The sequence below is a fragment of the Fulverythrobacter ferritrahens genome (genome assembly GCF_020539485.1).
Classification (GTDB): Bacteria; Pseudomonadota; Alphaproteobacteria; order Sphingomonadales; family Sphingomonadaceae; genus Andeanibacterium; species Andeanibacterium ferritrahens.
Genome location: NZ_JACDXU010000004.1, coordinates 1 through 57671, shown reverse-complemented (window position 1 = coordinate 57671; position 57671 = coordinate 1). Strand labels below are relative to the sequence as shown.

The window sequence follows — 57671 nt, the reverse complement described above, 5'->3', positions numbered from 1 at the left end:
TTCGGATCGGCCAGCAGACGATCGCCAGCCCGGATTCCGCCAGTAACGATGACTTCTTCCGCCGGCCAGTCGATGAAGCTGACGGGCCGTTCGCTCACCACCCCATCCTTGCCGATTACTCTGACCTTTCCTGCGCCGCCGGAGAGGATAAGGGCACTTCGCGGGACGCTGATCGCCCTTTCCCGCCGTTCGATGATCAGGTTGACCGTGACGGTCAGGCCCGAGGGCGCATCCACTACCGGGTCCACAAGGCTGAGACGCACATCGCGCGCACCGGTTGCCGGATCGACCCGTGGCTCCACATGGGCCACCACGGCTCTAAGCTCCTGCGCCTGCCCCGGCAGGCTGATCCGCGCGTCCATGCCGGGGCGGATTTCCGTGGCGTAGATCTCGTCCACTTCCACGGTCACTTCCGGCCTCGACAGATCGGCCAGCCGGTAAATGACGCTGTCCAGGCCGACCGTCTGCCCCGGATCAACCGGACGCTCCATGATTACCCCGGCAAAGGGCGCCCGCAGAACCCGGCGGTCGCGCTGTTCGCGCGCCTGCACCACGCCGGCCCGACGCCGGCTGAGTTCGCGCGTGCCTTCCTCCACCGCAAGGCGCCGCTGCTCTACCTCGCGTTTCGTGGCGAATTGCCCCAGCGCCTCGAAACGGGCGAGGTCACGCCGGGCCTGAGCCAGGGTTGCCTGCTGTGCCTGGACCGAGGCCTCGGCTTCCGCGATGGCGGCGGTTTCCGGCGCGTCATCGATCCGGGCAAGCACCTGCCCTTCCGCCACCCGGTCACCCACATCGAACGGCAAGGCGACAAGCTCGCCGCCAAGGGACGGACGGATATCGACCTGAAGCCGGGGCCTGATCCGGCCATTGACCGCCAGGATGCGGGTCGCCGGCTCCGCCTCGACACGTATCGCCGCCACTTCGCGTTCGCGCGGCGCAAACATCCAGTATCCGGCCACAGCCAGAAGCAGCACGATCAACGCCACCGGAAGTATCTGTTTTCGAGTGAGCTTCATTCGCCCGCGCCTTAGCACAGGCGAGAGAGTGTGTAGCGACCAAATGCAGTCAAGATGTACATCGGGCGATCATTGGCGCTGAAGAGAATCGGAAATATCCGGCTGCTCTTCTTTCGATGGAAGCGGCGTCATCATGGTCGGCCGCGCCAGTTAGCGGATTGCAGCCGAGTGTGGACGCGGCGGCGCGCGATCATATCGAAAAGGCCGGATGACGTTCGGCCCTGTCGCCCATTCGGGACGGTTCCAGGGTTTTCCCGCAAATGCTCTTATTACTTGCATTTTTCCTTTAAATTATGCGAACTTCAACGGATTGAAATATAAGATCCGCACAGGTCATTGAATGAAGCGGATTGCTGTTCGCACCACCGGGCCGAGAGGAACGCAGTCTATTCCCGGTGACGCATGATCCGGCCATCAAGGGCCGGTTTACGCGGCGTGGCAGCAGTCCGATCTGGTAAGGGCTAACATATCATGCCAGCCAGTGGCGCCCCGTCGGGAGGAGTACTCGCCGCTTTTCAGCGAGCGGAGGATTTGCACGCGCTGATCGACACCGTGCCCGATGCCATGGTGGTGATCGACACTGTGGGCCGCATCATTTCCTTCAGCAAAGGGGCCGAGCGTATGTTCGGCTATGGCGAGGACGAGTTGCTGGGCGAGAATGTCAGCGTGCTGATGCCCTCGCCCGACCGGGAACAGCACGATTCCTATCTTGGCCATTACCTCGCCACGGGGGAAAAGCGGATCATCGGCATAGGCCGGGTGACCACGGCCCGCCGGCGCGACGGCACGACCTTTCCCATCGATCTGGCCGTGGGCGAAGTGGAACTGCCGGACGGACCGGTTTTCGCCGGCTTCATCCGCGACCTGACCGAAAGCCGTGAGACCGAACGGCTGCTCCACAATCTACAGAACGAGCTGGCGCATACTTCGCGCATCACTTCCATGGGCACGCTGGCCACATCCATCGCGCATGAGCTGAACCAGCCGCTGACCGCCGTCACCAATTACATGCAGGCCGCGCGCGATCTGCTGGCCGATCCGACGCCGGACAATCTCGCCCTCGCCCGCGAGGCTATGGACGAAAGCGCGAAGGAAGCCCTGCGGGCGGGCCAGATCGTCCACCGCCTGCGCGATTTCGTCGCGCGCGGGGAAACCACGCGCGAGATGGTGAGCCTGCAGCGGCTGGTGAAGGAAACCACCGCGCTGGTGCTGCTGGATGTCAGCGTGCGCAACACCGATTTCGTCACCCGGCTGGATCCCGCAGCCGATACGGTGCTGGTCGATCCGGTGCAGGTGCAGCAGGTTCTACTCAACATCATGCGCAATGCGCTGGAGGCCATGGCGGACATGCCCGTGCGGCAACTGGCCGTCGCCAGCGTGCAGGATGCGGAAGGCATGGTGCGGGTGAGCGTTTCCGATTGCGGGCCCGGCATCGCGCCGGAAGTGATGGCCAAACTGTTCCAGCCCTTCATCAGCACCAAGGACAAGGGTATGGGGCTGGGCCTGTCGATCTGCCACACGATCGTTACCTCGCTGGGCGGGAAGATCTGGGCGGAACCTTCGGAACTGGGTGGCACCACTTTCCACTTCACCCTCACATCCGGCGATCTCGAGAGGCAAGGATGAGCGCTTTTCCCGTCTATGTCGTGGATGACGACGATTCCGTGCGGCGTTCGGTGGGCTTCATACTCAAGACCTCGGGCTTTGTGGTGCGCAGCTTTGCGGGCGGCGAGGAATTCCTGAAGGAGGCACGCCAGCTCGATCCGGGGGCGGTACTGCTCGACATCCGGATGCCGGGGATGGATGGGCTGGAAGTGCAGGCCGAAATGGCAGCGCGCGGCATCCTGTTCCCGGTGATCGTGATTACCGGCCACGGCGATGTGGAAGTGGCGGTGAAGGCCATGAAGGGCGGCGCTGTCGATTTCGTGGAGAAGCCCTTCGACAAGGCGGTGATCATCGCCTCGCTGGAGGAAGCCTTTGCGCGGCTTTCCAGGGCCGGGAAAGAGACCGCTCGTGCCCGGCAGGCGCGCGACCTTCTGAACGTGCTCACCCCGCGCGAACTGGACGTGCTGCAGGGGCTGACAGTAGGCTATCCCAACAAGACCATCGGCTATGATCTGGGGATCAGCGCCCGCACAGTGGAAATCCACCGGGCCAATCTGATGAAGAAGCTGGAAGTGAACAACATCTCCGACCTGCTGCGCATCGCCTTTGCCGCAGGGATCGGCGAAAATCCGGAATGAACGGCACCAGGCGGGTCTTCAGTCCTTCTGCACGGACAGAACCCGGAACGGCCGCCTCTCCCCCGATGCAGTCCGCACGACCAGCACATTGCCGGGCCTGACCGGCCCATCTTCCAGCACGCAATATTGCCCCGCGTCCCCGTTTGTGGTGGCGCCCGAGAAGGCAAGCGTCCAGCCCGACGTGCAGGGGTAGATCATTCCGGAACGGTCCGGCTCATTCGGCCAGAACCGCCGCACGAAGGCGCTGCGCGGCGCATCGGACAGCCGCGCGCCGTCGATGCTGCCGTCCCGCCCCAGCGGAAGGCGGAGCAGGTACGCCCTTCCCGGCGAGCCGTTCGGAAACTCCTCGGTAGGGGCCAACTCCAATTTGATCACGTGCCATTGCGACAAGGCGCATCACTCCAGGTATCAGGAACCATTCCCTGACGGCGAGCGGCGCGCGACAATATAGGGAGACTTACGGATATAGGCGGCGGAACAGTTCCCTCATTCCCCGCAGGACGGCGAAACCGGCCAGATTCTGCATATGACGGAAAGGGAATGGGCAATGCGTTCGATCATCCTGCATATCGGCACCGACGAATCCTTCGAGGCACGCTTTCAGGTCGCTCTGGACCTTGCCCGCGCCTGTGGCGGGAAGCTGACCTGCATCCAGCCGATCGTCCAGTTCTGGGCCGCGCCCGGCGATCTTTACGGCATGACCTCGGCCGAACTCATGCCCGTCCTGCTGGACAATGCACGCAAACAGCAGCAGCGCATCGAGGAACGGCTGACCAATGAAGGCGTGGCATGGAACTGGGTGCAGGACATGGATGCGGCCGGCAACATGCTGCTCGCCTATGCCGCGCTGAGCGACCTGCTGGTGGTCGGAACCCGCGATCCGCTGGGCGGCAAAGGCGTTTCGATGCTGGCGGGCCAGCTTGCGCTTCATGCCAGAACGCCTGTGCTGGCGGTTCCGCCCGGCTGCGATGGCTTCGATCCTTCCGCCCCTGCCATCGTGGCATGGAACGGATCGCCCGAATCCTCCCACGCCCTGCGCGCCGCAGTGCCCCTGCTGAAGCTTTCCTCTGCCGTCGAACTGATCACCGTGGAGGAAAAGCGCGAGGCCGGGGAATATGACCTTCCTCCCACCGATGGCGCGGAATATCTGGCGCGGCACGGCATTGCCTGCGAGCTGGTGCAGATCCCCTCGCAGGGCGGCTCCAGCACGGACACGCTGCGGCAGGCCGTGGAAGCGCGCAAGGCCGGATATGTGGTGATGGGCGCCTATGGCCGTTCCCGCCTGCGGGAAATTGTGTTCGGCGGCATGACCCGCGGCCTGCTGGCCGACACGCCGGTTCCGCTGCTCCTCTGCCACTGAGGGGAGCGGAGGCAGGCAGCATAGGGATATATCCTGATGTTTCGCCGCCCGGGAATCTCCCACCTTCGGGGGCAATTACAAGGCAGCCGGATTGCCCGCCATTGCAAGGCGCAACCGCGATCCGGCTGGGGGCTACGGCCTGATTTGGGGGACCGACAATGAGCCTGCCGGAACTGAGGCACTTCATCGACACGCAGGATTTCTCGCGCGAGGAATTGCTGCGCATTCTGGAGCTGATCCGGCTGCTCAAGGAAGCAGACAAGGACGGGGCCTGCCCGAAGCTGCTCGCCGGGGCATCGCTGGGCATGATCTTCGAGGAGCCCTCCACCCGCACCCGCGTCTCGTTCGAAGTGGCGATGACCAAGCTCGGCGGGCACGCGCTCTATCTCAAGCCCGGCGAAATCCACCTCGGCCAGCGCGAAAGCGTGCGGGATACCGCGCAGGTGATCAGCCGCATGGTGGATGTGATCGAGGCGCGCACGCTGAAGCACCAGATGGTGCTCGATCTGGCGGCCAATGCCACCGTGCCACTGATCAACGGCCTGACCGACTATAACCATCCGACCCAGGTGGTGTGCGATGTGTTCACGATGATGGAACATGCCCAGGCGGGCAAATCGCTGGGCGACATCAAGGTCACCTTCGTGGGGGATGCCACGAATGTCTGCTCATCGCTGATGATGATCTGCACCCAGATGGGAATGCACTTCACCCATGCCGCGCCCGCGCGCTATCAGGCGCCCGCCGCATGGCAGGAAATCGCCCGCGCCAATGCTGCCGCCAGCGGAGGTTCGCTGACCGTCACCGACGATGTCGAGGCTGCGGTCAGCGACGTGGATTTCATTTATACCGACCTGTGGTGGTGGATCGGCCAGGAATCCGAGATTCCCGACCGCGAGGCCGCCTTCATGCCGCGCTATCAGGTCAATGAAGGCCTGCTGGCCAAGGCGCCCCCCCATGCCAAATTCATGCACTGCCTGCCCGCCTCGCGCGGCGTGGAAGTGACGGACGCGGTGATGGACGGGCCGCAATCGATCATCTTCGATCAGGCTGAAAACCGCCTGCATGCCGAAAAAGGCCTGCTGGTCTATTTCGTCTATCCGCGCCTCAAGGCGCCTTCCGCCGATCTCGCGGCCTTTCATCGTGGCCGGATCGAGAGCTTCCTGAATCCCTGTTGAGAAGAGAGGAGGCCACCATGGCCACTGCATCCCCGGCACCCGCAGCCAAGCCCCGCTTCCGCAGGGTTCTGCATCGGCTGGACATGACCCTGTTCACGGTCTGCGCGATCCTGATCATAGATCAGCTGGCCGCATCTGCCTCGATCGGCGTGCAATCGATCTTCTGGTGGGTGCTGACGCTGGTGCTGTTCTTCATCCCCTATGGCCTGATCACATCGGAACTGGGCAGCGCCTATCCCGAGGAAGGCGGCATCTATGCCTGGGTACGTCGTGCCTTCGGCGCGCGCTGGGCGGGTCGGACAGCGTGGCTATGGTGGGTCAACGTCGCCTTCTGGATGCCGTCGGTCTACATCCTCTTCGCCGGGGTTCTGGCCGAACTCGTTGCCCCCGACATGAGCCTGACCGTCAAGATCGCCATCACTCTGGCGCTGACCTGGATCACGGTGGGTATCAATATCGTCACCCTCAATGTCGGGAAATGGGTGCCCAATATCGGCGCTGCGTTCAAAACGCTGATCATGCTGGCCATCGGGCTGGGCGGGATGGTCTATGCCTGGCGCCATGGCGTGGCCAATGAGTTCAGCCTCTCCACGCTAAGCCCCAGCTGGGGGGCCAGCCTCGCTTTCCTTCCGGTCATCGTCTACAATTTCCTCGGTTTCGAGCTGATGTCCGGCGCGAGCGAGGAAATGGAAAATCCGGGGCGCGACGTGCCGCTGGCCATCGTCACTTCCGGCTCGCTTATCGCCTTCTTCTACATCCTTGCCACCCTGGGCATTCTGCTGGCCCTGCCGGTGGAGGAAATCGGCCTGATCGAAGGACTGACGGACACGTTCCGCCGCCTGTTCGGCACTGACGCCACAGGTTCGATCATCGTGGCTTTCCTCACCGTGATGGCGCTCTACACCTTCCTGGCGAATATGGTGACCTGGACGATCGGGGCCAATCGCTCCGCCGCGGAGGCCGCCCAGCGCGGGGATCTGCCTCCGATCTTCGCCCGGATGCATTCAAGGTATCAGACCCCGGCAAGCGCCGCCGTTCTTACCGGCATCACCGCCTCGGCAGTCCTCATTCTCTACGGCACGCTGGCCAAGAGCGCGGAAGATCTGTTCTGGACGATCTTCGCCTTCTCTTCGGTAGTGTTCCTGCTGCCCTATTTCCTGCTGTTCCTGTCATTCCTCAAGCTGCGCCGGGCCGATCCCGACGCGCCGCGCCCCTATCGCGTTCCCGGCGGATATGGGACCGCGGTGGCGCTGAGCGGAATCTGCATGCTGTTCATCGCGCAGGCCATCGTCTTCTTCATCTATCAACCCGGCGAATTCGACCTGACCTATGCGCTGGCTGTGGGCGGGGGGACGCTGCTGACGGTGATCGTGGGCGAGTTCATGATCGGCAGGGGCGCCCCGCCGAAGGAGGACGGCAATGCCTAAGCTGCTTTCCACTACCCCTCGCGCCGATGGCTTTCGCATGCCTGCCGAATGGGAACCGCATATCGGCTGCTGGATGCTGTGGCCCGAACGTTCGGACAACTGGCGTCGCGGCGCGAAACCCGCCCAGCACGCCTTCGCTGCCGTGGCGGCGGCGATTGCTCAGGGCGAGCCGGTTACGGTCTGCGTCTCGCCCGGCCAGTATATCATCGCGCGCGAACTGCTCGATCCGGCGATCCGTGTGGTGGAAATGACCAGCAATGACAGCTGGATTCGCGATTGCGGGCCCACCTTCCTGGTCAATGACGAAGGCGTGGTTCGCGGAGTGGACTGGAAGTTCAACGCCTGGGGCGGTTTGTTAGGCGGGCTGTATTTCCCCTGGGACCAGGACGATCTGGTAGGCGAGAAGGTGCTCGAACTGGAACGCGACGATCGCTACGCCCCGGATTTCATCCTTGAGGGCGGCTCGATCGACGTCGATGGCGAAGGCACCGTCATCACCACGGAAGAGTGCCTGCTGAACGAAAACCGCAATCCCGAACTGAGCCGGGAACAGATCGAGCAGATGCTGTGCGATTATCTCGGCGTCCAGAAGGTGCTGTGGCTGGCGAAGGGCGTCTATCTCGACGAGACGGATGGCCACGTGGACAATTTCTGCCGTTTCGTTGCGCCCGGCGAAGTGATCCTGACCTGGACCGAGGACAAGTCCGATCCGCAATATGAGATTTCCGCCGAAGCTCTCGATCGCCTCGCCACGATGCGCGATGCGAAGGGGCGGCCGCTCAAGGTCCACAAGCTCCACCAGCCCGACCCGGTGCTGATCACGGCGGAAGAAGCGGCGGATATCGATCATGTGCCCGGCACGCTGCCCCGCCAGCCGGGGGACAGACTGGCCGCATCCTATGTCAATTTCTACATTGCCAATGATGTGATCGTGGCGCCCAGCTTCGATGATCCGCGCGACGCTGCCGCGCAGCAGAGCCTTGCCGAATTGTTCCCCGGGCGCCGCATCATCGCCGTGCCCGGGCGCGAGATCCTGCTCGGCGGCGGCAACATCCACTGCATCACCCAGCAGGAGCCGCTCGGCCGGCGCGTGATCTCCGCCAAGGGACGCTGACATGCGGCTGGTCATCGCGCTGGGCGGCAATGCGCTGCTCAAGCGGGGGGAAGCCCTGACCGAGGAAAACCAGCGGCGCAACATGCAGGCTGCAGCGGTCGCGCTGGCCACGGCGTGCGAAGGGCATCAGGTGGCCATCGTTCACGGCAATGGCCCGCAAGTGGGTCTGCTGGCGCTCGAGGCAGCGGCCTATGACGCGGTGCCACCTTATCCGCTGGATGTGCTGGGCGCGGAATCGCAGGGCATGATCGGCTATGTCATTGCCCAGGAATTACGCAATGCCGCCCCTTCCCGCCTCGTCGCCAGCGTTCTCACGCAGACAATGGTGGAAGCGGATGATCCCGCTTTTGCCCGCCCCACCAAGCCTATCGGACCGGTCTACGGTTCGATTGAGGAAGGGCGCGCAGGCATCGGACGAGACTGGAGCTTCGCTGCCGACGGCAAGGGCTTTCGCCGGGTGGTGCCCTCCCCTCGCCCCGTCGGGATCATCGAAATGGCGGAGATCGCTCATCTGTTCGACGGCGGCGTGGTCACCATCTGCTGCGGCGGAGGTGGGATTCCCGTGTTGCGCGATGCGGCCGGCCTGCTCAGCGGGATCGAGGCGGTGATCGACAAGGATCTGGCCGCCGCATTGCTCGCCCAGCAATTGAAGGCGGATCGCCTGATCATTCTGACCGATGTCGATGCGGTCTACACAGGCTGGGGTTCTCCCGAACAGCGCGCCCTGCGGGAATTGAGCGCCGCTGAAATTACCGGGCATGATTTTGCCGAAGGATCGATGCTGCCCAAGGTTCAAGCCGCTGCCGCTTTCGCCGGTTCGACTGGAAACCCCGCCGCCATTGGCGCGCTGGCGGATCTTCAGGCCGTGATGGAAGGGCGCGCGGGAACGCTGGTCACCCGCTGACGCGCCTCGGGCGCGCCTCCGCAGGCGCTCCCTTCAAATTCCCCAGTGATCCGCGCCGCTGGCAATGGATTCGATCATTTCCCGATCGAGAATCCGCAGGCGATCCCGCTTGGGCGTGGCGATGGCGCCCATCTCGCGCAATTGCCGGAAGCCCCGGCACACGCTTTCGGGCGTGGTGGCGAGATAGGCCCCGATATCGGACTGGGTGAGCGGGAAGATGAAATCCGACCCATCGCTGGGCAGCCGGTCGATCATCACCATCAGGAATGCGCAAATCCGCACCAGCAGGCCATGCCGGCCGATCACGATCCCCCGGCGGAAAATCGGGTCCTGCTCTGCCCCGATAGACTGCAGGAACTGCCCCCCGTCCCGGCAATTCCTGAGGAATGCCTCGTTCCAGCCCGAGCGCGAATGCAGCACGTAACGCAATTCGGTTACCGCTTCGGCAGTGTAGCGATAGCGATCCCCCAAAGGCAGGCCGATCTGGTCACCGGAGAAGAAGAAGGCGCTGATCTGCCGTTCGCCGCTGGCCATGAAATTCACGCCGCGCGCGATACCTTCCCGCAATTCGTAGACATAATCGCAGGGATCGCCCTCAAGGAAGAGCGTCTCCCCCGCACGGGCAATGCGCTCGGTAACCGGCATTTCAATTGGCGCGATGGCTGGGCGGTACATGGCATGTTCCCCGTTCTGCTAATGTCGCCCAGCTTAAGGTTCAGGCCGGAAACCATAATCAGGAAACCTACGTAAATGCCGGCTGTACTTGATTGCGCTCAAGTGCGGCGCTGTGGGCGGGCCCTATATTTCCGCGACAATGGAGGACCGGATTCGCCCCTGATCGCGCGCTGTTATCGCTCAGGGCAGCACTTGGAGAAGCCCGATGGACCTGAAGCAGGCAATCCTTACCCGCCGTGCGGTGCGCGAATATCTGCCGGACCCGTTGAGCGACAAGCAGATCCAGGCCCTGATCGAGCTGGCTATCGAAGCGCCCAGCGCCATGAACCGGCAGCCCTGGGCCTTCTGCGTGGTACGCGATCAGGCCATTCTCCAGCAGGTCTCGGACAAAGCGAAAGCGCATATGCTGGAGACCGTCCCGCCCGTGGAAGGATCGGATCACTTCGCCGTGATGCTGCGCAGCAGTGAGTTCCATATCTTCTATCACGCACCGGCACTGGTCCTGATCTCCGCCACGCAGGACGATAATTGGAGCCATCTGGACTGCGCGCTTGCGGCCGAGAACCTGATGCTTGCCGCCGCGGCAGAAGGTCTGGGATCCTGCTGGATCGGCTTTGCTCAGGGCTGGCTGAACACGCCGGAAGGCAAGGCCCTGCTATCGCTGCCGCCATCGCATGTCCCGGTCGCCCCGATCATTCTCGGCCATCCACGCCACGGTGTACCGCCCGTTGCGCGCAATCGGCCCGATATTCGCTGGATAGGCTGAAAATCAGCGGCCAGACTGCCTCAGCCTCAAGGCTGCAAACTTTTCTAATTACTGGAACAGTCGAGACGATTTTATCACTCTGACTGGAAAGAAAAACTCCCCCTAAACCTGCGCTCACCTCAGCGAGAGCGGGGAAGCAGGTTTTGAGAAGGAGTTGTGACCGAGGCCCTGCCGCATCGGTCCGACGCTTCGACAGCGACTGACGATTACTCATATCGGGCCGGCGGACAGCCTTTCTCCGCCATTCCCGCCTCTATCGCCTGAAAGGCAAGCCACAACCGAGATGGCATCAGAGAAGCGAAGGAATGTCCCATGACTTACGTAACCACCAAGGACGGCGTCGAAATCTTCTTCAAGGACTGGGGCCCGAAGGATGCCCAGCCCATCGTGTTCCATCATGGCTGGCCGCTGTCTTCCGATGATTGGGATACGCAGATGCTGTTCTTCCTCCAGCACGGCTACCGCGTAGTGGCGCATGACCGCCGGGGCCATGGCCGATCCTCCCAGGTGAGCGAAGGCCACGACATCGCGCATTATGCCGCCGATGCCGCAGCTGTGGCCGAGCATCTCGACCTGCGCAACGCAGTCCATATCGGCCATTCCACTGGCGGCGGCGAAGTCGCGGCCTATGTCGCCCGCTACGGCATTCCGCAGGGCCGTGTGGCAAAGGCCGTGCTCGTATCGGCCATCCCGCCGATCATGCTCAAGACCGAGCGCTATCCCGGTGGCCTGCCGATCGAAGTGTTCGACGGTTTCCGCAGTGAACTGGCCGCAAACCGCGCGCAGTTCTTCCGCGATGTCGCTGCCGGCCCGTTCTACGGCTTCAACCGGGAAGGCGCGAAAATGCTATCCGCCGTGATCGACAATTGGTGGCGCCAGGGCATGATGGGCAGTGCCAAGGCCCATCATGACGGCATCAAGGCCTTTTCGGAGACCGACCAGACTGACGATCTAAAGGCCATGACCGTTCCCACACTGGTGCTGCATGGCGATGACGACCAGATCGTGCCCTACAGGAACTCGGCGGTGCTCCAGGCGGAAATCCTGCCCGATCCCACGCTGAAGATCTATGAAGGCTTCCCGCACGGTATGCTGACGGTGAATGCCGACACCATCAATCCCGATCTGCTGGCCTTCATCGAAAGCTGATCGAGCAAATGGAATAGCGATGCCGGGCGGGTGCGAACCTGCCCGGCATTCGTTTGGGCTATGCGCCAGAACTGCTCAGACATCGCCCATGCCGGGCAATTCCCGATCATCCCGCCCCAGCATCACGAACTGGTCGAGCAGCCAGGAAGCCGCCGGGCCGGGAGGAGTATCCCGGCGCCAGATGCCGGAAAAGCGATAGGTGCCGCCCGGTTGATCCGGCATGGCAAGGCGCACCAGCGTCCCGGCCACAAGATCGTCTTCTATCATCGGCAGCGGCATGTTGCCCCAGCCGATCCCTTCCCGCAGCAGGGCGTGCTTGGTTCCCAGATCGGCCAGCCGCCAGGTCTTGGGGCTGAGTACGGAGAAATCCTGCCCTTCGGTAAAGCGCGAACGATCGGTCAGCACGATCTGCGTATATTCCCGTCCGGCGCCCGGTGGAATCGGGTCCATCCGCCCCAGCGGATGATCGGGCGCTGCCACCGGGACCATCGCGATGGAGCCGGCCGAAACGCTCTCTATTGCTTCCACTCCCGTCGAAAGCGGGCCGGATATGCCGATGATCGCCTTGCGATCCAGAACCATAGCCGTGATCGCGCCCAGCGTTTCTGCGTGGAGGCGCAATTGCACGGTGGGGAACTCCTTTGCGAAAGCGCGCAGCACCCGCGCCAGCCGGTCCATGGGGAACATCACATCCACTGCCAGATCGACCTCAGCCTCCAGCCCGTCGAGCAAGCCCTTCACCTTCGCGCGCAACCCGTCGATCCCATCGGAAATCGTCCGCACTTCAGCCAGCAGCGCGCGCCCTGCCACGGTCAGCTGCGGCTTGCGCGTCCCTTCCCTGTCGAACAGCGTCAGCCCGAGCTGCGCCTCCAGATTGGAAATGCCATAGCTGATGACGGAAACCGCGCGGTTGAGCTTGCGCCCGGCAGCCGCGAAGCTGCCCGTATCGACGATCGCGAGGAAGATCCGCAACTGATCGAAAGTCGGCGTGCCAGGATTGCTCACTTTTCAATTTCCTCGAACATTGTGCCGGATTTAATCCATCTGAACAGGAAAGCTGACAAGGCCTAAATGGGGTTCAACAGCGGTGTTCCAACGCCGCGCCAGGAGACAGACCATGATCGAACTTCGCCCCTTTGAAAGCCTCGGCGCCGCCAACCATGGCTGGCTCGATGCCCATCACCACTTCTCCTTCGCAGGTTACCACGATCCGGCACGGGTCCACTGGGGCAACCTGCGCGTCTGGAACGACGATACAATCGCGCCGCAGACCGGCTTCCCGCCGCATCCGCATCGCGACATGGAAATCATCACTTATGTCCGCGAAGGCGCGATCACTCATCAGGACAGCCTGGGCAACAAGGGCCGCACCGAAGCAGGCGACGTTCAGGTGATGAGCGCCGGCACCGGCATCCGCCATTCGGAATATAATCTGGAGGATGTGACCACCCGGATCTTCCAGATCTGGATCATCCCCACCCGCGAAGGCGAACCGCCGAGCTGGGGCGCCAAGCCCTTCCCCAAGGGTGACCGCGCAGGCCATTTCGTAACGCTGGCTTCCGGTTTCGAGAATGACGATGATGCCCTGCCCATCCGCACGGATGCCCGCGTGTTGGGCGCGACCCTGCGGGCTGGTGAAACGGCGGAATATCCGCTCGGCAAGGATCGCAAGGCCTATCTCGTTCCCGCGAGCGGAGCCGTGCAGATCGACGATGTCCGAGTGAATGCCCGTGACGGCGTCGCGATCAGCGATCTCGATGTTCTGCGGGTTACCGCGCTGGAGGATAGCGAAATCGTCCTCGTGGACGCGGCCTGATCCAAGATCTGGGCCTGGCATAGCCGGGCCCCGGTTCAGCGCAGCTGCCGCTTCTCAAGCTTCCTCGCCAGGGTCCGGCGGTGCATTCCAAGCCTGCGGGCTGCCTCGGAAATGTTGAAATCGCATTCCACGAGGGTTGAGTGGATATATTCCCATTCGACCGTTTTGATCGAGCTTTTGCGTGTATCCACCGGCACGCTGGGATCGCCGCCCTCGCGCCCGAAGGCCTCTTCAATATCGTCCGTATTGGCAGGCTTGGCCAGATAGTGCGACGCCCCCAGCTTGATGGCCTCCACCGCCGTGGCAATGCTCGCGAAGCCGGTAAGCACGACAATGCGCATTTCCGGGTCAAGCTGGTGCAGCATCTGGACACAGCCCAGCCCCGATGCCGTGCCGAGCTTCAGATCGACCACCGCATAATCGAAGGTCTCGCTCTCCAGAAGCTTCTCCAGCGCCTCCGGGCTGGCCGCATGGCGGACCGCATAGCCGCGACGCTCAAAGGAACGGCACAAGGTGCGGGCAAAGGCGGGATCGTCCTCAACGATCACGAGGCGAGGATCTGGGTTGGTCATTTCCGCCCCCTTCCACCACTGGCCAGCGCCGCCAGCGGGATGCTCAGCCGTACCAGCGCACCGCCGGCCTCAGGGTTACGCACTTCAACCTTGCCCCCGAGCTTGCGCACGACATTGACGACGAGAAACAACCCAAGCCCGCCACCGTCACGCCCCTTGGTGGAAGAATAGGGCCTCCCGAATGCGTCCATCATTTCCTGCGAAAAGCCCGGACCACGGTCGAGTATGTCGAGTTCCAGCATGCCCCCTGCAACGCGTGACCTGAGTTCGACGAAGGAGGGCGAAACTTCCACGGCATTGTCAATCACATTGCCGATCACCTGGCGCAGCGCAGGATCGGAAATGATCTGGAAGTCCTCATGCAATTCGTCGATCCATCTGACCGCCCCATTGGTACGCTCCGCCCATTCCGACGCGATGGCTGAAAGGAAGGCCGACAGGGGCATGACCGCGGGATTTTCACCGCGCGCCTCGCCAGCGGACATCAGAATGCCGCTGACGATCTTCTTGCAGCGCAGCAGTTCCGCATTCATTTCCGCCAGTTCTTCCTGCAGTTCCGGGTTCCCTCGGATAGCGGGATGCTTCTGCCAGTCCCCCACCAGCACGGACATGGTGGCCATGGGCGTTCCCAGTTCATGCGCTGCCCCGGAAGCGAGCAGCCCCATGCGCACAATGTGATGTTCCTCCGCCGCCTGCTGGCGCAAAGTGGCAAGCGCGGCGTCGCTCTGCCGCCGGTTGCGATCTATCCGGATCACGAAGAACACCAGGAGCGCCGCAATCAACAGGAAGCAAACCACACTGCCGAAGACATAGATTTGCATGGGATGGCCCGCATGACGGGCAGGCAGGGCCAGGGGGCGTGCGACAATGGTCAGCACGATGAAGGCCAGGCTGGCCGCTGCCGCCACGATCCAGCTCCAGCTGGGAGGGAGAAGGATCGCGCCGATCACGATCTGCAGCAGGAAAAGGAAGGCGAAGGGATTGTTCGTCCCCCCCGTGAAATAGAGCTGCCAGGCAAGCGCCAGCACATCCAGCATCAGCGCGCCGAGCAATTCGAGATAGGTATATCCCTCCCGCTCCCGCCCGATCACGATGGTGGAAAGATTGATCATCGCCAACAGGACCGGCACCGCAACGAGCTGCACCAGAGGCAGGGAAATGCCGAACAGGTGCCCCGCGACCCAGATGGTCACGAGCTGGCCGAACACCGCCATCCAGCGCAGTTGCACCAGCAGCGCCATGTTGCGGGCACTTGCGGGTGGGAAGGCTGGAGCAAGGTTCATGACGAGCGACGCCATAGCATGATTGCCGCACCACACGACAGCAAGGCCAGGGCAAACCACGTCAGCGCATAGCCGAGATGATTGTTCGGGAAGGATATTACCGTCAGCCCCGGTACGGGCGCGCCCTTCATGGCCGGACTTTCAACCTGCGCATCGATGAAAAAGCGTGTCTCTGCACTGGCCCCCGAAAGGGCCGCAATGGCTGCAATATCACGCGAATACCAGCGGCCCTGATCGGGTTTGTTCGCACGCAGCCAGGTGCCGCCGGGTTCCGTCAACCGTAGCAGGCCGGTTACGGTTACCTGTCCCGCCGGCAATGTGCCGCGTGCGGCATCGAGCGTAGTGCGCATCGGCAGGAAGCCGCGATTGACATAGACGACAGCTCCGGACGCGCCGCGCAGGGGCACGAGCATCCAGTAACCGCTGCCCAGCGAGGAGGTTCCCGTCACCAGCACCGCGCCCCGGGGATCGTACTGCCCCTGCAGGCGAATGCGCCGATATTCGAAGCGGGAAGCATCGCCGCGCGGCACTGCGCGCACAGCCAACGGAGGGGCCCTCATCGCGGCCTCGGTACGCGCGATCAGGGCCTCCTTCCAGGCAAGACGCTGCACCTGCCACAGTCCCAACGGCAGGCAGACCAGCGCCACGACTGCCAGGGCGACAATGAAGGCGTAAGGTCGCGCCTTCCCTGCCGCCACTTCATTCAAGGCAGCGAGTCCATCTGGTGAGACTGGGGCATCATATTGGCGTTGAGGTGATACATCACCCACAGCGATCCGGTCAGCACGATCACCACGATCACTATCGTGAAGATCAGCGCCAGCATGTTCCAGCCGCCTTCAGCCCTGGCATTCATATGCAGGAAGAAGATCATGTGGACCACGATCTGGATCGCGGCAAAAGCCGTGATGATCAGCCCGGTGACAGACTTGTCCGCAATCGGCCCGGCCATCACCAGCCAGAAGGGGATCGCCGTCAGGATGACCGAAAGGACAAAGCCCCACACGTAATCCCGCATCGTCCCGTGCGCTTCCCCGCCATGATCGTGGCCATGGTCGTGTCCGTGGCCGTGCCCGGCTCCCTGTTCATGTGCGGCGCTCATCGCAGCATTCCCATCAGATAGACGAAGGTGAAGACACCGATCCAGACGACGTCCAGAAAGTGCCAGAACAGGCTGAGGCACATCAGCCGCCGCCGGTTTGCCGGGATCAATCCGCGCTGTTCCACCTGTACCAGCAATACGACCAGCCAGATGAGGCCGAAGGTGACGTGGAGGCCGTGAGTACCGACCAGTGTGAAGAAAGCGGACAGGAAGGCGCTGCGCTGCGGCGTGGCCCCCTCGTGGATGAGATGTGCGAATTCATAGAGTTCGATGCCGAGGAAGGCCGCACCGAACAGGCCCGTGATCACCAGCCAGAGCTGCGTCTGCCGCACCACCCCTTTCTGCATCGCCAGCATGGCGAAGCCATAGGTGATGGATGAGAACAGCAGCATGGATGTGTTGAGCGCGACGAGCGGGAGGTCGAACAGGTCCCTCGGGCCGGGCCCAGCCGCATAATTCGCGCCCAGCACACCGAAGGTGGCGAAGAGCATCGCGAAGATGAGCAAGTCGCTCATCAGATAGATCCAGAAGCCCAGCATGGTGCTGCCGCCTTCGGGATGATCATGCTCGTCGAGGTCGTAATAGCGCGCCGTCAGATCCGCGTCGGTGACGGCGGCAGCAGCAGGGGCAATGCTCATGCGGCGGCTCCCTTCAGTGCGGCAAGCTGGCGCGCGCGTTCCGCTTCGGTCTCGGCCACGGTCTCGGCCGGGATGTGGAAATCGCGCGCATAGTTGAACGTGTGGGCAATCGCGGTGATCAGCAGCGCCGCCAGGCTGACCCCGGCAAGCCACCAGATGTGCCAGATCAGCGCGAAACCGCAGACGGTGCTGATGCCTGCCAGGATGATCCCCGCGCCGGTATTCTTCGGCATATGGATCGCGCGGAAATTGCCCGCCGGGCGCGGTGCGCCTGCGCGCTTCATTTCATCCCACGCATCGAGATCGTGGACCACGGGCGTGAAGGCGAAATTATAGTTCGGCGGCGGCGAGCTGGTGGCCCATTCCAGCGTGCGCCCGTTCCAGGGATCGCCGCTTTCATCGCGCAGCTGGTCGCGGCGGATGATCGAGACGGCATACTGGATCAGCATGGCCGCGATGCCGCAGGCGATCAGGCCTGCACCGATGGCGGCAATGACGAACCAGATCTGGAGCGAGGGATCGTCAAACACACGCAGGCGCCGGGTCACGCCCATCAGGCCCATGACGTAGAGCGGCGTAAAGGCCAGCCAGAAGCCCACGACCCAGCACCAGAAGCTGATCTTGCCCCAGAAGGGATCGAGGCGGAAACCAAAGGCCTTGGGCCACCAGTAATTGATGGCGGCGAACACGCCGAACACCACACCGCCGATGATCACATTGTGGAAGTGGGCGATCAGGAACAGCGAGTTGTGCAGCACGAAGTCTGCCGGGGGCACGGCCAGCAGCACGCCGGTCATCCCGCCGATCACGAAGGTGAGCATGAAGGCCACCGTCCACATCATCGGCAGGTCGAAGCGGATGCGGGCCCGGTACATCGTGAACAGCCAGTTGAAGAGCTTGGCCCCCGTTGGGATGGAGATCACCATGGTGGTGATGCCGAAGAAGCTGTTGACGCTGGCGCCCGATCCCATGGTGAAGAAGTGGTGCAGCCACACCAGATAGGACAGGATGGTGATAACCACCGTGGCGTAAACCATGGAGGAATAGCCGAACAGCCGCTTTCCACAGAAAGTGGCCGTCACTTCGGAAAACACGCCGAAGATCGGCAGGATCAGGATGTAAACCTCCGGGTGGCCCCAGATCCAGATGAGGTTCACATACATCATCGGCGATCCGCCGAAATCGTTGGTGAAGAAATTGGTGCCCACATAGCGGTCAAGGCTCAGCAGGGCGAGCACGGCCGTCAGCACCGGGAAGGATGCCACGATCAGCACGTTGGTGCACAGGCTGGTCCAGGTGAACACCGGCATGCGCATCATGGTCATGCCCGGCGCGCGCATTTTCACGATCGTGGCGATCAGGTTGATGCCCGACAAGGTCGTACCCACACCCGCGATCTGCAGGGCCCAGATATAATAATCGACGCCCACGCCGGGGCTGTAGGCGATGCCCGAAAGCGGCGGATAGGCCAGCCAGCCGGTCTGCGCGAATTCGCCCACGAAGAGCGACGCCATCACCAGCACGGCCCCGGCAGTGGTCATCCAAAAGCTGAAATTGTTGAGGAACGGGAAAGACACGTCGCGCGCGCCGATCTGCAACGGCACGACATAGTTCATCAGCCCGGTGACGAAAGGCATCGCCACGAAGAAGATCATGATCACGCCATGCGCAGTGAAGACCTGATCGTAGTGATGGGAATTGAGATAACCTTCCGATCCGTTGAAGGCGATCGCCTGCTGGATGCGCATCATCACCGCGTCGGCAAAGCCGCGCAGGAACATCACCAGCCCCAGCACCATATACATGATGCCGATCTTCTTGTGGTCCACGCTGGTGAACCATTCGCGCCAGAGATAGCCCCACAGGCGGAACCATGTGAGCGCGCCCACCAGCGCGGCGCCGCCAAGCGCTACCGCGGCGAAAGTGGCCACGATGATCGGCTCGTGCAGAGGCAGCGATTCAAGCGAAAGGCGGCCGAACAACATCGACCAGTGCTGATCTTGAGAAGTCATGGCGTTCATTTTTCCGAAAATCAGGACACGGGCGATTTGGCGGGCGCAGGTGCGGCAAGGCTGAGCCTGCCGCCTTCCGCCGCATCGGGTCTGGCCGGCGAAGGCAGGTTTGCACCGCGCAGCGGAGCAAGGTCTTCCGGCGCGCCGACTTCCGCCGACCGGGCGCGAAGCGGGGAATTGTCAGCGCACAGCGCCTTGATGAAGGCCTGGCTCGCCGCGATCTGATCCCCCGGCAGGATCGCCGAAATCTGCTCTCGCCCGTTCTTGTCGTAAGTGAGGGCGGCAAGGTTCAGCATCCCGGCCTTGCCCGTGCCGCCCTGCTCGTCGAGCGCCATCATCTGGCTCATGCACATCTTGCCGGGGCGCACACACAGATTGACGACCGCGTCGAACAGATCGGGCGCGACCGTGGCGAAGTGCCGCACCGGCTCCTTCTCGCTCGGCCGTTCAAGCTTGAGATAGGTTTCCCGATCCAGCCCCTGACTGCCGGCCCGCACCTTGCGCGCCCATTCCTCGAACTTGCCCGCTTCCACCCCGCGCAGGGCAAAGCGCATGTCGGAAAAGCCCGCGCCGCTGTAGTTGGCGGAGAAACCGGCGAAGTTACCGGTCTTGTTGAGCACGGCATGCAGCTTCGTTTCCATGCCGGGCATGGCGTAGATCTGTCCGGCCAGAGCCGGTGCATAGAAGGAATTCATCACCGAAGAGGCCGTAATGCGGAAGCGCACCGGCCGGTCCACCGGCAGGACGAGTTCGTTGACCGTCGCGATTCCCTGTTCGGGATAGATGAACAGCCATTTCCAATCGAGCGCGACGACATTCACTTCCATCGGCTCCGTCTCGGGATGCAGCGGACGCTCCTTGTCGATCCGCGCGAGCGACCGATAGGGATCGAGCAGATGCGTTCCCACCCAGGTCACGGCGCCAAGCGCGATGATGATCAGCAGCGGGGCAGACCAGATCACCAGTTCCAGCTGGGTCGAATGATTCCACTCAGGCTCGTAACGGGCGGCCTTGTTGCTGGCGCGGTAATGCCAGGCAAACCACACCGTCAGCGCCATCACCGGCACGATGATCAGCAGCATCAGCACGGTGGAGATCACCACCAGATCGGCCTGCTGGCGCGCTACGTCGCCTGCGGGGTTGAGCACTACCCAGTCGCAGCCGCCAAGCATGGCCGCCAGCGGCAGGAGCATGGAAAAACGCATCAGACGCGCAGAAACTGGGGATAGGGAGGGCATGGCGCGCGCCTAGAAGCGCCGGGCGGGCCAGACGATAGGACATTTTGTCCAATCCCTTTGATCTGCATCAATGACAATAGCGCTCCCGAAGGCCGGGCGCACAGCCCAGGTCGACGCACGCCCAGACTGGAGTAGAATCGCAAGATGTCGGCAGCCGCTATCGAGTATCCTGACAAGGATCACGCAAGCCATCCGGTATCGCCCGGAGAGATCGCCATCGGCGTGATCATCGGCAGGACATCGGAGTTCTTCGATTTCTTCGTCTATGCGATCGCCTCGGTACTGGTCTTCCCGCACTTCTTCTTCCCCTTCACCGATCCGCTGACCGGCACCTTGTGGTCCTTCGCGATCTTCGCCCTCGCCTTCGTGGCGCGGCCTGCGGGCTCCTTTGCATTCATGGCGCTGGACCGGGCCTTTGGCCGCGGCGTCAAGCTGACGGTGGCCCTGTTCCTGCTGGGCGGGTCCACGGCGGCGATTGCCTTCCTGCCGGGCTATGCAACCCTTGGCACGGCTTCGATCTGGCTGCTCGCGCTCTTCCGCATGGGGCAGGGCTTTGCCTTGGGCGGCACGTGGGACGGGCTGGCTTCGCTGCTGGCGCTCAACGCGCCGGAGGAACGCCGGGGCTGGTATGCGATGATCCCGCAGCTCGGCGCTCCGCTGGGGCTGATCGTGGCCAGCCTGCTTTTCGCCTTCTTCACTGCCACTCTTCCGGCTGAGGATTTCCTTGAATGGGGCTGGCGCTTCCCCTTCTTCGTGGCTTTCGCAATCAACGTGGTGGCCCTGTTCGCGCGGCTGCGCATCGTGGTGACGCCAGAATTCCGCCGCCTGTTCGAAACGCGCGACTTGCAGCCTGAAAGCCCGCTCACCACCCTGCGGACCGAATGGAAAACGATCGTGATCGGCGCTTTTGCGCCGCTGGCCAGCTTTGCGCTGTTCCACATGGTCACCGTTTTCCCGCTGTCATGGGTATTCCTGTTCACGGAGGAAACGCCCACCCGCTTCCTGTTCATCGAAAGCGCGGCTGCGGCGTTCGGCGTGGCGGCCATCATCATTTCCGGCCTGCTGGCCGACCGGATCGGTCGCCGCCGCGTGCTGGGCTATTCGGCGCTAGCCATCGCCATCTTCAGCGGCTTTGCACCCCAACTTCTGGACCTGGGCGAAGGCGGCGAAATCGCCTTCATGCTGACCGGCTTCATCATTCTGGGCCTGGCATTCGGCCAGTCATCGGGCGCGGTCTCGGCGAATTTCGCCAATCGCCACCGCTACACCGCCTCGGCCATGACAAGCGACCTTGCCTGGCTGTTCGGTGCGGGCTTCGCCCCCCTCGTCGCCCTGTGGCTCTCCGCCAATCTGGGACTGCTCGCCTCGGGCGCCTATCTGCTGTCGGGCGCGCTCGCCACGCTTGTTGCGCTGTGGCTCAACAGCGAACTGGGCAAGAACCGCTGATGCGATTTTTGCCCCACCGGCCGGAAACTTGACTCAGGTCATGGGAACGGCTGGCAACGCCTGGCATGGTGCGAGAGTGGCAACGCTGATCGAATGGGCCATTATCCGGCGTCCTGCATGACTGCTCTTCGCGCCTTCCTCTCCCGGCATCGCATACTGGCCATTGCGCTGGTCATGACGGCTTTGTGCATGAAGGCGCTCATTCCCACAGGCTTCATGCTCGGCCAGCATTCCCGGGTGCTGACCGTCGAGATCTGCAGCGACAGCCTGGGCCATCCGGTGACAGCGCAACTCGTCATCCCGGTCAAGGACGGCCATGAAGGCGAAAAGAGCAAGGGTGAATGCCCGTACTCCTCGCTGGCGATGGCATCCCTCACCGGCACCAATCCGGCCCTGCTGGCGCTGGCGCTGGCCTTTGTCCTGGCGCTTGGCTTCGCGGCCCCGCCCCCCTTGCCTACCCTGCAATTCCACCATGCCCGGCCGCCCTTGCGCGGCCCGCCTGCTCCCGGCTGACGATCCGAACCGATTTCACGGACCGGTCGGTCTGCGCCCATTCTGAACGCGCACCGGCCAAGCCGGAGCATCCGCCAATGTATGAAATACCGGAACATCGTCCGGACCGACCTCGGGCGCCCATGCGCGAAGAACGCGCAGATCACGGACTGCCGCCTGCGGAAGGCCCCTCCCCGGCGACGGGGAGCTAGCTATGGGCATTCTCACCCTCAGCGACCAGAGGGCGGCCCAGTTCCGTCGCCTGCGCCGTCGCACCTGGTTGCTGATCGCCGCCTGCCTGCTCGCCCGCGCAGCCGATGCCGCCTTTGGGCTCAACCTCATCGAACACAGCCAGCCGGCCGCCGACCCAGCTTCGCCGACCTGCCCCATCTCAAAGGAAACCCTGCTATGATTATCGCCAATCCCAAGACGCTGCTGGGCGGTATGGCCATCGGCCTGATTGCCAGTGCCGCACTGGCCCATGGCTACAAGGCCGGAGATCTTTCGATACAGCACCCCTGGTCCCGCCAGACTGCTCCCGGCCAGACTTCCGGCGGGGGTTTCATGACGGTGCTCAATAACAGTCCCCAGCCCGACAGGCTGCTTTCAGCGACGAGCCCGGCCGCAGCTGAGGTCCAGCTGCATTCCTCCAGCGTGGAAGGCGGTGTCATGCGCATGCGCCGCATGGAAGGCGGGATCGCTATCCCGGCCAAGGGCAGGCTGGAGCTCAAGCCCGGTTCCTATCACATCATGTTCATTGGCCTGAAGCAGCCGCTGCGCAAGGGTGAGCGGGTTCCTGTCACCCTGAAGTTCCAGCGCGCCGGGAAGATCGACGTGCAATTCGCGGTTCAGCCCATCGGCTCCACCGGCCCGATGGAAGGCGAACACGCGGGACATTGATCCGCATTGCCAGATGGCCCCGACGCGCCATTTCGGGCAGCCGGGGCCACGGCTTTGCCGTTCAGGAACTCCACCCGCCGCCGAGCGCCCGGAACAGGTCGATCTGGCGGCGAGAAACCTGCGCATCCTGATCGGCCAACGCGGCTTCCGCTTCGGCATAGGTGCGCTGGACATCCAGCACGCGGAGCGAATCCACCGTCCCTTCACGCAACTGGGCATCGGTGATGTCCGCAGCGCGTTTTGCCTGATCCCGTGCTGATTGGAGCGATCGGCGCCGTTCAAGCGAATGAGCATAGCCCGAAAGGGCGGTTTCCGTCTCCTCGAGCGCCCCCAGAACCGCACCGTCAAACTCCGCCAGCCGGGCGTGAGAATCCGCCTCGGCAGCGGCAATGCGCGCACGGATGGGTTCCTGATTGGGGAAGGTCCAACTCAGCAACGGGCCCAGCAGCCAGCGCAGTGGCCCACCGCTGAAGATGTCGCCAATATCGGAACCGGTCGATCCGATCGAACCGCCCAGAGTAATGCGCGGATAGAGGTCCGCCGTGGCGACCCCGATCCGTGCCGTGGCGGAAGCAAGGCGGTTCTCCGCCGCGCGAATATCAGGACGGCGGGCCAGCAGGGCAGCACCGTCCCCCACTGGAATGGGCCGGTTGATCTCAAGGCTGACCGCCCGGGTCGAGGCAATTTCCGGCAATTCTGCCGGGGGCCTGCCGGTGAGCGTAGCAAGACGGAACAGCGACGCCTGCCTCTCAGCCTCGATCAGCGGGATTTCCGCCGCGCGCTGATCGCGCAGGGCGGAAATCTGCGCCACGTCGAGCCCCGTGGCGAGGCCCGCTTCGTAACGCCTGCGGGTCAGTTCCAGCGACCGGTCGAGCAGCCCCACGATCCGCCGGGCCACGGCCAGCCGGGCACCACCCGACGCAGCATCGGCATAGGCGCGGGTGGTGTCTGCCACCACGATCACCCGCACGGTATCGGCATCGGCCTGCGCCGCCTGGAGGTCGCCACGCGCGGCCTCGATATCGCGGCCTACCCGGCCGAACAGATCAAGCTCGTAACCGACTTCCAGCCCGCCATCGATTGTCCAGTTTTCCCGGTCCGCACCTGCGGCCCGCTGCGATTCCGGCAGACGACCATAGGTTGCACCGGCACCGATGGTGCCCTGCGGCAACCGCCCGGCACGCGATCCGCGCAGGCCCGCGCGCGCCTTCTCGATATTGGCGAGGGCAACGCGGATATCGGTGTTGGAAGCAAGCGCATCGGCCACGAGCCCGTCAAGCACGGGATCATCATAGAGCTTCCACCAGTCCTCTGCGGCCTGTTCGGCGCTGAAGGCCGGATCGGCAGCGGAAAGTAACGGGCCGGACGTCGTCTGGGGCGGGACGGGTGCGACGAAGTCCGGCCCGACCGCGCAGGCGCTGAGCGCAAGCGCGGATAGCGAAGCCAAAAGAGCACGAGTGGATGGCATGGGCTGATCCTATTCGGCAGGTTGCAGGGCGTGGTCGGCCGCGCCATCATCGGCGTCAGGGCGGCGGCGCAGGCGCGCCAGCCGGTCCCCCAGATTGCGGCAGACCACATAGAAGGTGGGCGTGAACAGCAGGCCGAAGCCGGTGACGCCGGCCATGCCGAAGAACACGGCAGTGCCCAGCGCCTGACGCAATTCGGCCCCGGCACCCGTCGCGATCACCAGCGGCAAGGTGCCGAGGATGAAGGCGAAGCTGGTCATCAGGATCGGGCGCAGGCGCTGCTCGGCGGCATGGACCGCTGCTTCCGCCGGGCTGTATCCGTGGCGCTCCTCGCCCTGCCGTGCGAATTCCACGATCAGGATCGCGTTCTTCGCCGCCAGCGCAATCAGCACTACCAGGCCGATCTGGGTGAGGACGTTATTGTCCATTCCCATCGCGTTGATGCCCAGCATGGCCGCCAGCAGACACATCGGCACGATCAGGATGATCGCCAGCGGCATGACCAGGCTTTCATACTGTGCCGCCAGCACCAGAAAGACGAACAGCACCGCCATGGCGAAGACGAGGCCCGCCGTATTGCCGGCAAACTTCTGCTGATAGGCGATGCCCGTCCATTCATGGGTGAAGCCGCGCGGAAGTTCCGCCTGTGCCAGTTGCTCCATCGTGTCGAGCGAATGGCCCGAGGCATAGCCCGGCGCCGTATCGCCATCGACCGCCACGGCAGGCGCCAGATTGTAGCGCGTGACGCGATAGGGGCCGGCCTTGTCCTCGAAGGTTGCGACTGCGCCCAGCGGCACCATCGCCCCGTTGTCGGACCGGGTCTGCAGGTTGGCAATATCGGCAGTACTCTGGCGGAAGGCCTCATCCGCCTGGGCCGTGACGCGATAGGTCCGCCCCAGAAGGTTGAAATCGTTCACGAAAGCCGAGCCGAGATAGACCTGCAGCGTCTCGAACACACGCTCTGCCGGCACGCCCAGCATCTCCGCCTTCTTGCGGTCGATGTCGGCATAGACGCGGGGCGTCGCCGTATCGAAGAAGGTGTAGACGCCCGAGAAGCCGGGGGTCTGGTTGGCCTTGGAGATCAGCGCATTGGAAACCTGTTCCAGCGCCTTGTAGCCCTGCCCGTCGCGATCCTCCACCATCAGGCGGAAACCGCCTGCGGAGCCGATGCCGCGAATGAGCGGCGGCTTGACGATCATCAGCCGTGCCTCGGAAATATCCGCCGTGGCCTTGCGCGCCTCCTCCATAAGCTTGTCGATGGTCTGGCCATGCTTGGCGCGTTCCTCGAAATCGTCGAGCACCCAGTAAGCCGCGGCAGAGCTGGCGTTGCGGGTTTCCGAAGCCCCGTCAAAGCCCGAGAGCATTACCGAATTGGTGATGCCGGGGATTGGCAGCATCCGTTCGGCAACCTTCTTCATTACCTCATCGGTGCGCGCAGTGGCGGAGCCGGGCGGCAACTGGATGATCGTGAAGAAATAACCCTGATCCTGCGCAGGAATGAACCCCGTGGGCGTCCACCACAGCGAACCGATGGTAAGCGCGATCAGGCCGCCATAGGCTGCCATCATGCGCTTGGGCATACGCACCAGACGCGCGGTGAGGCGGGCATAGGAGGTGCTGAACCGCTCGAAAGCGCGGTTGAAGCGATCGCCCGCAGCTTCGACCATCCTGTGCCAGCGTGCGCCTTCCGGCGCGCGCCGGGCAGGCCGCAGGAGCAGCGCGGCAAAGGCGGGCGACAGGGTAAGCGAGAGGACCAGCGAGATGATCGTCGCGGCCGAAATGGTCACGGCGAATTGCTGGTAGAAGGCACCCGACAGGCCGCCGATGAACAGCGTCGGCACGAAAACCGCGCACAACACCAGCACGATGGCAACCAGCGCGGCCGCCACTTCGTCCATGGAGACACGCGCCGCCTGCAGCGGCGACATGCCTTCCTCGATATTGCGCTCCACATTCTCGACCACCACGATCGCGTCATCGACCACGATGCCTATCGCCAGGACCAGCCCGAACAGGGAGAGGTTGTTGAGCGAATAGCCAAGTGCCGCCAGCACCGCGAAAGTGCCGACCAGCGAAACGGGAATGGCCAGAACCGGAATCACCGCCGCCCGCCATTTCTGCAGGAAGACGATGATGACCAGCACCACCAGCACGATGGCCTCGAACAGGGTATGCACCACCGCATCGATCGACTTGGCGATGAATTCGGTGGGATTATAGACGATGCGATATTCCATACCGGCCGGGAATTCCTTGGCCAGTTCGTCCATCTCCGCCTTGATCCCTTCCGCAGCGGCAAGCGCGTTGGAACCGGGGCGCTGGAAGGTGGGAATGATCACCGAATCCATGTCGCCAAGATAGGCGGAGGTGCCATAATCCTCGGCACCGAGTTCCACCCGGGCAACATCGGATACGCGAACCTGTCGCCCTTCGGCGTCCGTGCGGACAACTACGTCGGCAAACTGCTGGGGCTCGGTAAAGCGGCCCTGCGTTTCAACATTGAGCTGGAAGGCACTGCCGCCCGAAGGAGGCTGGCCCAGAGTACCGGCCGCGACCTGGACATTCTGCGCACGCAGCGCGTTCACGATGTCCCCCGCCGTCAAGCCATAAGCCGCCGCGCGGGTCGGATCGATCCACACCCGCATGGAGAGATCGCGCGAACCGAACAGTTGCACGTCGCCCACGCCATCGAGCCGGGCAAGACGGTCCTTGATGCGGGTCTGGGCATAATTGGAGAGATATTCGCGATCCAGCGAACCGTCGGGCGAGATCAGGTTCACCACCAGCAGGAAGTCTGGCGACGTCTTTTTGGTAACTACGCCAAGGCGCTGAACCTCGGCCGGCAGGCGCGGCATCGCAATGGCGACCCGGTTCTGCACCAGCACCTGCGCCTCATCCAGATCGGTACCTTGTTCGAAGGTGACGGTAATGACCACACGGCCATCCCCGGTCGACTGGGATGACTGATAGAGCATCCCCTCGACGCCGTTGATTTCCTGCTCGATGGGATTTGCCACCGTTTCCGCCACCGTTTCCGCAGACGCACCGGGATAGGCGGCCGACACGGTTACCGTGGGCGGCACGATGTCCGGATATTGAGATACGGGCAGGAAGAAATAGGAAATCGCCCCCACCACGGTGATCAGCACTGCGATCACTGCGGCGAAGATGGGGCGATCGATGAAAAAGCGGGATAGTCGCATGGCTTCTGGCCCCAGTCCGGATCAGTTTACGAAGGTGGCCTTGCCGGAAAGCGGCGCGGCTATCGCGGGCTTCGGCTCTGCCTTGATGGGGGCAATGGTGCCCTTGCGGATTTCGACCTTGCTTCCGGGCGCGGCGAATTGCGTGCCCACAATCACTACGCGATCGGTCGGCTGCAGGCCGGAACGGATCACGCGCAGCCCATCGATGACCGGCCCGAGCTGGACCGGCTTCGCGGCAACTGTGCCATCCTGCTTGACTACCAGCAGCAGCTTGCGAGCCTGATCGGTCTGCACCGCCGTATCGGGCACCAGCAAGGCATTGACCTTGCCGCCGGTGGCGAGGTGCATGTTGCCGAACATGCCGGGCGTCAGGAAAAGGTCTGGATTGTCGAACACGGCGCGGGCGCGGATCGTGCCCGAACGCGGATCGAGGCTGTTGTCGGTGAAGTCGAGGCGGCCCTGATGGACGTAGTCGCTCTCATCCTGTAACCGCACCGCCACGGGCAGGCCCTCGCCCGCGCCATTGCGCCGGGCCTTGAGGAACAGGGCTTCCGATCCCTCGAAGGAGAAATAGATCGGATCGACCGCCATCAACGTGGTCAGCAGGGTGCCTGAACCGCCGTCACCGGCGGACACCAGGTTTCCCGGATCGACCCTCCGGTCAGAAACACGCCCGGTCATCGGAGCGCGCACGGTGCTGAATTCGACATCCAGAGCGCGGGAATTCACCCGGGCCTGAGCTGCCGCGAGCGTGGCGGCGGCAGCGCGTTCGCGGGCGCGCAGCCGGTCGATCTCGCTCTTGGAAACGCCGTCGAATTCCACCAGCCGGCTCGCCCGCTCCAGATCACTGCGAGCAAGGGCCAGATCGCTGCTGGCGGCGGAAACATCGGCCTGCGCCTCACGCAAGGCCGCCGTGAAGGGGCGCGGATCGATGGTGAAGAGCGGCTGGCCCTTGCGCACGATCTGCCCATCCTTGAAATGGACGGCGGTGACCGCCCCTGAAACGCGCGGGCGGATTTCCACCGCGCGGCTCGCCTCGAAACGGCCGACAAATTCGTCCCATTCCGTAATCTGGCGCTGCAAGGGCGCGGAAACGGTGACCGCGGCAGGCGGCGGAGGCGGCGGCGCATCGCCGGCAGCCCCCAGCAGATACCATGCCCCGGCCAGTGCCGCGACAATACCGACGATGCCCAGCGCCCGCTTGCGGCCCTTGCGGGACGTCGCGATCAGCGGCTCGCTGCGGCCATCCTGAAGTTCGATGGAAGTCAGTTCGTTCATTTTCAAACCCTGTTCCCTGGACGCGCGGCACCGCGCGCAACCTCTCAAAAGGCCGCACGAGGTCGCTCCGGAAAGCAGGCTTCCCGGCCGCGAACGCCCTCACCCTGTGATTGCGGACAGACTGATTGAGTCCCCGCTTCGGCAGGCGGACGCCGCGCGGGCAGACCCCGGCACGACGCCTCACACCCGCGCTACCTCGGCGAAGCGTCGTGGCCGGACGTTCGCCGAGGTCTCGCTGTTCTTGGTTTTATGGCCCGGGGGGAGCGCTCCCCCAGAACGAGGAGAATCGCAGCACCACGGATTTCATACCAATCGGTATATAAATCGAGGCGCCGAGCGTCAAGCGATATTTATACCAGTCAGTAAAGAAAGTCGAGAGCCGCCGGAAACGTCAGGCGCCGGGCCAGGTCGCGAGGCAGATTTCCACCAATTGCTCCAGTTCCGACCGGCTCGCACCGGCCCCCGCCTGGACCGACATTCCCTGAAGCACTGCGGTCAGATAAGCGGCCAGGCCCTGCGGATCGACATTGGCGGGCAAGTCGCCATCCTGCTTCGCACGCTCGAATCGTTCCAGCAGCGCCTGCTTCGCGGCGGCACCGCGAGCGACAACCTCTTCACGGATGCCTTCCGCTTCATCGCCGCAGGCGCTCGCCCCGATCACCGTCAGGCAGCCGCGGCATTTCTCGCCACTGTAGATTTCCAGTGCCCCGCGCAGGAAATGTTCCGCAACGCCGCGTGCCGTGGGCGCCTTCAGCGCCTCGCTCACATAGGCCAGCTTCTCGCGCTGATAGAGGTCCAACGCCTTGGTAAAGAGCGCTTCCTTGTTTCCGAAGGCGGCATAGAGGCTGGGCTTGGTGATACCCATGGCTTCAGTAAGGTCCGCCATCGACGCACCTTCATACCCCTTGGCCCAGAAGACGGAGAGCGCCGCCGCCAGTGCCTTGTCGGTATCGAATTCGCGTGGACGACCACGCGCGACGCAAGCCGTGGGAATTTTCATAACGTTCGGTATATATAACCTTCGGCGCGAGAATCCAAGGATTGCGGCCATAGCCCAGACAATACGGCAGCGATACAGGCTTATGGGGATCCGGGATCAGTCGTCCGCCAGCGCCTTGTGGAACCTGTCCAGCCACCAAAAGACGTTCTGTTCGCGAATCTGCTCCATCATCGCTCGCCAGCGTTCCTGCCTTTCGGCCAGCGGCATTTCGAGCGCCTGCTTGAGCGCATCGCCGATCTCTTCCGCACTATAGGGATTGACGAGCAAGGCATCCTTCATCTGCTCTGCGGCCCCCGCAAAGCGCGAGAGGATCAGTACACCCGGATCATCCGGGTCTTGCGCTGCGACATATTCCTTGGCCACGAGGTTCATCCCGTCGCGCAAGGGCGTGACCAACCCCACCCGGCTGGCGCGATAAACGCCCGCCAACGTGTCATGCGGATAGCCCTGGTTCACATAGCGGATCGGCACCCAGTTAAGCGCGGCATAGGCGCCGTTTATCCTGCCCGTCAGCTGTTCAAGGCTGGAGCGGATACGCTGATAGCTGGCGATACCGGCGCGTGATGGCGGCGCGATCTGGAGGAAGACCACCCGATTGCGCATTTCGGGATGGTCCACCAGCAGCCGCTCATATCCCAGAAACCGTTCTTCCAGGCCCTTTGAATAATCGAGCCGGTCCACACCCACGATGAGCGCCCTACCCACCAGACTCTCACGAATGCGGTTCAGTGATTCCTGTGCGGCATCGCTCCGGGCGATTTCGGCAAAGCCATCGGCATCGATCCCCACCGGGCAGGCGAGCAGGCGCACGGTCCGCCCCCCGCGGCGAAGGACATCACCCTCGATCTGCGCACCCATCTGCGAGATGGCATATTCGCAGAAAGCCTCCAGCCATTCACTGGTCTGGAACCCGATCACGTCATATTCGAACAGGTTTTCCACCAGCACCATGGCCTCGGGCAATGTGCTCAGCAGGCGGCGCGGCGGCCAGGGGGTGTGAAGATAGAAGCCCAGCCGGTTCTTCACCCCGCTTCCGCGCAATTCCTTGCCTAGCGGAATGAGGTGGAAATCCTGGACCCACACCAGATCGTCCGGTTCGATCAGGGGGATCACGGTCTGCGCGAGGCGTTCATTGACCCGGTGATAGCCATGGGCGAAAGTGCGCTCATATTCCGCGAGATCGACCCTGTAATGGAGCAAGGGCCAAAGGGTGCGGTTGGCGTAGCCGTTGTAATATTCCTCTATGTCCTGCTCTTCGAGATCCACCGTGGCCGTGGTGAGCCCGTTCACTCGGCTGAGATTGACCTGCCCGCTGAACTTCTCGATCACTTCGCCCGACCAGCCGAACCAGATTCCCCCATAGGCATTGAGCGCGGCAGTCAACGCCACCGCCAGTCCGCCCTGGGAGCCGCCACCCGCGCTCACGCGGTTCGAAATTGCAATCAGGCGGCTCATCGGATCGTACTCCAGGGTCGGCTCAGCAAAGTGGCGCAATTGATGATGCCCACCAGCGAATAGGTCTGCGGGAAATTGCCCCACAATTCTCCGGTGGTCGGATCGATATCCTCGGACAGCAGGCCCGAAGGCGTGCGCTGGGCCAATATGCCCTCAAACAGCCCGCGCGCCTCTTCGGTACGCCCGGTGAGGTGCAGCGCTTCGATCAGCCAGAAAGTGCAGACGTTGAACGCCGTCTGCGGCAGTCCGAAATCGTCCTCCGATGCATAGCGCAACATATGGGTTCCTCTTCTGAGCTGCTTCTCGAGGGCGGCGAGCGTCGTCAGGAACCGGCTGTCATCGGGCCGGATGAACCGCAGATCGAGCATCTGCAGCATACTCGCATCGAATTGCTCGCCCTCGAAAGTGGCGGAAAAACACTGGCTGTCAGGCCGCCACGCCGCCCGCTCGATATGTGCGCGAATATGGTTGGCCCTTTTCTGCCAGAATCTTGCCCGGTCCGCCTTGCCCAGGGCAGCGGCGGCATTGGCCAGCCGGTCGCAGGCGGCCCAGCACATGACAGACGAATAGGTGTGGACCCATTCGCTGTTGCGCAGTTCCCAAAGCCCTGCGTCGGGCTGGTCGTAATTCTCCCAGGCCCGCTGGCCGACCCGCTCCAGCGCCAGAAAATCCTCCTCGCCCGCAGGACGGAACAGGCGCTCGTCGAAGAAGGCCTGCGCGCTGGACAGCACGATCTGGCCATAGGCGTCATGCTGGATTTGCCCCGCCGCCTGATTGCCTTCCCGCACCGGGCCGAACCCGCGATAGCCGGCAAGGCCGGGCACGATCCGCTCTTCCAGATCGGGCTCACCCAGCACACCATAGAGCGGTTGGATATGGCCGCCCCGGGCCGCATCGACGACGTTCCGCAGGAACGCCAGATAGGATTCCAGAACATCCAGCGCACCCAGTCGGTTGAGCGCCTGCACCGTGTAATAGGCATCGCGTATCCAGCAGAAGCGATAGTCCCAATTGCGCTGCGATCCGTGATGTTCGGGAATGGAGGTGGTCAGCGCTGCAACGATGGCCCCGGTTTCCGCGTGCTGGCACAGCTTCAGGGTGATGGCGGCACGGATCACCGCGCTTTGCCATTCCAGCGGTATGGCAAGTCCGCGGACCCAGCTCTGCCAATGGAGCACGGTGCTCTCCAGCATCCCCTCCAGGGCATTGCCGATTTCCCGCAGGAACGGCTCGTCGGGTCCGAGGAAGAAATAAGCGGCGCTTTCCAGTCTGAAGGCCCGTTCCTCCTGCACGATACCCACGGGCGCGGACATGGTGAGCCTGAGAGAGACAACGCCGATGCGAAAGCGCAGATAATTACCGCTGCCTCGCTTCGCCTGTACAGGTTCGCTCCAGCCCGTCACCGGGCGCAGGCGCACGCGAATACGGGGCGAGCCGTGCAGGGGGCGAACGATCCGTGCGAAGGCAACCGGACGATAGGGCCCTACCCGCTGGCGGTAATCAGGGCAGAAATCGATGACTTCGATGGCGTTGCCCGCCTCATCCTCGTGCCGGGTGATCAGCACAGGCGTGTTGCGAAGATAGGCGATTTCGGTTTTCACCACGCCTTCCAGCGAGATGTCCCAGAAACCGTTCTGCGGATCGTCCCCGTCAAGCAGCGCCGAAAACAGCGGCTCTCCATCCACCCGGGGCACGCAGGCCCAGACATAGCGCCCGGAACTGTCGATCAATGCAGAGACCTGGCAATTGCCGATCGGCCAGAGATTCAGGTCCGGTTGCATAGCTGCTCCAGCCAGGCATGCACCTCCGCGACTGTGCCAAGGCGATAGCGCGCGGCGGTGGGGTTTCTGTTGCCGACGACCACACCGAAGCCGCCCAGTTCCTCGGCGGCGGAAAAGCCTGCCTCGTCAGTAAGGTCGTCACCCACGAAGATCGGCATGGTGCCTGCGCTCGTGGCGCGCTCCATCACGCTGCGCACTGCGAAGCCCTTGTCGCGGCCCGGCACACGCAATTCGGCCACGGCCTTGCCCTTTTGCAGCGAGAGGCCGTGTTCCTGCGCCAAGGCTGCTGCCAGTGCGATACTGGCTTCCTGCGCCGCGGGGGCCAGCCGGAAGTGGAGCGCCACGCCATAGCGCTTCTGCTCCACCAAAAGTCCCGGATGGCTGCTGGCAAAATCCCTCAGCGCGGCAGCGACCAGATCGAGGCTGGCCGGGCGGGGCATCGCTTCGTCATTCAACTCCGCACCATGATTGCCGACGAGGACCGGCCCGGCCTCACCCAATTGCCCGGTGAAGCCCAGACGGCCTGCAAGCCATGCAACATCGCGCCCGCTGACCACGGCCAGCCGTCCTTCGATCAGGGAGGAGAGCATGCCCAGCAGTCGAACGAGATGGGGAGGAACCTGAACCGCCTCCGGCGTCTCCGCGATTTCCACCAGGGTGCCGTCGAAATCGAGCAGCAGCGTGACCTCTCCCTTGGCCAGCACAGGGGGAGGAGAGGCCCCTCCACCCTGCGGAATGAGGTGGACGGCGGCCTTCATTTCCAACGCCCCGACCGCACCGGGGAAGCTACATTCTTCCCGCGTCGAGGCGGCGAGCGACATGCAGGATCGCAGCCTTGAATGGTCCATGTTTTCAGCTCCGGAATTGGGGCGATCGAACGATCTGATAGAATTAGATCGTTCCGCCAGAAGTGCCGTTCCCGCGCCGGACGCCCTTAGCGGCGGACCGAGCCAGAGGCGGGATCAAAGGCTTTTTCAAATAGTTGCGGCAGAAATGCCGCGCGCGATGCAGGAGCAGTACCATGCCAAGCGCGGCGGCGGGTCGGCAAAGCGACCAGCCGTGCCCCCGACGGGGTGCCGCCCCCTTCCTGACGGGAACACGACTTCGCCAGAAATCGTTCTGCCAGAAATCGTTCTGAATGCTGCCCAAACAAGGAACGGATGATGATCCGGGAATGTGCGACGATGAACCTTGGCGGAGATCGAGCCTCGGGAGGAACGCCTTCCCATGGGGGCTGATCTCCCGGACGGCATTTCCCCGAGCCATCTGGAGCAGACACGATCTGCCCATGCCCTCTCACACTGGCTGGCGCTGCTGGTTCTGGGTGCGCTCATGATCGCAGCGCTGGCCGGGCTGTTCGGGGGCTGGCCCAGTGAGCGCAAGGCGGCCCTGCGGAACGGCGCGTCGCTGGCGGTAGAGGCGCCGCAGATTTTGCGATCCGGCGAGTTCTTCGAGATCTGGATAGAGGTCCGTGCCGATCGCCCCCTTGAGAAACCGACCCTAGCCATATCTCCCGCCTATCTGCGCAACCTTACGGTCAACACTGTGATGCCGGGGGCTGAGGAAGAGGCATATTCCGGCGACGCACTTACTATGGGTTACGGCCGCCTCGAAGCCGGCCAGCCTTTGCGCATCAAGCTGGATGGCCAGGTCAACCCAACGCTTGCCGGCGGGCATGATGGCTGGATGGAATTGCGCGAAGGCGACACTCGCCTCGTCCGGATTCCGCTCGCACTCGAGATTTTGCCCTGATGGATATCGTGCTGCGCGCCACCGCGATGTTCGCCATCGTCTATCTCCTGCTGCGGCTGCTGGGGAAACGCGAACTGGCACAACTGACGCCCTTCGAACTGGTCATGCTGATCGTGATGGGCGATCTGGTTCAGCAGGGCGTTACGCACAATGATTTCAGCATCACGGGTGCGACGCTGGCGATTGCCACCTTCGGTTTCTGGAGCGCCTTGCTCGCCTGGTTCAGTTTCCGTTCGCGTCGCGCGGAAAAGCTGCTGGATGGTGAGCCTGCGGTGCTCGTGCGCAGCGGCGAGATCCTGAACGGCAATCTCGGCCGTCACCGTATCACCCTCTCCGAACTGGAGGCGGAAATGCGACTGGCGGGAATTGCCCATTTGTCCGATGTCGCATGGGCGATCCTCGAAACCGAAGGGAAGGTCAGCTTCATCCGCAAGGACGATGAACCCTCCCACCCACCCGAGGATGGCCCGGCCACCTGAGCGCGCCGTCACGGCAGGTCAGGCGGGCGACAGGCTTTCGGTCCGGCGCCGGCCAAGGATCACTTCCCCTCGCCTGCGCGTAAGAGCCCAGGGCATTTCGTCGCGAATGAACGCCATCATCGCCTCGCGCACGTCGCATCTCAGATCGAAGGCCTTGCCTGCATCGGCAGCGCTTACCAGCGCGCGCAATTCCAGATGATCGGGCGCAGTGTCGGTCACCTGCAGCCCCACAACGCGCCCGTCCCATTTGTCATTCGCCGCCACCACTTCCTCCAGCTTGGCCCGCAGTCGCGGAACATCGGCCGCCGGGTCCACATGGAGGAAGGCCGTGCCCAAAATCTGGCTGGTCGTGCGGGTCCAGTTCTGGAAACTGTCCTCAAGGAAGCGGGAGATCGGCACAACCAGCCTACGCTCATCCCAGATGTTGACGATCACATAGGTCAGGCGGATTTCCTCGATCCGGCCCCACTCTCCGTCCATGATCACTACGTCGTCGATCCGGATAGGCTCCGTGAAGGCCATCTGGATGCCGGCCACCAGATTCTTGAGTGCAGGCTGCGCTGCCGCGCCCACTGCCAACCCGATCAGGCCCGCCGATGCGATCAGGGTAACCCCGATATTCCGCACGGCGGGAATGCCCATTAGAATGAGACACAACGTCGCCAGCGAGATCACGAACACCGCGACGCGGTGCAGGATGTTGGCGCGCGTCCGCCTGCGCCGGGCCGACAGATTATCCGGCGCCGAGATATCCGTCCGCGCCTGGATGACTGCGAAGCCCCAACCCACCAGCGCGATCACCAGCCAGCCGAACAAGGCCGGCGTCACCAGTCGCGCCACTTGAGCCCATATCAGCGCGGCGCGGGGATCGAGACCCAACGCAGGCTGGACAGCGGAGAGCGCGAGCGCAAGCAGCAACCAACGAGCGCAAGCAGCAACCAACGAGTGGACCCGCGCAGTTTGCGAACCGCTTCCGCCGAGGAAAGCCATTCCACCCTGCGCAAAATCCTGCCCAGCACGAGGAAGATGACGAAATGCAACGCCAGCGCAAGCAGGACGGCAAGAGCGCAAAGGGCGAGCGGCTGTAGCCAGCCGGGTATCATCGGAACAAGCTGCATGCCCCAAGGCTACATGGGCGATGCCCCATGGCCAGTGCGCACCCATCGGCCCAAGGCAGCAGATGCACATGCCGCCGCAAAGGCCGGGCCATCCGGCCGCTGCAATCACTTGCGTTTGTCGGGCAAAGCGAAAACCATCAGCGATTCATTGTTGAGCGGCTTCCCGTCCGGTCCACGCGCGGCAGCGGCGCCCATGCCGGCACCTGCGGCCACCACCGCGACATATTGCCGCCCGTCCTTGCCCCGATAGGTAATCGGGACTGTCAGCGGCGCATATTGCAGTTCCTTCTCCCACAATATGGCCCCGGTCTTTGCATCGAAGGCCCTGAGACGCCGGTCTGATGTGGCGCCGATGAAGACGAGCCCGCCTGCCGTGACGATCGGCCCACCGAAAGTATTGTTGCTTCCGGTATCCTGCTTGCCCTCCGGCAGGCCTTCAGTCATGCCCAGCTTGCTGGCCCACAGAATTTCGCCGCTATTGCCGTCCACTGCAATCAGCCGGCCCCAGGGCGGGCGAATGCAGGGCAGGTTCATGCGCTTGCCATCCTTCGTCTCAAAGCTGGCCGAAAAGCTTGAATAGGCCCCCGGCCCCACCAGACTGCCACGGTCGTATATCTGGGTCGAAGCACTGGTGCCGTTGCCGTAATTGCCTTTCGGATCGCGATCCTCGATCCAGCCGATACTGCCGCTCTCGCTGGTATTGACGAAAATGACGCCTCTGGTCGGGTCCGCCGCGCTCCCACCCCAGTTGGAGCCGCCGTTATGCGGCAGGTTGATCGAGGCGCGCGGAGCATCCCCCTTCTTGTGCAGGAAAAAGGGCGTGAAAGGTCCGCTGTTGAAGAATGTGCCGCCGTAGCTGTCCAGCAGCGCCTTGCAGGCGGCTACATGCTCCGGTGTAGTATCTTCGGCTGTGACGATATCGGACGGGTCCCAACGCATGCGGGAAAGCGGTTCCGGTTTCACCGGGATGGGCTGCGTCTTGGAATACCATTCACCCGGAACGTCGGCTGCGGCCACCAATTGCTCGTTTACGCCATGGATCGGCTCGCCTGTTTCCCGGTTGAGGATATACATCAGGCCCGGCTTGCCGGTTTCGGCCAGAGCGGGAATGGTCTTGCCGTCCTTCACTACGTCGAACAACACGGGCGGGGCAGGCAGATCCCAGTCCCACAGATCGTGGTGGATGGTCTGGAAATGCCATTTATACTTGCCGGTCTGCGCATCGACCGCGACGATGGAATTGCCGAACAGATTGTTGCCCGGCCTGTCGCCCCCGTAATAGTTGGGCGATGGGCTGCCGATCGTCATATAGATCGTGTCGGTCTTGGGATCGGCGGTGGTGTACCACACCCACATATTCGTGCCGGAACGCCCCTTCCAGCCGTCGTCCAGCCAGGTCTCATGACCTACTTCGCCGGGCTGGGGAACCGTGTTGAACTCCCACAGCTTCTGGCCGGTCCGCGCATCGAAAGCCCGGCTGTTGCCGCTGGGGCCGCGCGGCATTTCCGCCGTGTTCGCCCCGATCACCAGCACGTTCTTGTAGACGGACGGCGGATAAGAATAGGGGGAGCCTTCAATCGCGGCACTGCCCCCCTTGCCGAAAGCGGTGTCCAGCTTGCCGGTCGCCGCATCCAGCGCCACGATGGCATTGCCGACCGAATAGAAGATGCGCGGCTTCAGCCTGCCTTCGCCCGGCCAGTAGGACACGCCCCGCCGCACCATGCCGCGCACCGGATGGCGCCAGATCTCCTTGCCGGTGTCGGCCTCCAGCGCGACCACGGCATTGCCCAGCGGCAGATACATCACGTTACGGATCACGATGGGAGCGGTCCCGCCCAGCAGCCCGGCGCCGCCTTCCGGACGCAGGCGGAAGCTCCATGCCTGTTCCAGATCCTTCACATTGGCCGTGTTGATCTGGTCCAGTGGGGAATAGCGCGTGCCCCCCAGATCGCGCGCATAACGAGGCCAATCTGCCGCCGGAGGAGCCGTTTCGGCCTGCACGCGAATGGCGGAGAAGGTGGGCAGCAGCGCAATGCCGCTCAGGATCAGCGCCTTGGAAATTCGCATAATGCCAAACTCTCTTCTGTTCCGGGCAAGCGCCGGACTTCTTCCGGAAAAAGGCGGGCGGGGAGTGAGTGCCCCCGCCCGCCGTCAATGGCGTGCTTCATCCTGGGAAAAAGCACGGTGGGAGTTCAGAAGGAAACATTCGCCCCGATGAAGAAGCGGCGTCCCAGCACATCGTAATTGCCCGCATCGTAACGGCCGCCCGGCAGGCGCCCCTGGGCGGGATCGGCCGAAGTATCGACGCCCATCACCGGCGGCGCACGATCGAACAGATTATCAATGCCGAAGCGGATCGTTGCGGACTTGTTGATCTGATAGGAGCCGGAAAGGCTGAACAGATCATAGGCAGGGGCTCCGGTGATGGGAGTGCCGCCCTGGCGGGTAACCGCAGTGACATGGTCAATCGCAGGCTTGTGCTGCCATTGCAGGCTGACGGTTGCCGGGCCCACGGAATAGTTGAACCGGGTGAACAGCTTCCAGCGATAGGATCCCGCCTGAGTGCCCACTTCGCCGCCGCCCGTGGTGCCGGCATAATCGATCATCGGCACCGCGACTTCGTCCGCCGTCGTCGCGAACTTGTCGAGATAGGTGAACTGCACATTGGTGGAGAAGCGCCCCGGAAGGCCGATGCCGGCATCCTTGAAACGGATTCCCCAATCAAGCTGCACGTCGACGCCGGCCGTTTCCACCCGGCCCGCATTGCCATAATTCACCAGGACATTGACGACTTCGCCCGTCTGGGAATCCCGCACGATGCGCGAACAGGCATCGTTGACGCTGTAATCCGGGTTGAAGACCGGGGTGAAGCATTTGCGGAAGACGGCGTTGATATTCTCTTGCGAGATACCGCCGGAAAGCGTGACGTTGTAATAGTCGACCGCGAGCCTCAGGCTGCGCAGCCATTCGCTTTCGAAAGGCGAACTGATGACCGCGCCGATCGTATAGGTCGTGGCATCCTCTTCCTTCAGCGCCAGCGCGCCAGAGGAAACCGCACGGAAGTAGTCCCCCGTGTTAGTGGGATATACCCTGTCGGCCTCATAGAACTGCGTGGCCGCATTCGCCCCCATGATGTTGCGGCACAGCGCCTCGACCTTGGCGGCATCGGGGTTGCCCACCGTATCCCCCGAATCCGGGTTGAGATTGCTGTCTGCCCCAATCGGATTGGCGGAATAATTGCCGAAGAATACAGGATTTGTGATGTTCCCGCGCGAGCAGGGATCGCCATCGGTCACCTGCGTCTGGGTCTGCGTCCGGGCGGTGAACAATTCGCCCAGATTGGGGGCGCGGCTGGCCTTCTGATAGCCGCCACGGAAGCGCAGCCATTCAAATGGCGCATATTCACCATTGATCTTGTAGGTGCCGACCGTGCCGATAGAACGATAATCGGACAGGCGATAGCCAAGTTCCAGCGTCAGCGCCTTGGCGAACGGCAGGTCGGCAAGCACCGGCACCAGCACTTCGCCATAGATTTCCTTTACCGAGGTCGTCCCCTTGGTGCTCGCCTGCGGGAAACCGCCATTCACGGTTTCATAGAAAGCCGATCCGTCCATCATTGCGGAATCGGCGTGGAACTTCATCTTGTTCACCCGATATTCGGCACCCAGGGCGAAGCGCAGCTGGCCATAGGGAAGATTGAACAGGCCACCCTGCAGGTTGGCCTGCACGTTCTCCTGAGTGAGCCGGTTTTCGAGCTGCGCATCCACCGCCACGGCCAGGCCGCAGTCCTCGGTATAGGTGGACGAGGAGATGAAGGGGCTCAGGCCGCTTTTACAACTGGCATTTGCGCCGTTGCGATTGACGGCCAGCGGCGTGCCGTTGCCGGTGAATGTGGAATTATAGCCATAGTTCGGCGCATTCAGGATCGCGGCCAGACGTTCCACCGAAAGGTAGCCGTAAAGCTCGGTACGCGCCGTGGTTTCACCGTGAGAGGCGAAGACTTCCCAAGTCCAGTCCGTGCCCGGCACCTTCCCTTCCAGGCCAAGCAGCATCTGGTAGGTCTGGTTATGGTTCACGGTGGTGCGGCGTGCGATGTCCCCGGGGATCAGATTGACATAGAAGGGCTGGGTCGCGGCTGCGCCGGTCCGGCTGTTGAGGAGCAGTGCCAGTTCATCAGGCACCGGGAATACCTGGCTGTTGGTACAGCCGCCCACGACAGGACAGTCCAAACCGAACTTGCCGGTTCCCATGCCCGCCGGAGAGTTTACCCCCTTCGCCAGGAAATCGAGATTGGTGTATGTGACGCCGCCAATCGTGGCGCCGAGTGACGACGGCGTGCCCAGCACCGAATTGCCGGTATAGATTTTGTCGTCATGCGGGATTGCCGTACCGAGGGAGCCGAGGGCCACCGTATTGAGCGAGAGCGATACCGTCTCCGTCGAGGCATAGGACGCCTGACCAAAAGCGGTGATATTGTCCGAAATATCGTAATGGCCGCTGGCAAAGAAGGAATATCGCGTCTGCGGCGATGAGAGCAGCAGATCGTCGATATTGTCGGCCAGCACCCCGGTTCCCAGCAGCTTGCGCTGGAGCCCATCGACCTGCCCCGAGGATGCGGGATCATATCCATAGAACAACGACGTGTAGACCCCGCCGGGCGATGTCGAGCCGTTCAGAAAGAACGAATTGTTGCCGTTAAGATAGAAGGAAGAAGTGTTGGGAACCGTGATGTTTGCCGGAACCCCCTTGCCATGGAACAGCGCGTTGACCGCTTCCACCGTCGGCCGACCGGCAGCGGGGAAGGAAATGTAATTCTGGTTCAGGAAAAACTCGGTGCCGGCCACGTTCGGGTTGCGTGCCAGCTCGACGTTCCACGGCCGATCCATGGTGCGAACCGATTCACGATCGTAATATTCCATGCCCAGCATGACATTGCCGCGCCCGCCATCGAGATTGGCCCCCATCAGCGCGGAAACGCGATATTGCGCGCCATCGCCACGTTCGGTCAGCGAATATTGCCCGTCCAGGCTAATGCCGGTGAAATTCTTCTTGAGGAGGAAATTGACCACGCCCCCCACAGCATCCGCGCCGTAAGTGGAAGAGGCACCCCCCGAAATGACCTCAACCCGTTCTACTGCGGCCGACGGGATCGTATTGATATCAACCACGCCAGAGCCGTTGACCGGCGTCGGGCGGCGCCCGTCGATGAGGACAAGGTTCCGGTTCGCACCGAGCTGGCGAAGGCTGACCGTCGCCACGCCGATGGTGACATTGGCATTGGCCTGCAGCCCCTGCGTGTCGAACTGGGTCAGCGCAGGCGCGAATTGCGGCAGCTTGTTGAGATTTGCTTCGATATTGATCGCGCTGCTCTCTTCCAGCAATTCCGCGCCGACAGTCACGATCGGGCTCGTCGCAATGAAATCCTTGCGGATGATGCGCGATCCGGTGACGATGATCGGCTCTGCCTCTTCCTTTTCCTGAGCGGCGGGAGCTTCCTGCGCATGCGCGGGCGCAGCGGCCATGCAGGTGGAAATACCGATAGCGGTGCAAAGCGCGGTTGCGCGAAATTGCTTGAGATAACTTCCCTTCATGAGACCAAGTCCCCTCCTCACATCCCCTGGCATTCTTGCCGGCCCGTTCGATGCGAGCGCATGCTTCAATGCCCATGAGCCCGCTCGAACAGCCGGCTCGCCCGGTATGGGTAGGGAGGAAGGGAAGGGTCCGGCAGACCCGATCCGGCGAGCTGTCACCACACAAATGGGTATTGCCGCCAACCCCACCCGGTTGGAATTCACACCGCTGGCGCTTGCGCTGCCATTCCTCCGTCCGGCAGGAAGGAGAACCGACTTCCCCCAAATGATTGAGAGGGCAGCGGAACGGGAAGCGACAGGATGAGGACGATAGTGGGCAGGCAAGACGCAGAAATGGAGGAATGTAGTCCCGGCGCGGTACGGCGGATAGTTCGCCTTTTTCTTGTGCCCGTCCTCTTCGCTGCCCTGGCACACACGGCTTCGGCCGCGCAACGCGATCTCGGCTTCGGACATTTCGTCCACACGGAACTGGAGGCGAAGGACGGATTGCCCGCCCAGGCCAACTCGATTGTCCAGACGCCCGACGGCTATATGTGGTTCGGAACGCCGGACGGCCTGTTCCGATATAACGGCCAGACTTTCGAGCGCGTTCCCGTGCTGCGCAAGGGCGCCTTCACCGATGCCGCGATTATCGAAGCAATCGTTACGCGTCGCGGAGAGATGTGGCTTGGTGCCGGACAGAATGCGGGCGCGCTCGTGCTGCGCAACGGGAGGTTGGAGCAGACGGGGATGTCGGCCCCGCCCCCGCAGATCACGCATCTGGTGGAAGGGAAGGACGGCTCAATCTGGGCAGCTTCCAGCAGCAGAAAGGACCGTCTGTTTCGTCATATGGCGGGCGAGTGGCAGCGGATGGACATTCCGCTTGCCCTCCCCGAAGGCGCCATCGCAGATATGGAAGTGGATCGGCGCGGCACCATATGGATCCTGCTGGCAAACGCCTCTGGCGGCCAGTTGGCATTTCTGAAACTGGGTAGCTCGCGCTTTGAAACCGCGGGAGACAGTGTGGGTCTTGGCCGCCTGACGCTGGACCCGAATGGCGGCCTTTGGGTGTCGGACAATTTCGGCACGCGCATGGTGCGAGATGCGAGTGGCGCGCACGCCCTTGCGCAGATCACCTATCCGCCCGTGCCCAATATCGGTTTTCCGAAGATCAAGTTCGACAAGCGGGGAAATATCTGGGGCAGTTCCCTCTCCGGCGGGATATTCCTCATTCCCGGGGCGGGCAAGACCGAGAATTCCGGGAAGCCTCCTCTCGCCCTGAGCTATGACGATCGCATCGGAACGCTGCCCACGCTCGATGTGTTTCCGGACCGTGAAGGCAATGTCTGGATATCGAGCAGCGAATCCCTGCATCGTTTCCACCCTGCCAATGCCGTGCCCGTCTCTTCGATCCCGAGCCATCCCAGATCCCCGCAAAGGCTGGCAGCGGCTACGGATGGCAGCATCTATCTTTTCAGCCTGGGTCGCCTTTACCGGATTGAACCGAATGCAGAGCCTGCTCTCGTCGCCTCGAATCTCGATGCGAATGCGGTGATCTGCACGGCCAGATCCGGCGGGGTCTGGTATATCGACGGACATCAGGCGCTGTTGTTCGACGGCGGCCGGCGCCATGCGCTGCCTGCGGCCTTGCCAGCCGGTGAGCCCCCCATCCTCTGCGAGGAGGATGGTTTCGGACGGTTGTGGTCGCTATCCAGGAACACCGCGAGCTGGTTCCGGGAAGGAAGCTGGCACCGGGGCTTTCCCGGTTTGGATGAAGCCGACATCTGGGATGTGGCGACGGACGCTTCAGGCGCCCTGATCGTCAGCGTCGGGACCAACAGGCTCATCAGAATCGATGAGACAGCGGCCACCCCGGTCAGGAAGGGGTGGGACGGCAGCATTTCCTCCATGCACAATACGCCGCTGGGCCTGATGGTGAGCCATTCCAACGGCCTGTGGCGCGGTGGGAATTCCGGTCAGAACAACGGCGCTTCCATCACCACGCGCGCCCTCGCAAAGGCGCGGGACTTCGATGTGGACGACAAACATCTCTGGGTGTTCGGCCTTTTCGGCGTGAAGCAATTTCCTCTGGCCGGGCTGAGCCGGTCATGGGGAACAGAAACTCATCCTTCCGCCAGCATGACCTTCGACTGGGCGGAGGGCCTCCCTGTGGGCAAGCAGGACACCAGCTTTCGCGGCCGCCAGATCGCTGCAGGGAGCGATGGTCGGATATGGGTTCTGACCCGAAGCGGGCCCTACCTGATCGACACGAGGAATGTCATCCGCAACATGATCCCCCCGCCGCTGGCCATCGAAGGCATCTGGGGGGACGGGCATCCGTCCCGGGAGCGCGAAGGCAGGCATTATCTCGGCAGCGGAACCCGCTCCGTCAGGATCTCGTACGGCGCGCTGAGCTATTCGATGCCCGAGCGCGTCCGGTTCAAATATCGCCTGATCGGCGCCAATGATGAATGGACCTATGCGGGCAATCGCCATGAGGTGTCATTCGATAACCTCGGCCCGGGAGATTATCGTTTCGAAGTCATGGGCGCGAATGAGGATGGCATATGGAACACCCGGCCCGCCTCCATCGAATTCACGATTGCGCCAACCTTCCTGCAGTCACCCATCGTGAAATTCGCAGCGGCGCTGTTGCTGCTTGCGGCCATTGCCCTGGCCTATCACTGGCGGACATATATCCTCACCACACGCGTGCGGAACGCCATGTCGGTCCGCTCGGCGGAGAGGGAGCGCATTGCCCGCGAGTTGCACGATACGCTGCTGCAATCTGTCCAGGGGCTGATCCTGCGGTTCCAGTTGCTGGTGGATCATCTGCCGAAGAACCACCCCTCGCGCGCCGAACTTGCCACAACGCTGGACCAGGCGGACGAAGTTCTGTCCGAAGGGCGCAAACGCGTACTCGATCTGCGCTCACGCCAGCCCCGGACCAGCCTTGAGAAAGTGATCGAGGCCGTCGTCGCGCGGCAGCTTCCGACCGATCGCTTCCAGACTCATATCCGCACAAGCGGGATCATCAGGCCCATCGAAACTCCGATTTTCAACGGCCTGATCGATGTAGCCAACGAATGCCTGTTCAATATCCTGCGCCACGCAAAGGCGGATCGAGTGCAGATCGATCTGCGCTATGGCCCGTCGTGTCTGGAGATGGAAATCGCCGATAACGGCATCGGATTTAGCGCGAAGGCAATAGCGGATGCGGCAGCGGCGGGCCATTTCGGTATTCTGGGCATGCGGGAACGGATTGAGGCACTGAGCGGCACGCTGCAGATCAGTTCGGAACCCGCAAAAGGGGTTCAAATCACCGTTCGATTTTCGTCAACCGTTGCATACCTAAGTAAAAATGATCAAACTCCCAAAAAAACAGGGAGAGGGTGGCCATGGTTTACCCGGAAAGTTCGCGAACAAGCGGACCCATAACGACGTTGCTTGTGGACGACCACGAGTTGCTGCGCGATGGCCTGCGCAGATTGATTGAGGATCAGCCGGACATCACGGTGGTCGGCGAGCTGGATGACGGGCAAGGCGCCCTCGAACTTGTTCGCAGGTGCAAGCCACGCGTGGTTGTTCTGGACTTGCAGATGCCCTGCATGGACGGGCTGGAAGTCGCTCGCCAGATCGCGCCGGAAGTCCCCACCACGAAGATTCTGGTGCTCTCCACATTCCACAATAGCGGACAGGCAATCCGCGCTTTCGAGGCCGGGGCGAGCGGCTATGTCCTGAAGACCAGCATCCGCCGGGAATTGCTGGAAGGCATAAGGACGGTTGCTCGCGGCAAAAGGTTCGTCTGTGCCGAAATTGCCAAGGAAGTTGCCGCCCAGCTTTTCGAGGAGCGGCTGACCGAGCGGGAGATTCAGCTTCTCAATCTGATCGCCGAGGGCAATCAGAACAAGCAGATCGCCTGGTCGCTCGATCTGTCCGAGAATACCATCAAGGGCCTTCTGAAAACCCTGTTCCAGAAGCTGGGTGCCCGGGACAGGACCCATGCTGTCGTCCTGGCCTCCCGCCTGGGGTGGATCAGGCTCTGACCGACAGCAGGGGCTCCGTCCCGCAGCGATGCAGAGATTTAGAGGCGTGAGGCCCGTGTTTCCTGCGCGGTGATGAATTCCAGCAGTGCCGGCTGCCCACGTTCCGTCGCCTCGATACCCCGCCGGATCGCCGCCGCTATGTCCTCCGGCCGCTCGATCCGCTCGCCATAGCCACCCAGCGCGCGGGCGAAGGCGGCGTAATCGCCGGAAATATCGGTTGAGCGAAATTTCTCGGTGGCTACCGGCATAACCGGCAATTCAATGGCCATCGCCGAATTATTGAGCAGGATCGACAGGATCGGAGTGCGTTCCCGCACGGCGGTTTCAAAATCCATGCCGGTAAAGCCGATGGCGGCATCACCCCACACATTGATGCACAATTTGTCCGGACAGGCCAGCTTTGCCCCCATCGCAAGACCGAGCCCGTAACCGAGCTGCGTCGACTTGCCCCAGCCGATGTAGGACAGCGGCGAGCGGGACTTCCAGAAGGGAGTCAGCTGATCGCGCGGGCTGCCTGCGTCATGCGTGATGATCGTATTGGGCACATCGACGGTGCGCTGCAATTCCCACAGCACGCGATAGGGAGAAAGGGGTGCATCCTCGCTCTCCAGTAGCGGAAGCCATTCCTGCATCCATGCCTGCTCGACCGCCGTGATCTCGCGGATCACGGCGGAAGGATCACGCGGGCCGTCCAGCAGACGGCGGCAGGCGGCGACCAGCATGGCCAGCGTCAGCTGGGCATCCCCCGCCAACGCCATTTCGCAGCGCACGCCTTTGTTGAAGTCAGCCGGATCGAGCGTTGAATGGATGATCGGCACATGGCCGGGCATGGAAACGCCAAACGCCGTTTCGGAGAAGCTGCAACCGATGCCGAAGATCAGATCGGCCTGGTTGAGGAAGTGGCGAAGCTGGCCGGGAATGGCCGCGCCGCCCGAGCCGATGGCCAGCGGATGCGTCTCGTCGAAACAGCTCTTGCCTTCAAGGCTGGTGGAAACCGGCGCACCGAGCAATTCAGCCAGCTCGCGCAATTCTGCATAGGCATTGGCCCAATGGACCCCCTGCCCGGCATGAATGACGAGGCGTTTCGCATCGACCAGCAACTGCGCCACTTCCTCCACCTGGGCAGGATCGGGGCCAAAGCGGGTGGACACCACCGGCTTGTAATCGATCGGCTCAGGCACGTCTTCGGCCAGCACGTCCCAGGGCATCTCGACCAGAGCCGGACGCAGGCGCCCATTACGCAAAGCGGTAAAGGCCCGGCGCATGATAGCCGGCGTGTCTTCCGCGCGCAGGATGGGCTCGGCGGTCTTGGTGATGTCCCGCATGGAAATGCACGCGTTGTAATTATCGGGCACATGGGCCAGCCGGCGTGCATAGCCCTGCGGCAAGACCAGCACCGGCACGCTTTCGGAATAGGCCTGGGCAACGCCGCCATAGGCATTTTCCGTTCCCGGGCCGTGCTGCATGGCAAACACGCCCATCCTGGCGCCCCGGGTGAGGCGGGAATAAGCATCCGCCATGTGCAGGCCCGTACGCTCCTGCCGGACGATGATAGGGCGGATACCTGCGGCTGCGGCCTGTTCCAGCACTGCATTGCGGGGATAACCGAAAATAATGTCGACGCCCTCACGCCGCAGGATTTCGGCGATAGCCGAGCCAACCTTCACAGACATTTCCCAACGGGCGCGTAAAAAGGTTGGCCGACCGGAAAGCGCCCCAATCCGGCCGGCCTGTTCTGTTCCTCGCCAGTCTTGAGAGGAAAGGCGGCCGGGCCCCGACAGGGGCGCCCGGCCGCCCCCTCATCAGAACTTGCGTTTGACCGAAACCGCCCAGGTGCGCGGTTCGCCCGGCGAACCCTGGATCGAGTTGGTCGAACCGCGATTATCGAAGAAGTCGGTGTAGTAGAGCTTGTTGGTCAGGTTCCTGACCTCGAACGCCACTTCCCAATCCTCGTCCATCGTACGGTAGGTCAGACGGGCATTTGCCAGCGTCCGGCCCGGGATACGGCCGAAGATGTCCACGCCGCCTGTACCAGCATCGACGTTGTTCGCGTTGCGGCTGTAGGAATCATCGTGCGAAACATCGACGCGCGGCGTCAGCGTGCCCGCCGTCCCCAGATCGATTTCATACTGGGCGCCGATGCTCCAGGACCAGGGAATGATGAACATGCCCTCGTCCTCGGTCCCGATGCCCGAACTTACCGCCGATGCGCTGATCGAGGTGTACTTGAAATCGAGATAGGCGAGCGACGCATCGATCGACAGGCCAGCCACCGGACGCAGGGCCAGTTCCGCTTCGAAGCCCTTCACGTCAGCCTTGCCGGCATTGAGCGGCAGGGCGCAGGGCGTGGCATTGCCGGTCTGCGGGCAGCTCGATACCGAAACAAGAATGTCATCATACTTGTTGTAGAAGGCTGCAAGGTTCAGCCTGACCGCACGATCGAGGAAGTCACTCTTGAGGCCGACTTCATATGCAGTCAGCGTTTCAGGACCGTGTTCCAACGCCTGGCCGGGGTAGAACGGTCGCGGATTGATACCGCCGCCCTTGAAGCCGGTCGAGAGCTGGGCATAGGTCATGACATCGTCGGTGATGCGGTACTGCAAGCCTACGCGATAGTCGAAACGGTCGCCCGAATAGTCGCCTTCAAGCCCGTTGAGCGGAGCCAGCGAAGGCGGAACCACGCCGCCCGAGGACGAGCCCGGAACGCCGAAACGGCCATAGATGAAGGTCTTGGTCTGGTCGGTGTAACGGATGCCGCCCAGGATCGTCAGAGCCTCGACCGGGGTGATTTCGACATTGGCGAAAACGGCCTTGGTGGTCGCGGGGACGGAGTTGTCCTCGATGAAGTTCAGGGTGGGAAGCGTGACGCGCGAGACGTTGCGGCTTTCCTTGTCGAAGTAGAAACCGCCGACCGTCAGGTTCGCGACATCGTTGATATTCGCGGTGACGCGCAGTTCCTGGCTGAACTGGTGGTTATACACCTTGTTCGCGATCATCGTGGCGTTGAACGGCGAACCGTCACCCGAGGAATAGCTGCCGTCGAACTTGCGATATGCGGTGATCGAGGTGAGGACCACATTGTCCGAAAGATTGGCGGTGATCGTACCCGAAACGCCCCAGGTATTGATCAGCCCGTCCTGCGGAGCCTGCCATGCACCCGAACCATCGCGCGGATTGGTTTCAAGGTAGTTCTCATAGCTGATATAGGGGCTGTGGCTGAACGTATCCTGCGCATAGTTTCCGAATGGCGAATAGGAAACGTAGGGCGATCCGGTCGAGGTGCCATAGACATTGCCATTAAGAACATAAGCCGCAGACGCCGGAGTGGCCACACCCGTAAGCGTAGCGCCCGGATTGGCCTGCCGCCCCACATAGAGCAGTGTCGTGGGGCCGGTTTCGCTGCCATCGCGGGTGATGTCACCCACGAGGTCAACGGTGATGTCGGAACTCGGCTCCCAACGCAGAGCCAGACGGCCCGCGACATATTCCTTGCCGCCATCGGTGCCGATCTTGCAGTCCGTGCCGGTGACGGTGCTGGGGATCGTGCTGGTCGGATGGGTGCAGCGATAGTCATATCGCGTGATGTAGCCATCCTTCTTCACGGCCGCGCCGGAGATGCGGGCATAGAGATGATCTTCATCCAGCGTGAAGTTGGCCGCACCGCGCAGTTCCATGCGGTTGTAGCTGCCGTAGGTCGCCGTGAGATAACCGTCGGTTTCCGCGCTGGGCTTCTTGGAATAGAGCTTGATCGCGCCCCCGATGGAGTTCTGGCCAGCAAGCGTGCCCTGCGGCCCGCGCAGGATTTCCACGCGCTCCAGATCGACCAGCCCGAGCATGGAACCATGCAGCGTGGGCAGATAGACGTCATCGACATAGATGCCGACGCCCGGCTCGAGCGCGAAGGTCGTATCACGCTGGCCGACGCCGCGAATATAGGCTGCAACCGCCGGGCCATAAGTGGCCGAAGCCTGGCGCAGCGTCACGTTCGGCGCGGTCGATCCAAGGTCCGCAAGATTGGTCTGGCCGCGCTGTTCGAGCATTTCGCCAGTGACCGCCGTGATCGCCACGGGCACGTCCTGAAGTCGCTGATCTCTGAACTGTGCGGTAACGACAATTTCGTCCTGCTTGGAAGAACCGGCATCGCTCTCAGTATCGGCTGACTGGGCCAAGGCCGGCGCGGCCAAGGCGAATGCGCCCACCATCGCCAGTGCGCTGACTGTCCCACGCATCCGAGTTTTTCCGAATGTCATTTACCACCTCCCTGTAAGTCCACCTTATCAAATGGCGGATGGCCCCATGGACTTGTTGATCGCTCAACTGTCAAGCCAATTCCACGCTTCGGAATTATTTTCCCGAAATACGGAATCTTGGGTGATGGGGTTCAGGGGGCCGGAAGAAGGGCGTCAGGTCTGGGCAATGCGAGCGCGTTCGCTGATGCGAGCCGCAGTTTCCCGTACGGCACTGGAGAGATCATCTTCCAGATGCAGGCCATAGCGTTTGGCAGGCATGGTGACGCCAATACACCCCAGGACCACCCCTTCCCGCCCGAAGATCGGACTGGCGATGCCGGAGAGATCGTTCTCCGGATCGTGATAGCGTGAATGGCCCTGCTTGCGGATCAAGGCGAGTTCCGATTCGAGAACTTCCGGCGCCGGGAGGGAGCGGCCACTGATGGGGCCCACCGTGCCCAGCCCGAACACAGCCTTCCGGCGTTCCTCGGGCAGGTTCGCCAGGATCGCCTTGCCGAGCGAGCCCCAAGGCAGCTCGATTACTCCTCCTATGGCAATCGCGTATCGGAAGGGATTGGGGGTATGCACGGTATCCGCGATCACTGCGTTTCCGGCAGTGGGGCTATAGGCACAAAGCACCACTGTTTCCTGCCATTCCTCCACCAGTTCCTCAAGGAACGGCCGGGCACAGCGCACCAGATCGAATTGGGAAATCAATCGGGAAGCCAGCAGATAGAGATCCCGGCCCGGCCGGTAGGATTGCCCAGCCCCCCGCTCCACCAGTCCGGAGCGGACCAGTTCCTGAAGCAGGCGATGGACGGTGCTGGTGGGGAGTTTCGACCGTTCGGAAAGCTGCCCCAGCGAGAACGCCTGCGGCCCGTCTGCGATGAGCTTCAGCAGATAGGCGAGGCGCCCTGCGGCCCCGCTCGGCACAATGTTCAATCCTCGGCTCCCGAATAATGTTGATTGCTCAATCTAAAGCTTCGAAGATGGTTCCGTATGGCAAAGGGGAGAGAAACCGCAATGCTCAGCGAACATGAGTTCATGCGTTACATATCGGCATTCAACGCGGGGGACAGCGAAACTTTTGGTGCGTTCTACGCCCCCTCGATTGCGTTCCGCAACGGCGCGGGCGCGCAGCTCCAAGGGCCCGCCGCCGTAATTGCCTATTACGAGGCGCTTAAAGGACGCATCGCGCGGCAGATGGAAGTGCGGGCGGTCATCCCGGGCGAACATGCCTTGTGCGCGGCGCTCCACTCGCGTTTCGAGATTCTCTCCGCGAGCGAACCTTTCGCGAACGAGGTGCTGAAGAAGGGTGACGCGGTCCTGCTCGACAGCATGGCTCTGTATGAGCTGGAAGGCACACGCATCGCCCGGATCGAAGCAAGATCCCTGTCACGCCGGATCATCCGGGCAGCAGAACAGGCATGAGCGCGGCAGAGGCGGAAAACGCTCAGACCAGTGCGTAATAGCGAAACAGGGTCCGATCGGGTCCGGTGCGCCGTTCCCCTCCCCCCACGATAACTGTGCGCGACAGCCAGTCATGCGGGCCTTCCGGAACACGGAAATAGGGCGTCAGCTTGAAATAGGATGGCTGGCTGTCACCGGGCTTCGGCCGCACGAGGTAGCCCCGATTTTCGATATAGATCGCCGTCCCGTCATCCGCTTCCAGCATGTAATGGGCGCGCAGTTCGATCACCCCATCGGTCCGCACCGTGGCATAATCGGCCCCGCTATGCGGCACGACCTTGCCTGAAAGCCGGGGGCCCGAAATCGTGCCGCCAACGGCAGGCGTATAGCCCTGGCTGCTCCCGCCAGGAAGCGGGCCATATATTGCGCGATCCGCGCCGAAGAGCACTTCGATATCGAACACATGTTCCAGCGAGCAATCAGCGGCAGATTTCATCAGGCGGTCTTTCCGGGAATGAAGGGCAGGAGAATCGAGGAAGGAACATCCTCGCCCGTGCGGATGATGTGGCGGCCCGCATTGCGGGTATCCTCATGGAGGGCGAAGGGCAGCATCAGCCCTTCCTCGCGCTTGTAGATGTCCGAGCCGGCCACGACCACCCGCAGGCTTTCGCCCGGTGCGAAGCGCACTGAAAACGGCCAGAGTTCGATCTCGACCGGAACGCATTCGCCCGGCTTCAGCCGCTCCTCATGGGTGTGCGGATGAACCGGCCGCTCAGGACTGGACAGTTCCGGATCGAGCGCGCGATGGCTTGCCCTCAACCACCCCAGCGCAATGGGGCCGTTTTCAAAGAAGGCATAGAACGTGAAGCCCACCGGCTGGCCATCCGTGTCCAGCTTCTGCAGAGCCACGAACAGGTCCATATCATCGCTGCCATCGGCTTCGACCCATAGCGTGAGATTGGCATTGCCGGAAATCTCGGTTTCCCGATCAAACCGCCAGTCGAACAATGCCTGCCCTTCCGTGGCGTCATAGCTCACCTCGCCAGTTGCGGGGACTTCTTCGCGCAAGGCCCCCTGCGCACCATCCAGCCAGAGGCGACGATATTCCGTGCGGGCAAGCGGCCATTCCTGCTCCGCGCGTTCTTCCGCAACCCCGTGCCGCTCCCGCACTTCCATGCGAACCTTGGGCCATGCGGTAACTGCGGTGGGACGGTCCCGCATGAAGTGATCGAAGAAGGCCAGTTGCCGTTCACGGCTGGCGGGCAGGTAATAGTTTGCCCATTTCTTCTGGCCGTGAATATCCAGCCATTTCTGCTCACTGGAACAGCGACGCCACGCCTCGATCGTGCCACGCAGATGCAGCCCCTGATCGGACCAGCTGGCTACGAAATAGGCCGGCTGCGTAATCCCTTCCAGATCAAGCAGCTTGGATTCCCAATATTCGTCGATCAGCGGATGAGCCTTGATGTTCTCCCACGTATTCTCGGTCCTGTTGAGCGAAAAGCGAATATTGTCCGAAGCGCGGGGAAGAAAACCGGTGTCCAGAATGCCGCCATGATAGGCAAATTCGCGATACCAGTCGGAAAAGCCTTCCCAAGGATTGAGCGCCGCGAGTGGTCCTGGCTTCAAAGGGGCGACGAGATACTGGATCGCCGCCAGATAGGATACGCCGGTCATTCCCACCCGGCCATTGCCCCATGGCAAGCGGCCCAGCCATTCAATAGCGTCGGCGCAATCTTCCGCTTCCTGAATGCCGTTATGGTGGAAATCGCCACCGGACAGCCAGGCACCTCGCGGGTCCACGATGGCCACGGCATAGCCCTGCGTGCCCCACCACACCGGGTCCGGCCCCTCAAAGGGCGTCAGTTCTGAGAGCCATTCCGGATTCACGCCTGAGCGGGGCCAGAACACGTTGTTGGACAGGCCATGCTTACCGTAAGGCCCCCAGGCCAGCAGGATCGGCAGGTCGCGCTCCGCGCCTTCAGGGCGATAGAGATCGCAGAATATCTCCACCCCATCGCGCAGCGGGATCACGCAATTGCGTTCGATCACCAGCCCTTTTTCAACATGCCGGCCATATTCGGCAGGCGGAAGCGGTGGTTTATGCGTCGCGCTGAAGGGGTCTACACCGGGACGCATCAAGGGCTGAAAGCGCGACATGGAAGCTACCTGACCACGAAATAATGTATGCGGTTCGCGCCGGGCAGTTTCTCCGCCACGCCTACGAATACATGCTTGGACATCCATTCATGTGGCCCGGCCGGAGCGTCGAATTTCGGTGTCACCCGCATATAGTAATCGTCGAAGCCGACGGACTCATTCGCGCGCATCTTGCCGGCCACGTCATCGGATTTCGCCCAGCGATAGCCGCGATTTTCCAGATAGATGATGGCTCCGTCATCGGCTTCGATCAGATAGCGCGCATCGAAATCGATCACGCCGTTTTCCCGCTGAAGCGGAAAGTCTCCGCCTGACATGGGGACTACCTTGCCGTTCAGCAAAGGCCCCTCAACAGTGCCATCCACGGCGTAGATCGCCGCCCGGATGTCTCCCCGGGCGCTGGGTTTTACCCAATAGGGTCGGCTGAGATCGATGGCGATGGTGAAGGCATGTTCCAGCCTTGGAAGAAAGGGGTGCGTATCTGTCATACCGCTCAGTTAGGTTCCCGCTTGTTGATTGGTCAACTCAATTTGTCATTGCAATCGCAGGTCGCCCTTGGCAGCCCACCGCCATGACCTTGCCCACGACCTGGCATTTGTTCGGCGCCGACCACATGCCTTTCCAACTCCTTCTGTTGGCGAAGATGATCGACCGTGTTTCGGCGCGCCAGCTCACCTCCACTTACGGCATGTCGCTGGCCGAATGGCGGGTTCTGGCATTCGTCTGCAGCGCCGGCCCCGCCAGCGCCTCGGAAATCGGGGCAGCCGGGGAGATCGACCGGGCAGAGATCAGCCGCGCCGTCACCAAGCTGATGGATGGTGGGCTGGTGACGCGGGAACAGGCTGAAGACAATCGCCGCCGCCTGATCATTACCGCGACCCCTCTTGGCGAAGAGGAATATCGCAAGATCAGGGACGAGCGCCGCGCCTATTTTCATTCCCTGATGGCCGCCATTCCGGAGGATGAGCAGGAACGCTTTGCCCAGCATCTCGAAGCTCTCGCCAGGGCAGCCGGTTCCCTGCGCTAGGTGGCGCATTCAAAGCTGGCGGCGCTCTTGGGGTCTCCCCCGCGATAGCGCGCGACAAGCGGATAAGGGCAGAGCGGGCGCGAAATGCCCGGCATCGCACTTCCTGTCGCCACGATCCGCTCCGGGGCCTCGCCCTTTTCGACCCAGTCGGTGATTGCATCGAGCATCTCGAAACGATCGGTCGCTTCGCCGCCGCCACAATGCAACATGCCCGGCACGGTGAAGAGCCGCACAGCCTGCCTGCCAGGTTCGCCGGTCGCGGCGAGCATCCTGTTATACCAATCCACCAGCATCGCCGTAGCCATGCCCTGATCGGACATGCCGTTATAAACGATCAACTTGCTCTTCAGCGCAAAGGTTGAAAGCAGGGGGCTGTCTGCATCGCCAATCCCGCCAGTATAGCGGATGCGGCCCAGCATCTCGTCATTGTCGAACGGCTTCAGCGGATCGAAGTCCGGATCGGCGGGGGTTAGCTGGTAAAACCGAAACTGCCCCAGACCCAGCGTTGCATCGGCCGCGTTCGGCACCCCGGTTTGCGACGTACCCAACCGCATCCCGCGCCAGGCGGACGAGGCGATCCCTGTGTCATAAGTGAAGGGACCATAGATGTGATTGCCGCGCCCGTCCTTCGGGCCCTGGAACAGATCGTGCAGCACTTCCACCTGCCCTTTGGAGAGGCAGCTATCCGTCTTGCCACCCTCGCAGGTGAGCTGGACTGGATCGAAACCGCATGATTGCCAATCATTGATGAGCCCGTCCGCAAGGCCGTCATGCGCATCGCATTGCTTGAGCACCGCACCGCGCACGAGTTGCAAATCGCCGTCGGAGAATGCCTTGGCGTAGATCGGTCTGCCCTGCTCGTCCTTCGGCGCGATGCGCGCAACGACATGCAGGTTCCATACTTCCCCCAGGGCGATGCGGGAGAAGCTCATTGCCGGGTCACCTGCGACGACGCCATCGAACTCCAGAGGCAATCGCTGCGACGCCATCATCGCCTGCCTGCCGCCATTCGAGCAACCGAGGAAATAGGAATAGCGAGGATCGGCGCCGTAAAACGCCGCGATGATCCGCTTCGCTTCCGCCGTGACCTTGTCGAGCGCGTTATAGGCGTAATCAGTCCGCGCCTGCTGATCGAGCCCGAAAGATGCGTCGATGATCGGGCCGCTATGGCCACTGTCGGTGGAGACAACAGCGAAGCCGCGTGCCAGCGCCGGAAGGCTATCGGAATTGGCTATGCTGCCGAGCGCGGGCTGAACCTGTCCGTCGAGCCCTGCCCCCCCCTGGAACAGGAAACGCCCACCCCATGCAAGTGGCAGACGCAGCTCAAAACCGATCCCGAATTCGCGCTCGCCATGGCCGGTTCGCGGAGAAATCACGCCCTTCACAAGGCAATGCGCGGGCAAAGTCATTGCCGCGCCAGCCGAAGCTCCGGACGGAGCGGGGGCCGGGCCTTCGGGCACCAGTTCGTTCTTGCCGATCACCATGCCGGGCCGGGCAATGGCGACGGCCAGAGTGGCGCAGCGATCCTGAAGCTGCGCCGGGCCAGCGGCGGATGTTCCGCCTCCCGACACTGCCTGCGGAGCCGCACCCGAAAGTGCAGCCCCTGCCAACAGAACACCCAGCGCCGCCCTTATCCTTGCCCCCCGCATCGCATCTTCCCCCGTTTTTCGTCAGATCTCAGCGAAGGTCAGAACATGCCATTGCCGTTCCTTGCCCCAGCCGGATCAGCCACATCCTGGATCACGTCCCAATGTTCCACAACCTTCCCGTTTTCGAGCCGGAAGATGTCGACAATGGCACGGCCCAGAGTTCCCGGCGTGCGCACCGAATGCACATGCAGGATCACGAAATCGCCATCGGTATAGACGTGCTTCACTTCATTATGCTGCTGCGGGAACTGGCTCTTCAGGAAATCGATGAAGCCCTTCAGCCCCTCCGGCCCGTCGGCCGCAGTGGGGTTATGCTGGACATATTTGTCGCCGAGGTACTTCGCGGCTGCCTCATAGTCCTTCTTGTTGATCGCCAGATCGTAAAATTCGAGGACCAGCTTCTTGTTGGTCTCCTCCTCGTTCCGGTGCTTTTCCGCAGCGAAGGCGCTGGTGGCCGTGAACGGGACCGATCCCAACGCTGCACTGGCGACAGCAAGGGACAGGGCGGAGGCGAGTGTCTTCATCTTTGTCATGGTGTTCTCCGATTATCGGAAAGGGGTTGAAGGGGCGGGATTACCGCCCCTGTCTATTCAAATGGGGTAGTGCCCCGGCTGAGTTTCGATGGTGATCCAGCGCAGTTCGGTGAAGGCGTCGATGCCGGCCTTTCCGCCGAAGCGGCCATAGCCGGAGGACTTCATGCCGCCGAAGGGCATCTGG

The 57671-nt window shown here is 62.6% G+C and carries 51 protein-coding genes (1 of these 51 running past the window's edge); 20 read left to right on the top strand and 31 right to left on the bottom strand.

The window, feature by feature from the left end; genetic code table 11:
• A protein-coding gene (locus H0274_RS14510) for an efflux RND transporter periplasmic adaptor subunit (protein WP_226796239.1) crosses the window boundary here: on the bottom strand, positions 1–1016 show its 5' portion. The gene continues 40 nt to the left of window position 1, outside the view; 1016 of the gene's 1056 nt are visible here — the first part of the coding sequence; its start codon is at positions 1014–1016; its stop codon lies beyond the left edge, outside the window.
• 471 nt (positions 1017–1487) lie between these two features.
• On the opposite strand from H0274_RS14510, the gene H0274_RS14505 reads away from it, so the two are divergent.
• Together H0274_RS14505 and H0274_RS14500 are read left to right on the top strand one after the other, a co-directional pair.
• Complete coding sequence (locus H0274_RS14505; protein ID WP_226796237.1) at positions 1488–2642, top strand: sensor histidine kinase; 1155 nt, start codon at positions 1488–1490, stop codon at positions 2640–2642.
• Positions 2639–3259 (top strand): response regulator transcription factor, encoded by a 621-nt coding sequence (locus tag H0274_RS14500; protein ID WP_226796235.1) that lies wholly within the window; start codon positions 2639–2641, stop codon positions 3257–3259. The genes H0274_RS14505 and H0274_RS14500 overlap by 4 nt, the downstream gene beginning before the upstream one ends.
• 18 nt (positions 3260–3277) lie before the next feature.
• On the opposite strand, the gene H0274_RS14495 is transcribed toward H0274_RS14500, so the two are convergent.
• Entirely contained in the window at positions 3278–3625 is a 348-nt protein-coding gene (locus tag H0274_RS14495; protein ID WP_226796233.1) for a hypothetical protein, read from the bottom strand.
• A gap of 181 nt (positions 3626–3806) precedes the next feature.
• Between H0274_RS14495 and H0274_RS14490 the strand changes: the two genes are divergently transcribed.
• From H0274_RS14490 to arcC, 5 genes are all read left to right on the top strand, one after another.
• A complete protein-coding gene (locus H0274_RS14490) occupies positions 3807–4619 on the top strand; it encodes a universal stress protein (RefSeq protein WP_226796231.1) in 813 nt (270 codons plus the stop codon).
• Between the two features lie 158 nt (positions 4620–4777).
• On the top strand, positions 4778–5797 hold the full coding sequence (ptcA, locus tag H0274_RS14485) for a putrescine carbamoyltransferase (protein WP_226796229.1): 1020 nt from the start codon (positions 4778–4780) through the stop codon (positions 5795–5797).
• A 17-nt stretch (positions 5798–5814) separates the two neighbouring features.
• Positions 5815–7224 (top strand): APC family permease, encoded by a 1410-nt coding sequence (locus tag H0274_RS14480; RefSeq protein WP_226796227.1) that lies wholly within the window; start codon positions 5815–5817, stop codon positions 7222–7224.
• Positions 7217–8338, top strand: coding sequence for an agmatine deiminase (gene aguA, locus H0274_RS14475; protein WP_226796225.1), 1122 nt, complete (start codon positions 7217–7219; stop codon positions 8336–8338). The genes H0274_RS14480 and aguA overlap by 8 nt, the downstream gene beginning before the upstream one ends.
• Before the next feature lies 1 nt (position 8339).
• Positions 8340–9242: a carbamate kinase gene (arcC, locus tag H0274_RS14470; protein WP_226796223.1), complete on the top strand. Its 903-nt coding sequence runs from the start codon at positions 8340–8342 to the stop codon at positions 9240–9242.
• A gap of 33 nt (positions 9243–9275) precedes the next feature.
• Here arcC and H0274_RS14465 read toward each other — a convergent pair whose 3' ends face one another.
• Entirely contained in the window at positions 9276–9917 is a 642-nt protein-coding gene (locus H0274_RS14465) for a Crp/Fnr family transcriptional regulator (RefSeq protein WP_226796221.1), read from the bottom strand.
• Positions 9918–10122: 205 nt separating this feature from the next.
• On the opposite strand from H0274_RS14465, the gene H0274_RS14460 reads away from it, so the two are divergent.
• Positions 10123–10683 carry a nitroreductase family protein gene (locus tag H0274_RS14460; RefSeq protein WP_226796219.1) on the top strand — a complete coding sequence of 187 codons (561 nt, stop codon included), beginning with the start codon at positions 10123–10125 and terminating at the stop codon, positions 10681–10683.
• Between the two features lie 312 nt (positions 10684–10995).
• Positions 10996–11832: an alpha/beta fold hydrolase gene (locus H0274_RS14455; protein ID WP_226796217.1), complete on the top strand. Its 837-nt coding sequence runs from the start codon at positions 10996–10998 to the stop codon at positions 11830–11832.
• Between the two features lie 75 nt (positions 11833–11907).
• Here H0274_RS14455 and H0274_RS14450 read toward each other — a convergent pair whose 3' ends face one another.
• A complete protein-coding gene (locus H0274_RS14450; RefSeq protein WP_226796215.1) occupies positions 11908–12837 on the bottom strand; it encodes a LysR family transcriptional regulator in 930 nt (309 codons plus the stop codon).
• A 112-nt stretch (positions 12838–12949) separates the two neighbouring features.
• Between H0274_RS14450 and H0274_RS14445 the strand changes: the two genes are divergently transcribed.
• Positions 12950–13648: a pirin family protein gene (locus tag H0274_RS14445; RefSeq protein WP_226796213.1), complete on the top strand. Its 699-nt coding sequence runs from the start codon at positions 12950–12952 to the stop codon at positions 13646–13648.
• Positions 13649–13683: 35 nt separating this feature from the next.
• Here H0274_RS14445 and H0274_RS14440 read toward each other — a convergent pair whose 3' ends face one another.
• From H0274_RS14440 to cyoA, 7 genes are read right to left on the bottom strand one after another with little or no spacing between them, the layout of a single operon-like run.
• Positions 13684–14220 carry a response regulator transcription factor gene (locus H0274_RS14440; RefSeq protein WP_226796211.1) on the bottom strand — a complete coding sequence of 179 codons (537 nt, stop codon included), beginning with the start codon at positions 14218–14220 and terminating at the stop codon, positions 13684–13686.
• A complete protein-coding gene (locus tag H0274_RS14435; protein ID WP_226796209.1) occupies positions 14217–15518 on the bottom strand; it encodes an ATP-binding protein in 1302 nt (433 codons plus the stop codon). Before H0274_RS14435 ends, H0274_RS14440 begins: the two co-directional genes overlap by 4 nt.
• Complete coding sequence (locus tag H0274_RS14430; RefSeq protein WP_226796285.1) at positions 15500–16201, bottom strand: SURF1 family protein; 702 nt, start codon at positions 16199–16201, stop codon at positions 15500–15502. Before H0274_RS14430 ends, H0274_RS14435 begins: the two co-directional genes overlap by 19 nt.
• Positions 16202–16206: 5 nt before the next feature.
• Complete coding sequence (gene cyoD / locus H0274_RS14425) at positions 16207–16605, bottom strand: cytochrome o ubiquinol oxidase subunit IV (RefSeq protein WP_226796207.1); 399 nt, start codon at positions 16603–16605, stop codon at positions 16207–16209.
• Entirely contained in the window at positions 16602–17243 is a 642-nt protein-coding gene (gene cyoC / locus H0274_RS14420; protein ID WP_226796205.1) for a cytochrome o ubiquinol oxidase subunit III, read from the bottom strand. Before cyoC ends, cyoD begins: the two co-directional genes overlap by 4 nt.
• A complete protein-coding gene (gene cyoB, locus H0274_RS14415; protein WP_413463485.1) occupies positions 17240–19228 on the bottom strand; it encodes a cytochrome o ubiquinol oxidase subunit I in 1989 nt (662 codons plus the stop codon). Before cyoB ends, cyoC begins: the two co-directional genes overlap by 4 nt.
• A 47-nt stretch (positions 19229–19275) precedes the next feature.
• A complete protein-coding gene (cyoA, locus tag H0274_RS14410; protein WP_226796202.1) occupies positions 19276–20460 on the bottom strand; it encodes a ubiquinol oxidase subunit II in 1185 nt (394 codons plus the stop codon).
• 177 nt (positions 20461–20637) lie between these two features.
• Between cyoA and H0274_RS14405 the strand changes: the two genes are divergently transcribed.
• The 4 genes from H0274_RS14405 (at position 20638) to H0274_RS14390 (ending at position 23331) form a co-directional block, all read left to right on the top strand.
• A complete protein-coding gene (locus tag H0274_RS14405; protein WP_226796201.1) occupies positions 20638–21939 on the top strand; it encodes an MFS transporter in 1302 nt (433 codons plus the stop codon).
• A 117-nt stretch (positions 21940–22056) separates the two neighbouring features.
• Positions 22057–22452 carry a DUF2946 family protein gene (locus tag H0274_RS14400; protein ID WP_226796199.1) on the top strand — a complete coding sequence of 132 codons (396 nt, stop codon included), beginning with the start codon at positions 22057–22059 and terminating at the stop codon, positions 22450–22452.
• A gap of 193 nt (positions 22453–22645) precedes the next feature.
• On the top strand, positions 22646–22843 hold the full coding sequence (locus H0274_RS14395; protein WP_226796197.1) for a hypothetical protein: 198 nt from the start codon (positions 22646–22648) through the stop codon (positions 22841–22843).
• Positions 22840–23331 carry a copper chaperone PCu(A)C gene (locus H0274_RS14390; protein WP_226796195.1) on the top strand — a complete coding sequence of 164 codons (492 nt, stop codon included), beginning with the start codon at positions 22840–22842 and terminating at the stop codon, positions 23329–23331. Before H0274_RS14395 ends, H0274_RS14390 begins: the two co-directional genes overlap by 4 nt.
• 61 nt (positions 23332–23392) lie before the next feature.
• Here H0274_RS14390 and H0274_RS14385 read toward each other — a convergent pair whose 3' ends face one another.
• From H0274_RS14385 to otsB, 7 genes are all read right to left on the bottom strand, one after another.
• A complete protein-coding gene (locus H0274_RS14385) occupies positions 23393–24799 on the bottom strand; it encodes an efflux transporter outer membrane subunit (protein WP_226796193.1) in 1407 nt (468 codons plus the stop codon).
• A gap of 9 nt (positions 24800–24808) precedes the next feature.
• Positions 24809–28000, bottom strand: a complete 3192-nt coding sequence (locus H0274_RS14380) for an efflux RND transporter permease subunit (protein ID WP_226796192.1) — start codon at positions 27998–28000, stop codon at positions 24809–24811.
• Positions 28001–28021: 21 nt separating this feature from the next.
• A complete protein-coding gene (locus tag H0274_RS14375; protein ID WP_226796191.1) occupies positions 28022–29278 on the bottom strand; it encodes an efflux RND transporter periplasmic adaptor subunit in 1257 nt (418 codons plus the stop codon).
• 391 nt (positions 29279–29669) lie between these two features.
• Positions 29670–30278, bottom strand: a complete 609-nt coding sequence (locus H0274_RS14370; RefSeq protein ID WP_226796190.1) for a TetR/AcrR family transcriptional regulator — start codon at positions 30276–30278, stop codon at positions 29670–29672.
• Positions 30279–30374: 96 nt separating this feature from the next.
• Entirely contained in the window at positions 30375–31733 is a 1359-nt protein-coding gene (locus tag H0274_RS14365; protein WP_226796189.1) for an alpha,alpha-trehalose-phosphate synthase (UDP-forming), read from the bottom strand.
• On the bottom strand, positions 31730–33514 hold the full coding sequence (locus tag H0274_RS14360) for a glycoside hydrolase family 15 protein (RefSeq protein ID WP_226796188.1): 1785 nt from the start codon (positions 33512–33514) through the stop codon (positions 31730–31732). The genes H0274_RS14365 and H0274_RS14360 overlap by 4 nt, the downstream gene beginning before the upstream one ends.
• Positions 33499–34362, bottom strand: coding sequence for a trehalose-phosphatase (gene otsB / locus H0274_RS14355; RefSeq protein WP_226796187.1), 864 nt, complete (start codon positions 34360–34362; stop codon positions 33499–33501). The genes H0274_RS14360 and otsB overlap by 16 nt, the downstream gene beginning before the upstream one ends.
• A gap of 379 nt (positions 34363–34741) precedes the next feature.
• On the opposite strand from otsB, the gene H0274_RS14350 reads away from it, so the two are divergent.
• Both H0274_RS14350 and H0274_RS14345 read left to right on the top strand, forming a co-directional pair.
• Positions 34742–35266: a hypothetical protein gene (locus H0274_RS14350; protein ID WP_226796186.1), complete on the top strand. Its 525-nt coding sequence runs from the start codon at positions 34742–34744 to the stop codon at positions 35264–35266.
• The gene (locus H0274_RS14345; protein WP_226796185.1) at positions 35266–35745 is read left to right on the top strand and encodes a DUF421 domain-containing protein; all 480 of its coding nucleotides are present in this window, start codon (positions 35266–35268) and stop codon (positions 35743–35745) included. The genes H0274_RS14350 and H0274_RS14345 overlap by 1 nt, the downstream gene beginning before the upstream one ends.
• 18 nt (positions 35746–35763) lie before the next feature.
• Here H0274_RS14345 and H0274_RS14340 read toward each other — a convergent pair whose 3' ends face one another.
• The 4 genes from H0274_RS14340 to H0274_RS14325 form a co-directional block, all read right to left on the bottom strand.
• Positions 35764–36624: a mechanosensitive ion channel family protein gene (locus H0274_RS14340; RefSeq protein ID WP_319018290.1), complete on the bottom strand. Its 861-nt coding sequence runs from the start codon at positions 36622–36624 to the stop codon at positions 35764–35766.
• On the bottom strand, positions 36597–36863 hold the full coding sequence (locus tag H0274_RS14335) for a hypothetical protein (protein ID WP_226796287.1): 267 nt from the start codon (positions 36861–36863) through the stop codon (positions 36597–36599). The genes H0274_RS14340 and H0274_RS14335 overlap by 28 nt, the downstream gene beginning before the upstream one ends.
• Before the next feature lie 105 nt (positions 36864–36968).
• Positions 36969–38930 (bottom strand): outer membrane protein assembly factor BamB family protein, encoded by a 1962-nt coding sequence (locus H0274_RS14330; RefSeq protein ID WP_226796184.1) that lies wholly within the window; start codon positions 38928–38930, stop codon positions 36969–36971.
• Positions 38931–39055: 125 nt separating this feature from the next.
• Positions 39056–42454 (bottom strand): TonB-dependent receptor domain-containing protein, encoded by a 3399-nt coding sequence (locus tag H0274_RS14325; RefSeq protein WP_226796183.1) that lies wholly within the window; start codon positions 42452–42454, stop codon positions 39056–39058.
• Between the two features lie 384 nt (positions 42455–42838).
• Between H0274_RS14325 and H0274_RS15675 the strand changes: the two genes are divergently transcribed.
• Positions 42839–45871, top strand: coding sequence for a sensor histidine kinase (locus H0274_RS15675; protein ID WP_226796182.1), 3033 nt, complete (start codon positions 42839–42841; stop codon positions 45869–45871).
• An 11-nt stretch (positions 45872–45882) separates the two neighbouring features.
• Positions 45883–46479, top strand: a complete 597-nt coding sequence (locus tag H0274_RS14315) for a response regulator transcription factor (protein ID WP_319018288.1) — start codon at positions 45883–45885, stop codon at positions 46477–46479.
• Between the two features lie 38 nt (positions 46480–46517).
• On the opposite strand, the gene H0274_RS14310 is transcribed toward H0274_RS14315, so the two are convergent.
• From H0274_RS14310 to H0274_RS14300, 3 genes are all read right to left on the bottom strand, one after another.
• The gene (locus tag H0274_RS14310) at positions 46518–48152 is read right to left on the bottom strand and encodes a thiamine pyrophosphate-requiring protein (protein ID WP_226796180.1); all 1635 of its coding nucleotides are present in this window, start codon (positions 48150–48152) and stop codon (positions 46518–46520) included.
• Positions 48153–48281: 129 nt separating this feature from the next.
• On the bottom strand, positions 48282–50729 hold the full coding sequence (locus H0274_RS14305) for a TonB-dependent receptor (RefSeq protein ID WP_226796179.1): 2448 nt from the start codon (positions 50727–50729) through the stop codon (positions 48282–48284).
• 153 nt (positions 50730–50882) lie between these two features.
• Complete coding sequence (locus H0274_RS14300; protein WP_226796283.1) at positions 50883–51641, bottom strand: IclR family transcriptional regulator; 759 nt, start codon at positions 51639–51641, stop codon at positions 50883–50885.
• 90 nt (positions 51642–51731) lie between these two features.
• Between H0274_RS14300 and H0274_RS14295 the strand changes: the two genes are divergently transcribed.
• Positions 51732–52139: a nuclear transport factor 2 family protein gene (locus tag H0274_RS14295; RefSeq protein WP_226796178.1), complete on the top strand. Its 408-nt coding sequence runs from the start codon at positions 51732–51734 to the stop codon at positions 52137–52139.
• 22 nt (positions 52140–52161) lie between these two features.
• Here the strand turns inward: H0274_RS14295 and H0274_RS14290 are convergent, their stop codons facing one another.
• The 3 genes from H0274_RS14290 to H0274_RS14280 are packed head-to-tail and all read right to left on the bottom strand — an operon-like array spanning position 52162 to position 54766.
• Entirely contained in the window at positions 52162–52614 is a 453-nt protein-coding gene (locus H0274_RS14290; protein WP_226796177.1) for a DUF3237 domain-containing protein, read from the bottom strand.
• A complete protein-coding gene (locus H0274_RS14285; protein WP_226796176.1) occupies positions 52614–54278 on the bottom strand; it encodes a CocE/NonD family hydrolase in 1665 nt (554 codons plus the stop codon). The genes H0274_RS14290 and H0274_RS14285 overlap by 1 nt, the downstream gene beginning before the upstream one ends.
• Before the next feature lie 5 nt (positions 54279–54283).
• Positions 54284–54766: a DUF3237 family protein gene (locus H0274_RS14280; protein ID WP_226796175.1), complete on the bottom strand. Its 483-nt coding sequence runs from the start codon at positions 54764–54766 to the stop codon at positions 54284–54286.
• Between the two features lie 83 nt (positions 54767–54849).
• On the opposite strand from H0274_RS14280, the gene H0274_RS14275 reads away from it, so the two are divergent.
• On the top strand, positions 54850–55305 hold the full coding sequence (locus H0274_RS14275; RefSeq protein ID WP_226796174.1) for a MarR family winged helix-turn-helix transcriptional regulator: 456 nt from the start codon (positions 54850–54852) through the stop codon (positions 55303–55305).
• Here the strand turns inward: H0274_RS14275 and H0274_RS14270 are convergent.
• The 3 genes from H0274_RS14270 to H0274_RS14260 form a co-directional block, all read right to left on the bottom strand.
• On the bottom strand, positions 55302–56954 hold the full coding sequence (locus H0274_RS14270) for a tannase/feruloyl esterase family alpha/beta hydrolase (protein ID WP_226796173.1): 1653 nt from the start codon (positions 56952–56954) through the stop codon (positions 55302–55304). The two genes, H0274_RS14275 and H0274_RS14270, sit on opposite strands and share 4 nt — an antisense overlap.
• A gap of 38 nt (positions 56955–56992) precedes the next feature.
• On the bottom strand, positions 56993–57487 hold the full coding sequence (locus H0274_RS14265; RefSeq protein ID WP_226796172.1) for a nuclear transport factor 2 family protein: 495 nt from the start codon (positions 57485–57487) through the stop codon (positions 56993–56995).
• A gap of 57 nt (positions 57488–57544) precedes the next feature.
• Positions 57545–57671: aldehyde dehydrogenase family protein (locus H0274_RS14260; protein WP_226796281.1), on the bottom strand; the 127-nt coding region annotated here is incomplete at its 5' end.

Bases quoted from the DNA above. Each gene is read 5' to 3' on its own strand.
- otsB (WP_226796187.1), bottom strand. From the start codon at position 34,362: ATGGACCATTCAAGGCTGCGATCCTGCATGTCGCTCGCCGCCTCGACG.
- cyoA (WP_226796202.1), bottom strand. From the start codon at position 20,460: ATGCGTTTTTCCATGCTCCTGCCGCTGGCGGCCATGCTTGGCGGCTGC.
- H0274_RS14460 (WP_226796219.1), top strand. From the start codon at position 10,123: ATGGACCTGAAGCAGGCAATCCTTACCCGCCGTGCGGTGCGCGAATAT.
- H0274_RS14465 (WP_226796221.1), bottom strand. From the start codon at position 9,917: ATGTACCGCCCAGCCATCGCGCCAATTGAAATGCCGGTTACCGAGCGC.
- H0274_RS14290 (WP_226796177.1), bottom strand. From the start codon at position 52,614: ATGAAATCTGCCGCTGATTGCTCGCTGGAACATGTGTTCGATATCGAA.
- H0274_RS14265 (WP_226796172.1), bottom strand. From the start codon at position 57,487: ATGACAAAGATGAAGACACTCGCCTCCGCCCTGTCCCTTGCTGTCGCC.
- H0274_RS14365 (WP_226796189.1), bottom strand. From the start codon at position 31,733: ATGAGCCGCCTGATTGCAATTTCGAACCGCGTGAGCGCGGGTGGCGGC.
- H0274_RS14505 (WP_226796237.1), top strand. From the start codon at position 1,488: ATGCCAGCCAGTGGCGCCCCGTCGGGAGGAGTACTCGCCGCTTTTCAG.
- H0274_RS14370 (WP_226796190.1), bottom strand. From the start codon at position 30,278: ATGAAAATTCCCACGGCTTGCGTCGCGCGTGGTCGTCCACGCGAATTC.
- cyoC (WP_226796205.1), bottom strand. From the start codon at position 17,243: ATGAGCATTGCCCCTGCTGCTGCCGCCGTCACCGACGCGGATCTGACG.
- H0274_RS14350 (WP_226796186.1), top strand. From the start codon at position 34,742: ATGGGGGCTGATCTCCCGGACGGCATTTCCCCGAGCCATCTGGAGCAG.
- H0274_RS14335 (WP_226796287.1), bottom strand. From the start codon at position 36,863: ATGCAGCTTGTTCCGATGATACCCGGCTGGCTACAGCCGCTCGCCCTT.
- H0274_RS14310 (WP_226796180.1), bottom strand. From the start codon at position 48,152: ATGTCTGTGAAGGTTGGCTCGGCTATCGCCGAAATCCTGCGGCGTGAG.
- H0274_RS14325 (WP_226796183.1), bottom strand. From the start codon at position 42,454: ATGAAGGGAAGTTATCTCAAGCAATTTCGCGCAACCGCGCTTTGCACC.
- H0274_RS14275 (WP_226796174.1), top strand. From the start codon at position 54,850: ATGACCTTGCCCACGACCTGGCATTTGTTCGGCGCCGACCACATGCCT.
- H0274_RS14375 (WP_226796191.1), bottom strand. From the start codon at position 29,278: ATGAACGAACTGACTTCCATCGAACTTCAGGATGGCCGCAGCGAGCCG.
- H0274_RS14500 (WP_226796235.1), top strand. From the start codon at position 2,639: ATGAGCGCTTTTCCCGTCTATGTCGTGGATGACGACGATTCCGTGCGG.
- H0274_RS14395 (WP_226796197.1), top strand. From the start codon at position 22,646: ATGGGCATTCTCACCCTCAGCGACCAGAGGGCGGCCCAGTTCCGTCGC.
- H0274_RS14280 (WP_226796175.1), bottom strand. From the start codon at position 54,766: ATGACAGATACGCACCCCTTTCTTCCAAGGCTGGAACATGCCTTCACC.
- H0274_RS14295 (WP_226796178.1), top strand. From the start codon at position 51,732: ATGCTCAGCGAACATGAGTTCATGCGTTACATATCGGCATTCAACGCG.
- H0274_RS14435 (WP_226796209.1), bottom strand. From the start codon at position 15,518: ATGGCGTCGCTCGTCATGAACCTTGCTCCAGCCTTCCCACCCGCAAGT.
- ptcA (WP_226796229.1), top strand. From the start codon at position 4,778: ATGAGCCTGCCGGAACTGAGGCACTTCATCGACACGCAGGATTTCTCG.
- H0274_RS14330 (WP_226796184.1), bottom strand. From the start codon at position 38,930: ATGCGAATTTCCAAGGCGCTGATCCTGAGCGGCATTGCGCTGCTGCCC.
- cyoB (WP_413463485.1), bottom strand. From the start codon at position 19,228: ATGTTGTTCGGCCGCCTTTCGCTTGAATCGCTGCCTCTGCACGAGCCG.
- H0274_RS14385 (WP_226796193.1), bottom strand. From the start codon at position 24,799: ATGCCATCCACTCGTGCTCTTTTGGCTTCGCTATCCGCGCTTGCGCTC.
- arcC (WP_226796223.1), top strand. From the start codon at position 8,340: ATGCGGCTGGTCATCGCGCTGGGCGGCAATGCGCTGCTCAAGCGGGGG.
- H0274_RS14445 (WP_226796213.1), top strand. From the start codon at position 12,950: ATGATCGAACTTCGCCCCTTTGAAAGCCTCGGCGCCGCCAACCATGGC.
- aguA (WP_226796225.1), top strand. From the start codon at position 7,217: ATGCCTAAGCTGCTTTCCACTACCCCTCGCGCCGATGGCTTTCGCATG.
- H0274_RS14305 (WP_226796179.1), bottom strand. From the start codon at position 50,729: ATGACATTCGGAAAAACTCGGATGCGTGGGACAGTCAGCGCACTGGCG.
- H0274_RS14455 (WP_226796217.1), top strand. From the start codon at position 10,996: ATGACTTACGTAACCACCAAGGACGGCGTCGAAATCTTCTTCAAGGAC.
- H0274_RS14400 (WP_226796199.1), top strand. From the start codon at position 22,057: ATGACTGCTCTTCGCGCCTTCCTCTCCCGGCATCGCATACTGGCCATT.
- cyoD (WP_226796207.1), bottom strand. From the start codon at position 16,605: ATGAGCGCCGCACATGAACAGGGAGCCGGGCACGGCCACGGACACGAC.
- H0274_RS14270 (WP_226796173.1), bottom strand. From the start codon at position 56,954: ATGCGGGGGGCAAGGATAAGGGCGGCGCTGGGTGTTCTGTTGGCAGGG.
- H0274_RS14360 (WP_226796188.1), bottom strand. From the start codon at position 33,514: ATGCAACCGGACCTGAATCTCTGGCCGATCGGCAATTGCCAGGTCTCT.
- H0274_RS14480 (WP_226796227.1), top strand. From the start codon at position 5,815: ATGGCCACTGCATCCCCGGCACCCGCAGCCAAGCCCCGCTTCCGCAGG.
- H0274_RS14380 (WP_226796192.1), bottom strand. From the start codon at position 28,000: ATGCGACTATCCCGCTTTTTCATCGATCGCCCCATCTTCGCCGCAGTG.
- H0274_RS14390 (WP_226796195.1), top strand. From the start codon at position 22,840: ATGATTATCGCCAATCCCAAGACGCTGCTGGGCGGTATGGCCATCGGC.
- H0274_RS14285 (WP_226796176.1), bottom strand. From the start codon at position 54,278: ATGTCGCGCTTTCAGCCCTTGATGCGTCCCGGTGTAGACCCCTTCAGC.
- H0274_RS14405 (WP_226796201.1), top strand. From the start codon at position 20,638: ATGTCGGCAGCCGCTATCGAGTATCCTGACAAGGATCACGCAAGCCAT.
- H0274_RS14490 (WP_226796231.1), top strand. From the start codon at position 3,807: ATGCGTTCGATCATCCTGCATATCGGCACCGACGAATCCTTCGAGGCA.
- H0274_RS14440 (WP_226796211.1), bottom strand. From the start codon at position 14,220: ATGACCAACCCAGATCCTCGCCTCGTGATCGTTGAGGACGATCCCGCC.
- H0274_RS14345 (WP_226796185.1), top strand. From the start codon at position 35,266: ATGGATATCGTGCTGCGCGCCACCGCGATGTTCGCCATCGTCTATCTC.